Below are 57,671 nucleotides of genomic sequence, written 5' to 3' on the forward strand. Positions count from 1 at the left end.
CATGCCGTAATCGGCCATGGAAATCCGGGTGGCGTTGAAGGTGTTGGTTTCCAGAATGTCGGCGCCGGCGTCCAGATAGGCCTTCTCAATGCCGCCAATCACGTCGGGGCGGGTCAGCACCAACAGGTCGTTGTTGCCTTTGACATCGCTCGGCCAGTCGGCGAAGCGTTTGCCACGGTAATCCTGCTCCTCGAGCTTGTAGCTCTGGATCATCGTACCCATGCCGCCATCGAGAATCAGGATGCGCTCTTTGAGGGCGTGCTTGAGAGCTTGAAGGCGAACGCTGCGATCGGACATTTGGACTACTCGGTAAGGCCATGACGAAGGGCCGGAATGATAACAAACCTGTGCGCTTTTGGAGCATGTACGGGTTTTGCATGAATATCGCTCATGTTGGTGCGCAGGCCAGACCGGTAGAATCGCGGCGTTTTCTCATGATCAGGACCAGGGATATGTCGTATCGCGTCGTCACCAGCCTATTGATGCTGTTTTTAAGCGGGGGCGCCGCTGCGCAAGGACCAGACATTTCCTACGTCCGGGACATCCAACCGATCTTCACTGAAAAGTGCGTGGCCTGCCATGCCTGCTACGACTCCGCCTGTCAGCTCAATCTGGGCAGTGGTGAAGGGGTGGCCCGAGGTGCAACCAAGGCGCCCGTTTATGATGGCGAACGCAGACAGGCCGCAGCGCCGACCCGACTTTTTTATGACGCCTTTGGCAAACGCGCCTGGCAGCAAAAAGGCTTTTATTCGGTGCTCGACGCCCAAGGCAGTCAGGCGGCGCTGATGGCGCGCATGCTCGAACTGGGCCACAAAACCCCGTTGCAACCCAACGCCAAATTGCCGGAAGACATCGTCCTGGGCCTGAACCGGGAGAACATGTGCGCCATGCCGGCGGAGTTCGACGGCTATGCCAGCTCCCACCCCAAAGAAGGCATGCCGCTGGCGGTCACCGGCCTGACCGATCAGCAATACCAGACATTGCAACGCTGGCTGGCCTCCGGCGCGCCGATCGATGAGCAGGGCTTGGTGCCCAGCGCCAAGGAAGCGTTGCAGGTGGTGCAGTGGGAAAACCTGCTCAACGCGCCGGGTGCCCGGGAAAGCCTGGTGGGACGCTGGTTGTTCGAGCACTGGTTTTTGGCGCACCTCTATTTCAAGGACGGCGAGCCGGGGCATTTCTTTCAGTGGGTACGTTCGCGCACACCGACGGGCCAGCCCATTGATTTGATCAACACTCGCCGTCCGAATGACGATCCGGGCACTCAGGTCTATTACCGTTTATGGCCGGTGCAAGGCGTGATCGTGCACAAGACCCACATCACCTATCCGCTCAGCGCGGCGAAGATGGCGCGGATCAAAAGCCTGTTCTACAGCGGCAACTGGCAGGTCAACGCGCTGCCGGGTTATGGGCCGGAACGACGGGCCAATCCGTTTACGACCTTTGAGGCCATCCCGGCTCAGGCGCGTTACCAGTTCATGCTCGATAACGCCGAGTACTTCGTGCGCACCTTTATTCGTGGCCCGGTCTGCCGTGGCCAGATCGCCACCGACGTGATCCGCGACAACTTCTGGGCGCTGTTCCAGGCCCCGGAGCATGACCTCTATATCACCGACCCGAATTATCGCGGCCAGGCCACGCCGTTGCTGGCGATGCCAGGGCAGAACGATGACGTCGGCAGTGTCCTGAGCCTGTGGCGCGACTACCGTGACAAACGCAACGAATACGAGGCCCTGCGCCGGGACAGCTACGCCGACCTGCCAGCCCCGAGCTGGTCGACCCTGTGGGCCGGCAATGACAACGCGCTGCTGAGCATCTTCCGGCATTTCGACAGCGCCTCGGTGAACAAAGGCCTGATCGGTGACGTTCCGCAAACCATCTGGCTGTTCGATTACCCGTTGCTGGAACGCACGTATTACCAGTTGGCAGTCAACTTCGATGTATTTGGCAACGTATCCCATCAGGCCCAGACCCGGCTGTACTTCGACCTGATTCGCAATGGTGCCGAGCAGAACTTTTTGCGTCTGATGCCGGCCGACTCACGGGACGGCTACCTCGACGATTGGTATCAGAACGGCGGAAAGCTCAAGATGTGGCTGGATTACGAGTACATCGACAACGACAAACCCACGGCACTGACGCTGGACGAAAAGGACCCGAAACGCGATTTCGCCCTGCAATTGCTGGCCCGGTACGGCGAACTCAATGCCAACCCCGACCCGATCAACCGCTGCGACGGTGCCTACTGCTCGCGGCCGAACATCGATCTGGCATTGCAGAACGCCGAACAGGCCTTGAGCCGCCTGACTTCACGTCCGTCTGCGGGGCTGAAGGTCATCGATCAATTGCCAGAAGCCACGATGCTGCGCATCGAGACTCAAAGCGGCAAGCGCGGGGTCTATAGCCTGCTGCGCAACCGGGCCCACAGCAACGTGGCGTTCCTGCTGGGGGAGTCGCGGCGCTATCAGCCGGGGCTCGATACGTTGACAATTTATCCGGGTGTACTCAGCAGCTACCCGAACTTCATGTTCAACATTCCAGCCGGCCAAGTGCCCGCTTTCGTTGATGCGATGGAAATCGCGAAGGACGCGGCCAGTTTCGAGAAAATCGTCGAACGCTGGGGCATTCGCCGCAGCCATCCGCAGTTCTGGCAATATTTCCATGATCTGAGTCGCTATATCCACGACACCGACCCTGTGGAAGAGGGCGTGCTGGACATGAACCGCTACGAGAATCTTTGATGCACGGAATTTAGAGGTGTCTGCGATCCAGTGTGGGAGCGGGCTTGCTCGCGAAAGCGGTGTGTCAGGCAACATCAATGTTGACGTTGCCGCCGCCTTCGCGAGCAAGCCCGCTCCCACATTGGATCAGCTGTGCTTTCCCGACAAAAATACTAGGACTTTGTCCGGCGCGATGATTGGCGTAAACTGCGTCCAAGCCTGCGAGGAGTTTCCATGACCGCTATTACCATTACCGACGCCGCCCACGATTACCTGGCTGATCTGCTTTCCAAGCAGAACACCCCGGGTATCGGTATCCGCGTCTTTATCACCCAGCCTGGCACCCAGTACGCCGAAACCTGCATTGCCTACTGCAAGCCGGGCGAAGAAAAACCTGAAGACACCGCGCTGGGGCTTAAAAGCTTCACCGCGTACATCGATCACTTCAGCGAAGCCTTCCTGGACGATGCGGTAGTCGACTACGCCACCGACCGCATGGGCGGCCAACTGACCATCAAGGCGCCAAACGCCAAAGTACCGATGGTCAACGCCGACAGCCCGGTCAACGAGCGTATCAACTACTACCTGCAAACCGAAATCAACCCGGGGCTGGCCAGCCACGGCGGTCAGGTCAGCCTGATCGATGTGGTTGAAGACGGCATTGCCGTGCTGAAATTCGGCGGCGGTTGCCAAGGCTGCGGCCAGGCAGACGTCACCCTGCGCGAAGGCATCGAGCGCACCTTGCTCGAGCGTATTCCCGAGCTCAAGGGCGTTCGTGACGTGACCGACCACACGCAGAAAGAAAACGCCTACTACTAAGGTGTTCGCTGCGACATAAAAAAACGGTGCCCGTGAGCACCGTTTTTTTTGATCGTTCCCACGCTCTGCGTGGGAATGCCTCAACGGACGCTCTGCGTCTGCTCTTGGGACGCGGAGCGTCCCGGGCTGCATTCCCACGCAGAGCGTGGGAACGATCATCTCAGGGTCTGTAGAGGTGCGCATGCCCCGCGCGATACAGCGACGATTCACTGAAGTGATCGCTGCCCAACACCCGGCCCACCAGAATCAGCGCCGTGCGGCGAAATCCCTTGGCTTGAACCTTCTCGGCAATATCCGCCAGCGTCCCCACGACCCAGTCCTGATCCGGCCAGGTCGCCCGATGAATCACCGCGATCGGGCAATCGGCGCCGTAGTGCGGCAGCAATTCAGCAAGGATCTTCTCCAGATGATTGACCCCGAGGTGGATCGCCATGGTCGCCCCATGCTGCGCCAGACTGCCCAGCTCTTCACCGGCCGGCATCGCGGTCTTGTCGGCGTAGCGGGTCAGAATCACGCTTTGTGACACGTCCGGCAAGGTCAGTTCAGCACCCAAAAGCGCCGCGCAGGCGGCGGTGGCGGTGACGCCGGGAATGATTTCAAAAGGGATGTCGAGTTCACGCAAATAGCGAATCTGCTCGCCAATCGCGCCGTACAGGCTCGGATCACCGGAATGCACCCGGGCCACGTCCTGGCCGTTGGCATGGGCGGTCTTGATCAGCTCGATGATCTGTTCCAGATGCAATTCGGCGCTGTTGACCACCTGTTCGGCCCGGTGGCCCTCCAGCACGGCGGCGGGCACCAGGGAGCCTGCATAGATGATGACCGGGCAGCTACGAATCAGCCGTTGGCCTTTGACGGTGATCAGTTCCGGGTCGCCGGGGCCTGCGCCAATGAAGTAGACGGTCATCGTCGTTTCCTGTCAGAAAAAGGGTATGGGCACGCTTCAGATGAAGATTGCTCATGATCGAAGGCGGGGATTATCGGGGATTTTACGCGGCGCTGGCCAATGCAAGGGTGGCCTGGGCGTATTTTTGTCGTGGAATCAGCAACTTTGCCGGTGCCTGAGCCAATTGTTCGGCCAGTGCCAGCGCGGCACTTTCCGCTACGCCGTAACAGCCGGTGCGTTCGAACGCGATGTCCGAGTGGTGGCTGAGTTGCGGTTCATAACCGGCCAATTGTTCGCTGCTGAAATACATCAACGGCAATGCCAGTTGTTCGGCCAGTTCGATCAGGGCGGGTTCTTCGCGCTTCAGGTCGATACTGGCCAGGGCCTTGATCTCACGGAGCTCGATTTGATGGGCCTGTAACGCTTGATCAAGCAGCGCCCGCAGCGTGCTGACGGGGCAGCCGCGCTGGCAGCCCAGGCCGACCACCAGGGTCGGCGCTGCGCTGACGTCTGTCATGCGGAGTATTGGCCATCGCTTTTGCGGCGGAACAACCAGGCGCTGATCAGGCCCAGGGCCAGCCAGAACGCCATGTTGGTCAGCTGCGAAGCGATTTTGAACTGCGCTTCCAGGGCTTGCGGAGCGAGCATGGAGTGCACTTCCGGTTGTGGCGCGCCGATGACGTGCGGAGCGGCCAGAATCGCCACGCCGAGGATCTTCATCAGCCAGTGGCGGCTGAACACGATCAGCGCGATGCCGACAGCGGTGGACGCGGCAGTGCCAATCCACCAGATCTGCCGTTGCGCCAGATCCGCCGCGGCAGTGCCCGGCAGCTCAGGTGGCAGGCCGAGGGTTGGCGCCAGCACGAACGTCGCGTAACCCGCCAGGCCCCAAAGCAGGCCCTGAGAGGTACGGCGTGGAGCGCGCAAGGTGTAGAGGCCCGCGAGCATCAGGGCGAAACCGACCGCCACCACCAGATTGCCGCCGGTGGTCGACAGCACGCGCTGCCAGCCGTCTTCAGGCTCCCAGGCTTCGGCATCGTGGGTGTGAGCGGTGACAGCTCCCGCGGCGTGCTCGTGGATTTCAACCGCGGCCGGCTCGGATTTTTCGTAGGTCTCGGCCTGCAGAATCAGCGGAGCCACCCAGAAGCTTTGCAGCAGGGTCAGCAGCAGGGCGGCCAGCAGCCCGGTGAAACCTGCGGTTTGCGCAATACGCTTGATCATGTCAGCAGGTCTCAATGGCACGGGAATGCGGCGCTGTGACGGGTATCGTGCGCGGCGTTGTGCACCGCTTCGATGTGCGAGAAACCGGCGAAATACACAAGGCTGGCGCCAAGAATCGACGCACAAAAAGCGGCGGTCAGGCGTTGGCTCAGGGTAGTGGTGGTGCTGATCGTGCTCTTTTTATCGGTGTTGCTGCCGGTGCTGCTGATGATCGACATGGCGCTTCCCTCTGGTCTGTCAGCGGGTGAATAGAGCGCATGAAAACCTCCGTACGCCGGGGCACGCAGAGATTTCGAACAGCGCCCGCCCACCGCGGGTTTGTTATTCAGTGAACGTAAGAGTCACTTTGTGTTGCGGGCCGGTCTCCGGGCTCGCGAGGGGCAGGGCTTGTGCCCAAACCTGCAAGCATCACCTTCCCATGCCGTATGACGGGCACAGTGGATCTGACGCTTCACTCGCTTACCGTTGCGGGGGCAGCACCGGACTGACATGGCTTTAGAGTAAAGCACATGATTCACCGGTTTCCCGTTTCACCCTGTGAAGGGCACCCGTAACAAGGCGTGTAGGAGAGCATGGGCGGGGGTTGGGCGTCAATTGGCATGGGTTCTCACTTCTGTGGCGAGGGGGCTTGCCCCCGTTGGGTTGCGAAGCGACCCCTTGCATTCTTTCAGCCACACCGAGTTGTCAGGATCTACGACGGCTTCGCCGCCGAACGGGGGCAAGCCCCCTCGCCACAGGTGATCGCATTCTCCTATAGGACATTGACCCGCCCCCACACGATGCGTAGCCTTGCGCTTTCGAGGTTCTTCGGCGTCTGCCGAAGCTAAGAAGGGAACGCGGTCGATGCCGCGGCTGCCCCCGCAACTGTGAACGGTGATGTTCGCTGCCACGCCACTGCAAGCCCTGATCCATCAGGTTCGCGGGAAGGCGCAGCAAACGCCAGTCGAACGATTGGCACACCGTCAGCCAGGAGACCTGCCTCGATACAGATTCTCACTACAACCGGGCGGGGTGATCCGGTGGCGGAACTCTTGCGCGCGTGCATCCGCCGCTGCGATTGTCGTCCCGTATGCCCGCCACCTTGCCAAAGGGCATCCGATGAAAACACTGGCCAAACTCCCCGTCACCATCGTTACCGGCTTCCTCGGCTCGGGCAAAACCACTTTGCTGCGCCACATGCTCGACAACGCCCAGGGCCGTCGCATCGCAGTGATCGTCAACGAGTTCGGCGAGCTGGGCATCGACGGCGAAATCCTCAAGCAGTGCTCGATCGGTTGCACCGAAGAAGAAGCCAACGGCCGCGTTTACGAACTGGCCAACGGCTGCCTGTGCTGCACGGTTCAGGAAGAATTCTTCCCGGTGATGCGCGAACTGGTCGCGCGGCGCGGCGACCTTGACCATATCCTGATCGAAACTTCGGGCCTGGCCCTGCCAAAACCGTTGGTTCAAGCCTTCCAATGGCCAGAAATCCGTAGCGCCTGCACGGTTGACGCGGTGATCACCGTGGTCGACAGCCCGGCCGTCGCTGCTGGCACCTTCGCGGCGTTCCCGGATCAGGTCGATGCCCAGCGCAAACTCGACCCGAACCTGGACCACGAATCGCCGCTGCACGAGCTGTTCGCCGACCAACTGGCCAGCGCCGACCTGGTGATCCTCAACAAGGCCGACCTGATCAGCGCTGAAGACCTGGCCCGCGTGCGCCTGGAAGTCGCCGAAGAACTGCCGCCAGCGGTGAAAGTCATCGAAGCCAGCAGCGGTCGTCTGCCACTGGACGTGCTGATCGGCCTCGGTGCCGGTTCTGAAGAACACATCGACAGCCGCCACAGCCATCACGATCATCACCATGAAGGCGAAGACGACCACGACCACGACGCATTCGATTCCATCTCGATCGAGCTGCCACAAGCCGACGAAAGCCTGCTGATGGATGCACTGACTCAATTGGTGGTCCAGCACGGCATCCTTCGGGTCAAAGGTTTTGCAGCTGTGCCGAACAAGCCGATGCGCCTGCTGATCCAGGGCGTGGGCACGCGTTTCGACAAGCACTTCGACCGTCAGTGGGGCGCTGAAGAAGCACGCACCACGCGTCTGGTGTTGATCGGTCAGGATCTGGACGCCGCTGCGCTCGAAGCGCAATTGCGCGCTGCGCTCAGCGTTTAAACCATGCACCTGCTCAGGACCCAGCCCGGCGGTTTCGTGTCGGATGACAACATCGCCGACCTTGGACAAACTCCCGCCGAGCTGGTGATCCTGTGCAGCGGCGATTCCAGCCTGGCGTTGCTCGCCGAAGCGGCGCAGCAGTTGCCCGACGATTACCCGAGCGTACGCCTGGCCAACCCGATGCAGGTGCAGAATCACGCCTCGGTCGATCTCTACGTCGACGAAGTGCTGCGCCACGCCAAGGTGATTCTGATCTCGCTGCACGGCGGCATCGCCTATTGGCGTTATGGCATCGAGCGTCTGGTGGAATTGTCCGAGCGCGGCGTGCAGCTGATTCTGGTGCCGGGGGATGATCGCCCGGACCCGGAACTCAGTGACCTGAGCACCGTAACCGCGCAAGACCGCGACCGGCTCTGGCACTTCCTGCGTCAGGGCGGCATGGCCAACGCACTCGACCTGTTTCGCTGCCTCGCCAATCGCTGGCTGGATCGCGACTACTCATGGTCCGAGCCGCAAACCCTGCCACGCACGGCGATTTACCATCCGCACAAAAGCCCCGCTGAGTTGAGCGATTGGCAAGCCGACTGGCAAGCTGATCAGCCGGTGGCGGCTGTGCTGTTTTACCGCTCGCATTTGCAGGCGGCGAACACTGGTTTCATCGATATTTTCTGCCAGCGTTTGCAGGCGGCGGGGTTGAACCCATTGCCGATTGCGCTGGCCAGTTTGAAAGAGCCCGGCTGCCTGACGGTGGTCGAGGACTTGCTGGATGAAGTCGAGGCGGGGGTGATTCTCAACACCACCGGTTTCGCCCAATCCAGCCCCGAAGCGCCGCATCTTCGACCGTTTCGCCGCAATGTTCCGGTGATCCAGGCGATCTGCGCCCAGGACAATGAACCCGGTTGGCGCGCCAGCGAACAAGGCCTCGGCCCCCGCGACCTGGCGATGCACATCGCACTGCCGGAGCTGGACGGGCGGATCATCAGTCGGCCGATCAGCTTCAAGGATCTGGCCTGGCGCAGTGAGCGCAGTCAGTCCGACGTGGTCTGCTACCGGCCGCAACCTGAGCGCATGGATTTTGTCGCCAAACTGGCGCGGCGCTGGATCGATCTGGCGCGAGTGCCCAACGGCGAAAAACGCATCGCCCTGATCCTCGCCAACTACCCGACTCGCGATGGGCGCATCGGCAACGGCGTCGGCCTCGATACTCCGGCTGCGGCATTGAACATCCTCCGTGCCCTGCACGCCGAAGGTTATCCGCTGCCGGCCGACTTGCCGGACAGCGGCACCGCGCTGATCCAGCAATTGCTCGGCGGCGTCAGCAATGACCTCGACACCCTCGACCAGCGTCCCTGTCATCAAAGCCTCGCGCTGGACGACTACTACCTGATGTTCAACGCCTTGCCCGAGGCCAATCGCCAAGCCGTGCTGGAGCGTTGGGGCTCGCCCGAAAGCGATCCAATGTTCCGTGGCGGACGAATGATGATTGCCGGTCTGCGCTTCGGCCTGACCTTTGTTGGCATTCAACCGGCCAGGGGTTATCAGGTAGACCCGAGTGCTGTGTATCACGACCCCGACCTGGTGCCGCCTCACGGCTATCTGGCGTTCTACTTCTGGTTGCGCAACACCTACGGCGCTCATGGCGTGATCCATGTCGGCAAGCACGGCAACCTCGAATGGCTGCCGGGCAAAGGCGTCGGGCTGTCGGAAAACTGCTGGCCGGATGCGTTGCTCGGGCCGCTGCCGAACATCTATCCGTTCATCGTCAACGACCCGGGCGAGGGCGCCCAGGCCAAACGCCGTACGCAGGCTGTGATCATCGATCACCTGATGCCACCGCTGACCCGCGCCGAAACCTACGGTCCGCTGCGCAATCTCGAATTGTTGGCCGACGAATATTACGAAGCGCAATTGCTCGATCCGCGCCGCGCCCGGGAACTGCAGCGCGAAATCCTGCAACTGGTGCGCGACACGCACATCGACCGTGAACTGCAACTGGACGAGAAACTCGACAGCGATGCCGATGCGGCGATCTGGTTGCCGCGTCTGGACACGTACCTGTGCGACTTGAAGGAGTCACAGATCCGCGACGGCCTGCACGTGTTTGGCGAGTCGCCAGCGGGGCGGTTGCGCATCGACACCTTATTGGCCTTGCTGCGTATTCCTCGCGGCGATGGACGAGGGGCGCAATCGAGCTTGCTGCGGGCGCTGGCCAAGGCGTTTGTGTTGGGTTTCGATCCGCTGGATTGCGTTTTGGCCGAGACCTGGAGCGGACCTCGACCGGAGGCATTGCTGTCGGTCAGCGATGAACTTTGGCGTACGGCGGGGGATACCCGTGAACGTCTGGAGCTGTTCGCCGCGCAGCTGATTGAACAGACTTTGAGTCCCGAGGTCGAGCTACTGAACCATCCTCAAGCCATGCCCGGCCGCGGCGGGAGCGAGCCACTGTGGCGAGGGAGCTTGCTCCCGTTGGGTCGCGAAGCGGCCCCAAAAAATGGGACTGCTGCGCAGTCCAACGGGAGCAAGCTCCCTCGCCACAAAGGCCCGCTCCCACAGGAGGCAGGTTGGTCTGAAGTGAACGCCATCATCGACAGCCTGCGCGAAGTCGTTGCCCCACGTCTGGACGCCTGCGGCCCAGCGGAAATGCGCGGCCTGCTGGACGCCCTCAGCGGTCGATTCGTCCCGGCCGGGCCTAGCGGTGCGCCGAGTCGCGGCCGTCTGGACGTGCTGCCCACCGGGCGCAATTTCTATTCGGTGGATGTGCGCAACCTGCCGACCACTACCGCGTGGCGCATCGGTTTTCAGTCCGCGAACCTGATTCTTGAGCGGCACTTGCAGGACCACGGCGATCACTTGCGGCAGCTCGGTCTGTCGGTCTGGGGCACCGCGACCATGCGCACCGGCGGCGATGACATCGCCCAGGCCATGGCGCTGATGGGCGTGCGTCCGGTCTGGGCGACTGGCAGCCAGCGGGTCGACGACTTCGAAATTCTTCCGTTGAGTTTGCTGGACCGCCCACGGGTGGACGTGACCTTGCGCGTCTCCGGATTTTTCCGCGATGCCTTTGCCAACCTGATCCGGCTGTTTGACGCCGCCGTGCAAGCGGTCGCCGCGCTGGATGAACCGGATGATCTCAACCCGTTGGCGGCCAAGGTCCGCGCTGAGCGGCAAGCGTTGCTGGAATCCGGTCTGGATGATGACGCTGCGCGGCGGCAAGCCGGCTGGCGCATCTTCGGGGCCAAACCGGGTGCTTACGGAGCAGGCGTGCAGGGCGCCATCGACGGTCGTCTGTGGCAAAGCCGCGACGACCTGGCCGAGGTTTACCTGAACTGGGGCGGCTACGCTTACGGCGGCTCTGACGAAGGCACCGCCGCCCGCGAGCAGTTCGCCCAGCGTCTGAGCCAGGTGCAGGCGGTGCTGCAAAACCAGGACAACCGCGAACACGACTTGCTCGATTCCAACGACTATTACCAGTTCCAGGGTGGCATGCTGGCGGCCGTCGAAAGCCTCAGCGGTGAAGCGGCGGCCAGTTATCACGGCGATCACAGTCAGCCGGACTTGCCGAAGATTCGCACGTTGAAGGAAGAGCTGAACCGGGTGATCCGTTCCCGAGCGGCCAATCCGAAATGGATCGACGGGGTCAAGCGTCATGGCTATAAAGGCGCGTTCGAACTGGCGGCGACGGTCGATAACCTGTTTGCGTTCGACGCCACCACGCAGTTGATCGACGACCACCAATATGCGTTGCTGGCGGATGCCTATTTGCTCGATCCAGCGACCCGGGAGTTTGTCCGCGCACACAATCCCCATGCCTTGCGCGACATGACCGAACGCATGCTGGAAGCGCAGCAGCGGGGGATGTGGAAAGAACCGGGTGAGTACCGCGAGGCGCTGGAGAATTTGTTGTTGGATATAGAAGAAGACGGGTAAATCTGTGGCACCGCTAACCTGCGGATCGTTCCCACGCTCCGCGTGGGAATGCAGCCCGGGACGCTCCGCGTCCCTTCCAGAGCCGAACGCGGAGCGTCCGTTGAGGCATTCCCACGCAGAGCGTGGGAACGATCACACCACCGACCACAATGAGTAATGCCACATGACCGACACCCCCCATTTCCCGCTCTCCGCCGTGGTCGGCGCCGATGACTTGAAGCTCGCGCTATACCTGACCGCCATCGATCCAAAAATCGGTGGCGTACTGATCGAAGGCCCGCGCGGCATGGCCAAATCCACCCTGGCCCGAGGCTTGGCGGACCTGTTGGCCAGCGGTCAATTCGTCACCTTGCCCCTGGGTGCCACCGAAGAACGGCTGGTGGGCACCCTCGATCTCGACGCGGCCCTGAGCGAGGGTCGCGCACAGTTTTCCCCCGGCGTACTGGCCAAGGCCGACGGCGGCGTGTTGTATGTCGATGAAGTCAATCTGCTGCCCGATCACCTCGTGGACTTGCTGCTCGACGTGGCCGCCAGCGGCACCAACCTGATCGAGCGCGACGGGATTTCCCATCGGCATTCGGCGAAGTTTGTGCTGATCGGCACCATGAACCCCGAAGAGGGCGAGCTGCGTCCGCAATTGCTCGACCGCTTTGGTTTGAATGTCGCCCTCAGTGGCCACACCGCACCCGCCGAGCGCGGTCAGATCATCCGTCGTCGACTGGATTTCGACAGCGACCCGCAAGGGTTCTGCGCCGAGTGGGAAAGCCAGCAACACGCGCTGCGCGAGCGTTGCCAAAAGGCGCGCTCGGCACTGGCGAGCATTCCCCTCGACGATGCCGCGCTGGCGCAGATCACCGAGCGTTGTTTCGCTGCCGGCGTCGATGGCCTGCGAGCCGATCTGGTCTGGTTGCGCGCGGCCCGGGCTCATGCCGCCTGGCGCGGAGCGAATGCCATTGGCGAAGAAGATATCGACGCGGTCGCCGAGTTTGCCTTGCGCCATCGTCGTCGCGAACACTCGCCACCGGCGCCGCACCAATCACCCGCAGCACAGCCCTCCAATCAGAACCCCAACCCGAGCGAAGGTCAGGGCCAGTGGGGCGAAATGCCCGCCCAGGCGCTGCCGGTCGGCGCACGACGTGAAGTGCCGAGCTGGCCAAAAAAGCCCTAGGCATTCGCCCTCGATCAGACGCGGGGGCGAATGCCAGACCCCGCGCAGGACGGCTGGATCACGGTAAACAGGGCAAGCGTCACGCAGCCCTGAGCGGATCGATCAATTGGCCCGGCACCTTGCTCAATGGCCGACCGCGTCAACGCGACGATGTACTGTTTCACCTGCGCACCCGCAGTCCTCATGAATTATGGCTGGTGATCGTCGACGCCTCGGCCTCGACCCGACGTCATCAAGCGTTGAGCGATGCCAAGGGCTTGTTGGCGCAACTGTTCGACGATGCCTATCGGCAGCGCGCGCGGCTGGCGTTGCTGACCGCCAGTGGTCATGTGCCGAAGTGGCAAGTGCAAGGGTTGAAAGCCTCCGCTGGCTTGCGCGACTGGCTCGACGGGCTCGGGGCCGGCGGCGGTACGCCGATGCTGGCGGCGCTGGGCGAGGCAGGGCGCTGGTTGGCGGTTCGGCAAAAACGTTTTCCGGCAGAGCAGCAACGGCTGTTGTTGGTGACGGATGGACGACTGAAGGAATGGTCGGCGTTGCCGGCGCTGGATTGCCCCGGGCTGCTGATCGACATCGAGCGCGGGCCGATTCATCTTGGCCGGGCCAAGGTGTTGGCAGCACAGCTGCAGGTTGATTATCGACATATCGATGAGCTGATTTCAGGTTGAGTTTTGTGCTGACAGTGCTGGCCCCTTCGCGAGCAAGCCCGCTCCCACATTTAATCTGTGGCGTTCACAAATCCCATGTGGGAGCGGGCTTGCTCGCGAAGGCATCACCTCGGAATCGGATAATTGCAGTTAATCCGTATCGCTGCCCTATGCTTTGTAAGCAAGACAATCACAGGAGTGACCCATGCGCGTTCTAGCCCGCAACGATCAGGACGATTTCCGCGTTAAAGCCTACGCTGGCACCAACGGTGTGTTGCTGGCGATCGACCTGGCCGAACACCGTCGCAAAGGTCTGCTGGGTTTCGCCATCGAAAAACAGCAAGGCAACAAACCCTGGCTGTTTCTGTTCAACAGCCTGACCTTCCCCGGCAAGGCTCATACGTTCCCCCAGTTTCACGCCACCCCCAGCGATACCGCGCCGTTGCAGAAATTTCGCTGGGCCGATTACGCGGTCAATCCGGGCGTGACGATCCATTATCGGGTTCACCTGGCCTACGGCACCGCCGATGCGCCGCAGCTGGGTGAGTTTCTGGAAGTGACGCTCACCACCGACAATGGTCTTCCAGCGGGCCAGAACGTTATTTTCAACCGGGCGGTGGCCGCGAGTCAGGCCTTCCAGCGCAAATTCGCCGACCTCGATGCGCAGCTCAGCGCCAACAAGAAACTGCCCATCGAAGAATGGCCCGACGCTCCACGGCAATGGCTGGAAAATGGTCTGCTCGCACGTTTGCTGGGGTTCATCGAACGGGCCGAGGATGGCCGGTGGGCGCTGGACATCGCGATCTATGAATACCAGTTGCAGGTGATCGTCGATGCGGTGAACGCTGCGTTTGAGCGCGGCGTAAAGGTTCGGGTTTTGTACCACGCCCAGCCGGACGAAGACACCACGGCGCTGAACGAAGCCAGCCTGGAAAAAATTCCGGCAGCGAACAAGCGCGGGCGGGTCACTCACAACATTTTTCACAACAAGTTCATGGTCCTCAGCCGGCTCGACGCAGCGGGGCAGCATCAGCCCGAAGCGGTACTGTGTGGCAGCACCAATTTCACCGCCAACGGCGTTTATCGTCAGGCCAACGTGGTGCATGTACTGGACGACGCCCGGATCGGCGCCAGTTATCTGCAAACCTTCGAACAGGTCTGGGCCGCGCCGGCAGATGTCGGCGCCACCCGGGAATGGCTCACGGAAAACAATCCGATGCAGCCGGAGCAGGCGCTGTTCGCCGGCTTCTCACCGCGCTCGGGCCAGGGCGACTTGCGTGAGTTCGTCGAAATCATCAACGCCGCCAAAAAAGACCTGCTGTTTGTCACGGCGTTTGCCTTGCCGGACGAAGTGCTCAACGCGTTGCTCGGCCTGCCCCACGACGACATCTTGCGTTACGGCCTGCAAAACACCGTCAGCAGCATCACCGGTTTCCACGCCGACCGCACCGCTCAATTTGCCGCCACCGCGCTGCTCAATACCGGCCTGGAAGGCTGGCTCAAGGAAAACATGAAAGGCCAGAAGGGCAGACTGCTGGTGCATACCAAAGCCATCGTCGTCGACTTCACCAGCGACGCACCGACGATCATCAGCGGCAGCCACAACCTGAGTGAGGCGGCCAGTAACGGCAATGATGAGAACTTCCTGATCATCCGTGGCAACACCGACCTGGCCGATCGTTACGGGCTGGAACTGCTGCGTTTTTACGAGCATTACCGGTTCCGCTACTTCGCAAAAAAACTACAACTCAAACAGGTCCGGCCGTTGGCGCCGGATGACAGCTGGACCGATGACTATTACCGCGAGGGCGATCTGCGCATGTTGTCGCGGTTGCGCTTTGCCGGACGATAAACAGCCCGGCGGGCTAATGCTGGTCACGGAACCTGTGGGAGCGGGCTTGCTCGCGAAAGCGGTGTGTCAGACGACATTAATGGTGGCTGTGCCGCCGTCTTCGCAAGCAAGCCCGCTCCCACAGGGATTGCATCTAACTGACTATTTACCCATCGCCTGGCGGTACTGACGGGTACGCCGAGCGATGTACAACTGATCGAGGATCAATGCCCATACCGCCGAGACTTGCGGTCTAGGCTTGCGCCCGCGGCTCAATCGATGGAGCTGAAACTTCACCACGGCCATGTTTGCCAGCGCCGCCAGAGGTTTGCGTTTCCAGCGAATCGGTGGCAACTGCGGGTGGCTGTTCTGGCCTTCACGCCAGCGTTTGACCAGGTTCGGTTCGATGGCCATGGCCGTGCCGATGCCGGCCATGGCGATACCGCTGTCGAGCACTTGTTCGACGATCGCCAGTCGCCGTATGCCGCCAGTCACCATGACCGGCATGCTCGCCACACTGGCCAGTTCGCCGGCCATTTCCAGAAAGTACGCTTCTCGCGCCAGGGTTCGACCGTCGCGCGCCTCGCCCTGCATGGCCGGGGCTTCGTAGCTACCGCCAGAGAGCTCCAGCAGATCGATTTGCTGGGCATTGAGCCACTGGATCACTTGCCGGGCATCGTCGGCGTCGAAACCGCCGCGCTGGAAGTCCGCGGAATTGAGCTTCACCGCCACGCAAAACTGCGGCGATACTGACTTGCGAACAGCGCTGAGCACTTCCAGCAGCAGGCGCGCGCGATTTTCCAGAGAGCCGCCCCAGCGGTCGGTGCGGCGATTGGTCAATGGCGAGAGAAACTGGCTGATCAGATACCCGTGCGCAGCATGGATCTGCACCCCGGTAAAACCGGCCTTTTCCGCCAGGGCGGCGCTGGTGGCGAAGCGTTGAATGACCTCTGCAATGTCGTTCTCGCTCATGGGTTTGGGTTTGGCAAACATCTTCGAAAACCCGCCCAGATCCAGCGCGACCGCCGAAGGTGCCCAGGCTTGCTGGCCGAGGTTGGCCATGGTCTGGCGGCCGGGATGATTGAGTTGCACCCAGAACTGCGCGCCACCGGCCCGGCCGATGGTTGCCCACTGACGAAAGCGTTCCAGGTGTCGCTCGTCTTCCAGCACCACGCCACCGGGACCGGTCATGGCGCGGCGGTCGATCATCACGTTGCCGCTCAGCAACAACCCGGCTTCGCCGTCGGCCCAGGCTTGATACAGCCGAAACAACTCGCCTGAAGGCGCCTGCCCGGTATCGGCGAGGTTCTCTTCCATCGCGGCTTTGGCGATACGATTGCCGATGGTCTGGCCGTTGGGCAAATTCAACGCTTGGAAGGGCGACATGCTTGACTCCTCATCAGTGAAGCGTAGAGGCTAAGCTTAAAGTTAACTTTAATGTCAAGCGTGCAAACGAGGCCGTGATGAAGATTGGTGAATTGGCGCAACAGAGCGGGTTGAACGCCTCGCGCATTCGTTTTTACGAGGCTCAGGGCCTGATCCGTCAGGTCGAGCGGCAGGCCAACGGCTATCGGCTTTACCCGCCGCAAGTATTGCAAACCCTGAAAATCATCCAGTGCGCCCAGCAGGCCGGTTTCACTCTCGAAGAGCTGAAGTTGCTGCTACCGGATGCCACGACGGGTGAGGTCAATCACGACGAACTGGTGGCGAGCCTTGGGCGCAAGGTCGAACAGATCGAAGCGATGCAACTGCACCTGGCCCAGAGCAAGGCGCAGTTGCTGGAGGTGATCGAGAGCATCCAGGCGCGGCCCGAGGGCATGGGGTGCGGTGCGAATGCCGAGCGGGTGCTGGCGTCGCTAAAGCAATAGTTCTGATGACTGCCCAGGATCAAGAGCAAAAGCTTCGCGAGCAAGCCCGCTCCCACAGTTGACCGGGTTGTCTGGATAGACACGGTCTAAATGTGGGAGCGGGCTTGCTCGCGAAGGCGATCGCCCAGACGATTCAAAAATGACTCATGAAACGTACATTCAACATCCCCTGTGCCCGAGGCGCGGTGCATAAAGTGCTGAGGGTTTTCTGCAACCACGGCAAGTCATGGTGAGGTTTGCGGGCAACCTGTTTGGGCCTGAGCTTGCCGATGTGTTTTTTGAAATTTTCTTCCAGGGTTTCCCGAGTCCCGATGCCCTTGAGCTTCTTCAGCAGCTTCCCTTCCTTGTAGAACAACACAGTGGGTGTGCCAGTGACATCCGGATGCCTGGGGGACTCGCTCGTACTCAACATGTAGACCTGCGCATGATCCTTATACTGCTCGGCAATCGTGCGGAAAACCGGCTCGGCCATTTCGCAGGCGTAACAGTTTTTATCGCCGAAATACAGGATCACCGGGCGCCAGGTTTTTAGGGCTTTGCGATAGGCCGGAGCCAGCGTTGATGGGTTAATCATCGAACTCATTGAAATCTCCTTTTCAAAGACAATCGAAGGCCTGTTGACGTTAAAGGAGGCGAGCAGGTGGGTCTACTGTCAGAAATTACAGGTAGGGCTCTGCTTCATTTTGAATCGCTATGGCTTCAGATGTGGTGCAAGTACTCGAGCGTTGTGTCCCACGGTAGCGTTCTCTTATTTGTGCGTTTCGTAACGCCTTCTCGCGCTCACGCGCATCCATCTGATTCAAAACACTTTCCAGACTCCCCAATATTCCGCCCACATCCTGTGGCACACTTTCTGCTGTCTATTCCGTTGTTACATACCATGTTCCGGTATAGCGGAATAAACACAACTCTGGAGTGCTTGCCATGCATCGCCGACCTTCTTTGTTTAAAGCGTGTGTTTTTCTGTTCGCGGCTTCGGCCGCTGTCATGGGTGCCGCTCAAGCGGCTGACAGCAAACTCGACAGCGTGCTGGCCCGTGGGAAATTGATCGTGGGCACGGGCAGTACCAATGCGCCGTGGCACTTCCAGGGCGCGGATGGCAAGTTGCAGGGTTTTGATATTGATATCGCGCGGATGGTGGCCAAAGGGTTGTTCAACGACCCGACCAAGGTCGAGTTCGTGGTGCAGTCGTCCGATGCGCGGATTCCGAATCTGCTGACCGACAAGGTCGACATGAGTTGCCAGTTCATCACCGTGACCGCCAGTCGTGCGCAGCAGGTGGCATTCACCCTGCCGTACTACCGCGAAGGCGTCGGCCTGTTGTTGCCGGCCAACAGCAAGTACAAGGAAATCGACGACCTGAAAGCTGCCGGCGATGGCGTTATCGTGGCGGTGCTGCAGAACGTGTACGCCGAGGAACTGGTGCATCAGGCACTGCCCAAGGCCAAGGTCGATCAATACGACAGCGTGGATTTGATGTATCAGGCCGTGAACTCCGGCCGTGCCGACGCGGCGGCCACCGATCAGTCGTCGGTGAAATACCTGATGGTGCAGAACCCTGGTCGCTATCGCAGCCCGGCTTATGCCTGGAGCCCGCAAACCTACTCCTGTGCAGTCAAGCGCGGCGATCAGGACTGGTTGAACTTCGTTAACACCGTCCTGCATGAAAGCATGACCGGTGTTGAGTTCCCGACGTATGCGGCGTCGTTCAAGCAGTGGTTCGGTGTAGACCTGCCGACCCCAGCCATCGGTTTCCCCGCTGAATTCAAATGAAAACTGCTGCGCTCGGAAATACTGCGTTGAAAACAGACTCGAAATGCTCATTGACTAAAGTCAACTCCGCTTTCTCGTCTGTTTTCGCCTTGTCTTTCCTTCGCTCGCGACGTTTCCAATTTTTGAATGAGGAGCGGGGCGGTTTTAAATCGCCCCGTTCAAGGTACTGCTGACCATGAACTATCAGTTGAATTTTGCCGCCGTCTGGCGCGACTTCGACACCTTGCTGGCGGGGCTCGGTCTGGGCCTTGAGCTGGCGCTGGTGTCGATCGCCATCGGCTGCGTGATCGGCCTGCTGATGGCGTTTGCATTGCTGTCAAAGCACCGCGCATTGCGGGTGCTGGCGTCGGTGTATGTGACGGTGATCCGTAATACGCCGATCCTGGTGTTGATCCTGTTGATCTACTTCGCGTTGCCGAGCTTAGGGGTTCGGCTGGACAAGATCCCGTCGTTCATCATCACCCTGTCGCTGTATGCCGGGGCGTACCTGACCGAAGTGTTCCGCGGCGGGTTGTTGAGCATTCCCAAGGGGCTACGTGAAGCCGGCCTGGCCATCGGGCTCGGTGAGTGGCAGGTCAAGGCGTACATCACCGTGCCGGTGATGCTGCGCAATGTGCTGCCGGCCCTGTCGAACAACTTCATTTCGCTGTTCAAGGACACCTCGCTGGCGGCGGCGATTGCCGTACCGGAGCTGACCTATTACGCGCGCAAGATCAATGTCGAGAGCTACCGGGTGATCGAAACCTGGCTGGTGACCACAGCGCTCTATGTTGCGGCCTGTTACTTCATTGCCATGCTGCTGCGTTACCTCGAACAGCGTCTGGCGATTCGCCGATAGGAGGCCCCCATGTACGAATCTCCCAGTTGGTTGCATGAGTTATGGGTGGCGCGGGAAGTCCTTTGGCAAGGCTTTCTGACCAGTGTGCAGTGCTCGGCGCTGGCGATTTTACTGGGCACGCTGGTCGGCATCGTTGCCGGCCTGGTGCTCACCTACGGCACGTTCTGGATGCGCGCGCCGTTCCGGTTTTACGTCGACATCATTCGCGGCACGCCGGTGTTTGTATTGGTGTTGGCCTGCTTTTACATGGCGCCGGCATTGGGCTGGCAAATCAGCGCATTCGGCGCCGGTACCTTGGGGCTGACGCTGTTTTGCGGCTCCCACGTTGCGGAGATTGTGCGCGGTGCATTGCAAGCGCTGCCCAGTGGCCAGATGGAAGCGAGCAAGGCCATCGGCCTGACGTTTTACCAGGCGCTGGGCTACGTGTTGTTGCCCCAGGCGTTGCGGCAGATCTTGCCGACCTGGGTCAACTCGTCCACCGAGATCGTCAAGGCCTCGACGCTGTTGTCGGTGATCGGTGTTGCCGAGTTGCTGCTCAGCACCCAGCAGATCATCGCCCGGACGTTCATGACCCTGGAGTTTTACCTGTTCGCCGGTTTGCTGTTTTTCGTCATCAACTACGCCATCGAATTACTCGGCCGGCACATTGAAAAGCGGGTGGCTTTGCCATGATACAAGCTCAAGTTTCGACACAGGATCAAGCGCTGCTGGACATCCGCGGCCTGCACAAACAATACGGCCAGCTCGAAGTGCTCAAGGGCGTTGACTTGACCCTGCAGCGCGGCAACGTGGTCACGCTGATTGGCTCCAGTGGCTCGGGCAAGACCACGCTGCTGCGCTGCGTGAACATGCTCGAAGAGTTCCAGGGCGGGCAGATTCTGCTCGATGGCGAGTCCATCGGCTATGACGAGGTCAACGGCAAGCGCGTGCGTCACGCGGAAAAGGTCATCGCCCGCCATCGCGCCATGACCGGCATGGCGTTCCAGCAATTCAATCTGTTCCCGCACCTCACCGCGCTGCAGAACGTCACCCTCGGCTTGCTCAAGGTCAAAAAGTTGCACAAGGATGAAGCCGTGGCGCTGGCGGAAAAATGGCTGGAGCGGGTTGGCCTGCTGGAACGTCGCGATCATTACCCCGGTCAGTTGTCTGGCGGCCAGCAACAGCGCGTGGCGATTGCCCGGGCGATTGCGATGAACCCGAGCCTGATGCTGTTCGATGAAGTCACCTCGGCCCTCGACCCGGAGCTGGTGGGCGAAGTGCTGAACGTGATCAAGGGCTTGGCCGAGGACGGCATGACCATGCTGCTGGTGACCCACGAAATGCGCTTTGCCTTCGAGGTGTCGGACAAGATCGTGTTCATGAATCAAGGGCGGATCGAAGAGCAGGGGCCGCCCAAGGAACTGTTCGAACGCCCACAGTCGCCGCGTCTGGCGGAATTTCTCAAGAACACCCGTTTTTAACGTTTTCAATCAGGAGAAACACTCATGAGCATTACTCGTTACGGCACCGGTAGTACGGCCGGTGGCGGCCAGCCCCGTCCTTTCGCCCGCGCCGTCGAAGCCGATGGCTGGCTGCACGTGTCCGGCCAGGTGCCGGCGCTGGATGGCGAAATCATTGTGGGCGGTATTGTCGAGCAGACTCACCAGACCATGAAAAACCTGATCGCGATTCTGGAGGAGGCCGGTTACGGGCTCGAAGACGTGGTCCGTACCGGCGTGTGGCTGGAAGACCCGCGGGATTTCTGGAGTTTCAACAAGGTGTTCTCCGAGTACTTCAAAAGCGAACACGCACCGGCGAGGGCCTGCGTACAGGCGAACATGATGGTCGATTGCAAGGTCGAGATTGATTGCATCGCGTACAAGAAAAAGGCCTGAGCCTAATGATCGTTCCCACGCTCCGCGTGGGAATGCAGCCCGGGACGCTCCGCGTCCCAATGCGGACGCAGAGCGTCCATTGAGGCATTCCCACGCAGAGCGTGGGAACGATCATTAGCGGTAAACTCCCGGCGACTTTGAATGGGAACCACTGAAATGACCGAAGACACCATCAAGCGCCGGGCTCGCGGTCTGGACCGGGCGTTCGACATTCTCGATTTCCTCAAGGAAATCGGCCAGCCCCTGCGCCCGAACGAAATCGCCAGCGGCATCGGCAGCCCGAAATCCACGGTCTACGAACTGGTCGCCTCCTTATTGGAACGGCGCATTCTTGAACCTGTGGGCAAGGACGGTCACGTTTACCTCGGTCGTCAGCTGTACTTCCTCGGGCAGGCGCATTTGCGCCATTTCGACCTGACCCGCGAGGCTGATCTTGCCTTGCAAGAGATCGTCAGCCAGACACGTGAAACCGCGCAGATGTGCCTGCTCAACGGGCGCAAATATACCGTGGCGTTGATGAAAGAAGGCGAGCGGCATTTCCGCATTTCCTCGGACATCGGCGAGAACGCGCCAATCCCCTGGACCGCTTCCGGGCGCTTGCTGCTGGCGCACCTGAGCGATCAGCAGATTGTCGACTTGATCGACCCGGACGACTTCATCCTGCCCGACGGCGAACGTTTGCCGCTGGAGCGGTTTCTCGAGGAAATTCGCCAGGCCGGTATCGATGGGTTCTTTTCCTTCGATAGCGTCGCTGACACCTTTACCCATTGCTTCGCCGCCCCGGTCAAAGACCCGAACGGCGTGGCCATCGCCACCCTGTGCATTGTCGCCCCACGGGCCGATGCAAAGAACAATTACAACGACTATCGTCGGGTGCTGATCGACAGTGCCAACAGTCTCGCCCGGCGTATCAACGAATAACAGCGGCTGCCTGCGGCCGCGAGTGTGAGGAGATCGACCATGTATTCCGCCAAAAATACTGCCGCCGTGGAAAAGGGCTTTGCCCACACTGGCGCCAACCTGGTACGCGACGTCAGCCTGCCGGCGCTGGTGCTGCACCGCGAAGCGCTGGAACACAACATTCGCTGGATGCAGGATTTTGTCAGTAACAGCGGCGCGGAACTGGCGCCCCACGGCAAAACCAGCATGACCCCGGCGCTGTTTCGCCGCCAACTGGACGCCGGTGCCTGGGGCATTACTCTGGCCAGCGCCACGCAAACCCGCGCGGCTTACGCCCATGGCGTGCATCGGGTGCTGATGGCCAACCAATTGATCGGCACGCCGAACATGGCGCTGATCGCTGATCTGTTGGCAGACCCGACCTTCGACTTCTATTGCATGGTCGATCATCCGGATAACGTCGCTGACCTCGGCGCGTATTTCGCCTCGCGCGGGGTGCGCTTGAACGTGATGATCGAGTACGGCGTGGTCGGCGGGCGTTGCGGTTGCCGCACCGAAGCCGAAGTGCTGGCGCTGGCCAAGGCGATTGCGGCGCAACCGGCATTGGCGCTGACCGGAATCGAGGGCTACGAAGGGGTGATTCACGGCGATCACGCGGTGAGCGGCATCCGTGCGTTCGCTGATTCTTTGGTGCGCCTGGCGGTGCAATTGCAGGACAGCGGCGCGTTCGCCATTGCCAAGCCGATCATCACGGCGTCGGGTTCGGCCTGGTACGACCTGATCGCCGAGTCTTTCGAAGCGCAGAACGCCGGCGGGCGCTTCCTCAGCGTGCTGCGGCCTGGCAGCTACGTCGCTCACGACCATGGCATCTACAAAGAAGCGCAATGCTGCGTGCTCGACCGTCGCAGCGACCTGCACGAAGGTTTGCGTCCGGCGCTGGAAGTCTGGGCGCATGTGCAGTCGTTGCCTGAACCGGGTTTTGCGGTGATCGCCCTGGGCAAACGCGACGTCGCCTATGACGCCGGTTTGCCGGTGCCGTTGCTGCGTTACAAGGCCGGTGTGGTGCCAGCGGTCGGCGAGGATGTGAGTGCCTGCAAGGTGACGGCGGTGATGGACCAGCACGCGTTCATGACGGTGGCGCCGGGGGTTGAGTTGCGGGTGGGCGATATCATTTCGTTCGGTACTTCGCACCCGTGCCTGACGTTCGACAAATGGCGCATCGGGTGTCTGGTGGATGAGCAACTGAATGTCATCGAAACCATGGAAACCTGTTTTTAAGGATCCATACCGAGGTCGGCCATCGCGAGCAGGCTCGCTCCCACAATGGAATGCGTTTTCCCTGTGGGAGCGAGCCTGCTCGCGATGGGGCCCTATCAGACAACACAGAAACGCCTGAGGCCCACAATATGAACAGCATCAGCCCCCTCGGCCCCAACACCCCGCGCATCGCCCTGATCGGCGAATGCATGATCGAATTGCAGCAGCGCACCGATGGCACGCTGCAACAAAGCTTCGGCGGCGATACCCTGAACACGGCGGTCTACCTGGCCCGTGAGCTGGGCGATGGCGGCACGGTGGATTACGTCACCGCCCTGGGCGATGACAGTTTCAGCGATGCGATGTGCCAGAGCTGGGCCAGTGAAAATATCGGGCTGGACATGGTCCAGCGTTTGCCCGGTCGCCTGCCTGGCCTGTATTGCATCCAGACCGATGCGGCCGGCGAGCGGCGTTTCCTCTACTGGCGCAATGAAGCGGCAGTGCGCGATTGCTTCACCACCCCGGCGGCCGCGCCGATCCTGGCGGCGCTGCCGGATTACGACGTGTTGTATTTCAGCGGCATCACCCTGGCGGTGCTCGGTGTGCAAGGGCGGGAAAAACTTCTGGAAACCCTGATCGAAGCCCGGCAACGGGATGCGCGGATCGTGTTCGACAACAATTATCGACCACGCTTGTGGGCTTCGATTGAAGAGGCACGGGCGGCTTATCGCAGTGTTCTGCCCTATATCGACCTGGCGTTGCTGACGTTTGACGATGAGCAGGCGCTGTTCCACCTTTCCGATTGCGCGGCGGTGTTTGCCGCGTACGAGCAGATGGGCACGCCGGAAGTGGTGCTCAAGCGCGGGGCCGAGGCGTGTCTGATTCACTGCGATGGAGAGTCGTTCGAAGTGCCGGCGCAGGTGGTCGAGCGGGTGGTGGACACCACGGCGGCGGGGGATTCGTTCAGTGCGGCGTATTTGGCGTGTCGGCTCAAGGGTGGCAGCCCGGTCGAGGCTGCCGAGGCCGGGCATCTGTTGGCGAGTCGGGTGATTCAGGTGCCGGGGGCACTCATACCCAAAGATTGAAATGCAATGCCTGTGGTTGTTGCGATTTTGTGGCGAGGGGGCTTGTCGGAATGCCGCATCACCCCGTTCGGCTGCGAAGCAGTCGTAAATCCTGCGCATTCGGTGTGTCAGGTAGATCAAGGTCACAGGTTTGGGGCGGCTTCGCCACCCAACGGGGGCAAGCCCCCTCGCCACAGGGCCCTAAAGCCAAGCCCATCAATCCCGGTAAAACACCTGCACCAGGTGATAGCCGAACTTGCTCTTGATCGGCCCATGCACCACCCGCAGTGGTTTTTTGAAGATCACGGCATCGATCACGCCGACCATCTGCCCGGGCCGTACTTCGCCCAGGTCGCCGCCGCGTTTGCCGGACGGGCAGGTGGAGTATTTCTTGGCCAGCACATCGAAGGCTTCGCCCTTGGCGATGCGTTGTTTGAGCTGCTCGGCTTCTTCCGAGGTTTTCACCAGAATATGGCGGGCTTGGGCTTTCATTGGCAGTACCTTGCAACGGTGGTGGCTATGTTGGTGCCAGCGTGGGGCGCGCGATTATGCCTTAACTCAGTCCGCTTGGCCGATCATCGTGCGAATCTTGTTGGCCAACAGGTCAACGGAAAAAGGTTTGGCCACCATGTCCATCCCTTCCTCCAGGAACCCCTGGCGTTCGGCGGCTTTCTCCGCATAACCGGTCATGAACAGCACCTTCAGATCCGGGCGATGCTGACGCGCGATTTCTGCCAGTTGCCGACCATTCATGCCCGGCAGCCCGACATCGGTCACCAGCAGATCGACCCGCAGGTCGGATTCAAGCAAGGGCAGGGCGGCCTTCGCGTCTTCGGCTTCATGGGCGTGATAACCCAGTTCATTGAGCAGATCGAGCACCAGCATGCGCACCGCCGGATCGTCTTCCACCAACACCACCGTTTCACCGGCCACCGCTGCCGGAGTTTCGCCGGTGAGCGGCTCCAGAGTGTGCTCCGGCACCGCGACGTGCAGGCGTGGCAAATACAGACGAACGCTAGTGCCCTGGCCCGGCAAGCTGTGAAGGCTGACATGCCCGCCCGACTGCTGGGCGAAACCATAGATCATCGACAGTCCAAGGCCGGTGCCCTGACCGATGGGTTTAGTGGTGAAAAACGGGTCGAAGGCCTTGGCCAATACTGACGGCGTCATGCCGGCGCCATTGTCGGTAACGGCAATCATCAGGTAATCCCCGGCCCTGACCGGTTCCAGAGGGGTGACGTCACTTCCGTCAAGATGAACGTTGGCGGTTTCGATCAGCAGCTCGCCACCTTCGGGCATCGCATCCCGGGCATTGATCACGAGGTTGAGCAAGGCGTTTTCCAGTTGGCTGACGTCAGTGCTGACGGGCCAGACTTCATCGGCCAGTTTTATTTTGAGCTCGATAGGGTCGCCCTTGGTGCGGCGGAACAAATCTTCCAGAGAATGCACCAGCTGATTGGCATTCAGCGGCTTGCGATCCAGTGACTGACGCCGGGAGAACGCCAGCAGGCGATGGGTCAGGGCCGCGGCGCGGTGGGCCGAGGACACCGCGGCTTCGGTGAAGCGACCGATCTCGGCGGCACGCCCGTCGGCGATGTAGCGCTGCATCAAATCGAGGCTGCCGATGATCCCGGTGAGCATGTTGTTGAAGTCATGGGCGATGCCGCCGGTGAGCTGTCCCACCGCTTCCATTTTCTGCGCATGCCGCAAGGCGTCTTCGGCGCGCTCGCGCTCGAACATCTCGTTCTGCAGCCGCTGGTTGGCTTCGGCCAGTTGTTGAGTGCGGGCGCTGACGCGTTCTTCAAGGGTTTCGTTGAGATTGCGCAGGGCTTCTTCGGTCTGTTTGCGCTCGGTTTCGTCGATCACGAAAATGTAAAAACCATTGACCGCGCCGTCCGCGCCATGACGCGGCAGGTAGTTCATCAGGGCCTGGCGGGTGCTGCCATCGCGGTGCGCGGCGCTGATGCTGAAACTGCAGGCCTTGCCTTTCAGCGCTTCGGCAATGTATTCGGCGCGCAGGGCATAGGCTTCGTCGCCCAGCACTTCACGGACGGTGCGGCCGTAAAGCTCCTGGGGCGTCAGGCCGTACCATTCCAGGTAGGCGGCATTGTTGAGGCGAAAACGCTCCTCGCTGTCGACGTAACTGATCAGGATCGGCATGGCGTTGATGATCAGTTGCAGCTCGGTCTGGCTCTGGCGCAAGGCCTGTTCGATGTGTTTGCGTTCGGTCAGGTCGAGTGCGGCGCCAAGGAAACGGATCGGCCGGCCATGATGATCCTTGTAGCAGCGGCCTCGGGCAAACACCCAGCGCAATTGGCCGTCGGGCTGCAGCAAGCGATATTCCTCGGCGTACTCGCTGCCATGGGTGATGCAGTGCTTGATGCTGCGGGCAATCATCGCCCGGTCTTCCGGGTGTACGCCGTGGAGGTATTCGCTGATGGGCAACTGGCTGGCCATGGCCGGATCGACGCCATGCAATTGCGCGAAGTGGGCATCGGCGATGAAACGGTCTTCGCCGATGTCCCAGTCCCACGTGCCGACGGCATCGGTGGCGGCCAGCGCCAGTTGCAGGCGCTGTTCGGTTTCGTGCTGGGCCTTGAGGCTGGCGGCGGAGCGTTGTTCGAGTTCCAGGGCGATGCGACGGCGTTCGTTGGTTTCGATGGCCGTGACCAGAATCCCGGCGACCTCGGCGCTTTCATTGCGAATGGGGCTGTAGGTCAAATCCAGCCAGAAGTCGGAATCTCGCCCGTCGCGCTGCAAGGTGAAGCGCTGTTCGCTGTAGGTCCGCACCTGGCCCTGTAGGACGGCGCTGTAAATCGGGTCAGTGAAGTCTTTAAGTTCTGGCCAGATCAGGTGCGTCGGTTGTCCGAAAGCGTGAGGGTGCTTGCTGCCGGCGAGGAAGGCGAAGCCGTCGTTGTAGATCTGGGTGAGCTGTGGGCCCCACAGCAACAGCATCGGCATTGGCGAGTGAATCACAATGTCCACGGCGGTGCGCAGGCTCTGCGGCCAGTGATCAGCGGCGCCCAACGGGTTGTTTGTCCAGTCCAGTCGGGCAATCAAGGCCTGGGCGTCGCTGGCGGTCGGTGGTGCGTTCATCACAATGTCCTGCGTGTCAGTCGGTGTGGCGGCGTCTACTATCCTTGCATGGCGGTAGACGCTGGATGATCCGTTCGGGGTCATTTTTTCAATTGGATGCTTCGCGGGTGTTTTTTGCCATGGAAATCGATGCACTGTTGCAAATTCTGGCCAGCCGCAATGGCTCCGATCTTTACTTGTCCACGGGCGCGCCACCCAGCGCGAAATTTGACGGTGTGCTCAAAGCCCTGGCCGAGCAACCGTTCAAGCCCGGAGAAATCGCAGCCATTGCCGCGTCCATCATGGACGCCGAACAGCGCCTGGAGTTCGATCGCGAACTGGAAATGAACCTGGCGCTTTCCCTGGCCGGGGTCGGACGCTTTCGGCTCAATATCTTCAAGCAGCGCAATGATGTGTCGATCGTGGCGCGCAATATCAAACTCGACATTCCACGCTTCGAAGACCTCAAGCTGCCACCGGTGTTGCTCGAAACCGTGATGCTCAAACAGGGGCTGATATTGTTCGTCGGCTCGACCGGTTCGGGCAAGTCGACTTCGTTGGCGGCGCTGATCGATTACCGCAACCGTCACAGCAGCGGCCATATCATCACCATCGAAGACCCGGTCGAGTTTATCCATCGGCACAAGAAGTCGATCATCAACCAGCGTGAGGTCGGCGTAGACACCCGCAGTTTTCATGCGGCGTTGAAAAATACCCTGCGCCAGGCGCCGGACGTGGTGCTGATCGGCGAGATCCGCGATCGCGAGACTATGGAACACGCGCTGGCGTTTGCCGATACCGGTCATCTGGTCATTTCCACTTTGCATGCGCACAACGCCAATCAGGCACTGGACCGCGTGATTAACTTCTTTCCCGAAGAACGCCGGGCGCAACTGCTCCATGACCTGGGCAATAACCTCAAGGCCTTTGTTTCCCAGCGTTTGGTGCGTACCCGGGATGGGCAGCGCCGGGCGGCGGTGGAAGTGATGCTGGGAACGCCAACCATCGGCGACCTGATCCGGCGCAATGAGCTTGGCGAGCTTAAGGGGATTATGGAAAAGTCGTCAGAAGCGGGAATGCAGACCTTTGATGGTGCGCTGTTCGGGCTGTTTGCCGAGGGCGCGATTGATGAGGCGGAGGCGTTGAAACATGCGGACTCGGTGAACAACTTGCGCCTGCGCCTGAAAATGCACGCCGAGGCTACGCCTGGGCCCCATGCACCGCCGGGGGAATGGGGGTTAGTGGACTGAAGGGGCCGGCGCTGATCAAAAATGTACAAGCGGGCTTGTGTTGCGAGGGGGCTTGCCCCCGTTCGGCTGCGAAGCAGTCGCAAACCGGACGATGCGGTTTCACTGAAGCACCACATCTGCTGGTTTTGGGAGCGCTTCGCACTCCAACGGGGGCAAGCCCCCTCGCCACATAAGCCCGCACAGTGGATCTACGTTTCAGTCGCTCAATTCAGGGCGGTCGCGAAACTGCTCCAATGCCTCGGGATTGGCCAGTGCATCGGTGTTTTTTACCTTCTGGCCATGCACCACATTCCTTACCGCCAGCTCGACCACCTTGCCACTGATGGTTCGCGGTATATCCGTCACCGCGACAATCTTCGCCGGCACATGCCGCGGCGTGGTGTTGGCGCGGATGACCTGGCGAATCTGTTGTTGCAGCGCTTCGTCCAGCTCGACACCAGCACGCAACTTCACGAACAGCACCACCCGCACGTCATCCTGCCATTGTTGGCCGATGGCGACGCTGTCCAGCACCTGCGGGACTTTCTCCACCTGACGATAGATTTCCGCCGTGCCGATGCGCACGCCGCCGGGGTTGAGCACGGCATCGGAACGCCCGTGGATCAACATGCCTCCGTGGGGCAGTTGTTCGGCGTAATCGCCCTGGGCCCAGACGCCCGGGAACAGGCTGAAATAGGACTTTCGCAGCTTCTCCCCATCAGGGTCATGCCACAAACCGATGGGCATGGCCGGAAAATGCCGGGTGCACACCAGCTCGCCTTTTTCCCCGATCACAGGCGTACCGGCGTCGTTCCATACTTCGACCGCCATGCCCAGGCCCTTGCACTGCATTTCGCCACGACGCACCGGCAGGACCGGGTTGCCGATCACGAAGCACGAAACGATGTCGGTGCCGCCGGACATCGAGGACAGGCACAGGTCAGACTTGAACGCACGGTAGACGTAATCGAAGCTTTGCGGCGACAGCGCGGAACCGGTGGACAGCACGGTTTTCAGGCTGCTCAGGTCATGACTGTCGCAGGGCTTCAGGCCATTGCTTTCCAGCGCGGTGAGGAACTTGGGGCTGGTGCCGAAGACGTTGATGCGTTCGTCGTCTATCAGGTCGATCAAACGCTCCGGGCCTGGATGAAATGGCGAGCCGTCGTACAGCACCACGGCGCTGTCGACGGCCAGGGCCGAGACCAGCCAGTTCCACATCATCCAGCCACACGTGGTGTAGTAGAACAAACGGTCGCCGGGGCCAAGATCGGTATGCAGCCCATGTTCCTTGACGTGTTGCAGCAGTACGCCGCCGGTGCTGTGAACAATGCATTTCGGCACGCCGGTGGTGCCGCTGGAATAGAGGATGTACAGCGGATGAGCGAAGGGCACGGGAATGAATTGCGGCTCGCCGCCCGGGTCGTAGAAATCGTCCCAGAGCGTCACGTTGGCCTGGCTGCGGAAGTCTTCAATGTGTGCCTGGGGTCGTGCGTAAGGCACAACGATCAACTGCTGCAAGGACGGCAGTTGCCCGAGGATTTCGTTGACCTTGGCGGTCTGGTCGATCTCTTTGCCGGCGTAACGGTAACCGGCGCAGGTGATCAGCACTTTCGGCTCGATCTGGCCGAAGCGGTCGATCACCCCATGAGTACCGAAATCTGGCGAGGAACAAGACCAGATCGCCCCCAGACTGGTGGTGGCGAGCATGGCCACTAGTGTTTGCCAGGTGTTTGGCATGCACGCGGCCACGCGGTCGCCGAGGCCGACACCGGCGGCTTTCAGGCCGTTTTGAAAACCAGCGACATGGCTCGCCAGTTCGGCCCAGGTCAGTTGTTCCCGTTGGCCGCTCTCACCGATTGCTACTACCGCCACGGCATCGTCACGACGGCGTAGCAGGTGCTCGGCGAAGTTCAGCGTGGCGCCGGGGAACCACTGGGCGCTGGGCATTTGTGCGCCCTCAATCAGCACCGCGTCTGGCTGATCGTGAAAACGGATGTCGAAGAAATCGACGATGGCCTGCCAGAAAGCTTCGCGTTGATCGATGCTCCACTGGTGCAGGGCAGGGTAGTCGGCGATCTCAAGGGCATGTCGCTGATTGACGAAGCGCCGGAAAGCCTCCATACGGGTCTTGCCGATGCGCTCGGTGCCGGGTTGCCAGAGGATGTCGGACATGGCTTGGCCTCTCTCGTTCCCACGCTCTGCGTGGGAATGCCTCAATGGACGCTCCGCGTCCGCTTTGGGACGCAGAGCGTCCCGGGCTGCATTCCCGCGCAGAGCGTGGGAACGATCAGTGTCAGGGGGCTAGCGGCGGGTTACTGCGCCAACCACCCACCATCAATATTCCACGCCGCGCCACGCACCTGGCTACCGGCTTCGCTGCATAAAAACAGCACCAACTCACCCAGCTGCGGCGGCGTCACGAATTCCAGCGACGGCTGCTTCTCGGCCAGCAAATCATGTTGCGCCTGCTGCGGGTCGATCCCGGTCGCGGCGCGATCATCGATCTGCTTTTGCACCAGCGGCGTCAGCACCCAACCCGGGCAGATGGCATTGCAGGTGACGTTCGTCGTGGCGGTTTCCAGACCGACCACCTTGGTCAGGCCGATCACACCATGCTTGGCCGCAACGTACGCCGCCTTGCCCACCGAACCGACCTGGCCATGCACTGACGCGATGTTGATGATCCGTCCCCAGCCCTTGGTACGCATCCCCGGCAAGCTCAAACGGGTACTGTGAAACACCGACGACAGATTGATCGCAATGATCGAGTCCCAGCGCTCCACCGGAAAATCTTCCACCGCCGCCACGTGCTGGATGCCCGCGTTGTTGACCAGGATATCCACGCCGCCGAACTCACGCTCGGCGTACTCGATCATGTCGGCAATCTGCGCCGGGTCGCTGACGTCGGCGGGGTGATGGCCGACCTTGCCGCCGCTTTTATTATTGAGCTGTTCCACCTCGGCAATCACCCTGGACGCATCGCCGAAACCGTTGAGGATCAGGTTGGCGCCAGCCTTGGCCAGGCTCAGGGCGATTCCCAGACCGATGCCGCTGGTGGAACCGGTGACCAGTGCGGTCTTGCCCGAAAGAGTCGTCATGAATACCTCACACAATGCCAGTGGCGTAGAAAGTACCGATCACCACAAAAACAGCGAGTGTCTTGATCAGCGTAATACAGAAAATGTCTTTGTAGGCCTCGCGGTGGGTCAAACCGGTGACCGCCAGCAACGTAATCACCGCGCCGTTGTGCGGCAGGGTGTCCATGCCGCCACTGGCCATCGCGGCGACCCGGTGCAGCACTTCCAGCGGAATATTGGCGGCGTGGGCAGCACTGATGAATGTCTCGGACATTGCCGCCAGGGCAATGCTCATGCCACCCGACGCCGAACCGGTGATACCGGCCAACAGGGTCACGGTAATCGCTTCGTTGACCAGCGGGTTGGGAATGCTTTTGAGCCAGCCGGACAGCACCAGAAAACCCGGTAGCGAGGCGATCACTGCACCGAAACCGTATTCCGACGCGGTGTTCATCGCCGCCAGTAGCGCGCCGCTGACCGCACTTTTACTGCCTTCGGCCAACTTTCTGCGGATCGTCTGAAAGCTGAACACCAGCACCATGACGATGCCTACCAGCAAGGCCGCCTGCACCGCCCAAATCGCCGTCAACTTGGCGATGTCGGTGGTCACCGGTGCTGCCATGCCTGGCAACGAGAGGCTGTGAGTCTTGCCGTACCACAGCGGAATCCAGCGGGTGAACAACAGGTTCATCAAGCCCACCATCAACAGCGGCGAGAGCGCGATCCACGGGTTGGGCAGCTTGATGTCCGGCGCGGTTTCCGGCTCGTTGCGCAGCGCTGAACCATACCCTTCACCGCTGCGCTGGGCCTTGTTGCGCTGGCTCTGCAGGAACAGCATGCCGGCGCAGAACACGAAAATCGTGCCGATCACACCCAGCCACGGCGCGGCCCAGGCGGTGGTGTTGAAGAAGGTGCTGGGGATGATGTTCTGGATCTGCGGCGTGCCGGGTAGGGCGTCCATGGTGAACGAGAATGCGCCGAGGGCGATGGTCGCCGGAATCAGGCGCTTGGGGATATTGCTCTGGCGGAACATCTCGGCGGCAAACGGGTAGACCGCAAATACCACCACAAACAGCGACACGCCGCCGTAAGTGAGCAGGGCGCAGACCAGCACGATCACCAGCATCGCTTGGCGAGTGCCGAGCAAGCGAATTGCCGCTGCGACGATGGAGCGGGAGAAGCCCGACAACTCGATCAGCTTGCCGAACACGGCACCGAGCAGGAACACCGGGAAATACAGTTTGACGAAGCCGACCATTTTTTCCATGAACACCCCGGTGAAGACGGGGGCAACGGCGGAAGGGTCGGTGAGCAGGACGGCGCCGAGGGCGGCGATCGGGGCAAAGAGGATAACGCTGTAGCCACGGTAAGCAGCCACCATCAGCAGCGTGAGGGCTGCCAAGGCAATGATCACACTCATGGTGTGTCTCCTTCGATTGTTATTTTTGTAGGGTGAAGCTTTGTGGGAAGGGCTATAGCGAGTTTCGTGCCAGATATATAAGTTGCTGAAATATAAAGGATTTATATTTTTTCTGAATGTTGTGGAGGATGTTTGTCTCTGTTTGGAGACGGTTGAGCGCCTTAAAAGATCGCAGCCTTCGGCAGCTCCTACAGGGAAACGCAGAAATAACCGTAGGAGCGGCCGAAGGCTGCGATCTTTTGATCTTGAAAATAGATCTACAAATAGAGATGCGTGTCTCTTTATGGAGACTCAGCAATCCCCAACGCCACCATTTTCTTGTACAACGTCGACCGCCCCAGCCCCAAACGCGCCGCCGCTTCAATAACCTTCCCACCGCATTGCGCGAGGGCGGCCTCAATCAACTGCCGATCAAACCGTTCGCGAGCTTCACTGAAAGTCTCATGGGCAACCGGCTCGATGGCCAAGGGCGCCACACGTTGCACCGGGATAAAACTGCCAATCGCCGCGCGGATATCCCCCACGTTCAGCATCAAATCATCACTGAGCAACGCCGCGCGCTCCAGAACATTGCGCAGTTCGCGGATGTTCCCCGGCCAGGCGTGTTGACCCAACAAATCCAAAGCTTCGGGGTTCAGTTCGTGCTGACTGCGCAGCTCTTCGAGAATCGCTTCGCTGAGGGCCGGCAGGTCGTCGAGGCGATCACGCAGGGGCGGAACCTGAATCGGCAGCACATTGAGGCGGTAATACAAATCGGCACGAAACTCGCCGCGTTTGATCGCCGCTTCCAGATCGGTGGAAGTCGCCGCGATCACTCGCACATCGCTCTGGATCACTTCGTTGGAGCCTACGGGCTCGAATTCCTTTTCCTGCAACACCCGCAGCAACTTGCTTTGCAGCGGCAGCGGCATGTCGCCGATCTCATCGAGAAACAGCGTGCCGCCCTGAGCGATTTGCAACTTGCCGGTGCGACCCTTGCGATCGGCGCCGGTGAATGCGCCGGGGGCGGTGCCAAAGAACTCGGCTTCCAGCAGCGACTCGGGGATCGCCGCGCTGTTGATGCTGACGAACGCTTTGTGCGCCCGAGGCGAGGCGCCGTGGATCGCTTGGGCCAGCAGCTCCTTGCCGGTACCGGTTTCGCCCAGCAGCAACACCGGAGACTCGGCACTGGCGCTGCGCCGGGCGCGGCGTTTGACTTCCAGGCTGGCGGCGCTGGTGCCGATGAAATGGGCGAAGTTGTACTTGGTCTGCCGTGCCCGCAGCAGCGAGCGGGTGGAGGCGAGTTCTTCCTGCATGCTCAGGTAGCGCTTGAGCATCGGCGACAGGCTGCGCAATTCATCGAACAGGGCAAAGCCGATAGCGCCAATCACTGCGCCGGCATCGTCGTGAATCGGCAGGCGCATCACCACCAGCGGTTCCTTGGGGGTGTCCTGCATGTCCAGCAGGATGGGGCGTCCGGTGCGCACCACCTCACGCAACAGGCTGCCGGGGATCACACTTTCACAGGCCCGGCCGATCGCACCTGCGGCCGATTCGAGACCGAAACGCCGGGCATAACGCTCGTTCATCCAGACGATGTTCGCGTCGCGATCGACAATCACCGTGCCTTCGCTCGATTGCTCGATGATTTCGAACAGCGAGCGGATCGCCAGGGTACGAACGCGCTGGTAGTCCTTGAGGCTTTCGGTGGTGTTCATCGGTGTCATATCCAGAATGTGTGGTGTTGTTATGGGCGTCTTCGCGAGCAAGCCCGCTCCCACATTTGAATTGAGGTGTTAATGCGATCCAATGTGGGAGCGGGCTTGCTCGCGAAGGCCGCGACACGGTCCAACGACATGACGCCGATTATGCCTACCCCGGATGCGCTGCCGCCAACAGCTCTTTGGTGTACGGATGCTGCGGCGAGTCGAATACATCGTGGCTGGCACCGCTTTCCACCACTTTACCGTCCTTGATCACGATCATGTCGTGGGCCAGGGCGCGTATCACCGCCAGGTCGTGACTGATGAACAGGTAGGTCAGGCCGTATTTTTCCTGAAGCTGACGGAGCAGGGCGACCACTTGTTTTTGCACCGTGCGATCCAGCGCCGAGGTCGGTTCGTCGAGCAGGATCAGCGCTGGTTTCAGTACCAGTGCGCGGGCAATGGCGATGCGTTGGCGTTGGCCGCCGGAGAACTCGTGCGGGTAGCGATGACGGCTCTGCGGGTCGAGGCCGACTTCTTCCAGCACCCGGATCACCTGGGCTTCACATTCATCCGGGGTGGACTGGCTGTGAACCTCAAGGCCTTCACTGATGATCTGCGCCACGGACATTCGCGGGCTGAGACTGCCGAAGGGGTCCTGGAACACCACCTGCATCTTCTTGCGCCACGGTCGCAGCTGCTTTTGCGTCAAGCCATCCAGGGCCTCGCCCTGAAAGCGAATGCTGCCTTGCGAATCGAGCAAGCGCAGGATCGCCTGACCAAGTGTGGACTTGCCCGAACCGGACTCGCCGACGATGCCCAGCGTCTTGCCACGCTGAATATTCAGGCTGATGCCGTCCACCGCGCGCAGATAAGTTTTACGCTGGAACAGGCCGCCACCGATGGCGAAATGCACCTGCAAATTATCCACTTCCAGCACTTTTTCACGCTCGTCCCGGGGCAGGGCTTCACCTTCCGGTTCGGCGTGCAGTAATACGCAGCTATAAGGATGTTTCGGCTCGGTGAACAGTGTCTCGCAAGGCGCCTGTTCGACGATTTCCCCGGCCTTCATCACGCATACCCGCTGGGCGATGCTGCGCACCAGATTGAGGTCGTGGCTGATCAACAGCAGCGACATGCCGAGCCGCTGTTGCAGGGATTTGAGCAGCAGCAGGATCTTGCGTTGCACCGTCACATCCAGCGCGGTGGTCGGCTCGTCGGCGATCAGCAATTCCGGTTCGCAGGCCAGGGCCATGGCGATCATCACCCGTTGTCGCTGGCCGCCAGAGAGTTGATGGGGATAAGCCTTGAGCCGTTCTTCGGGCTTCTGGATGCCTACCAGTTGCAGCAACTCGAGAATCCTTGCTTGCGCCGCTTTGCCGCCCAACCCTCGGTGCAGCAGCAGGGTTTCGCCGATCTGCTTTTCAACGCTGTGCAGCGGATTGAGGGAGGTCATCGGCTCCTGGAAGATCATCGCGATCCGGTTGCCGCGCAGCTCGCGCAAGGTCTTGACGTCGGTGCCGATCAATTCCTGGCCGCGATAGCGAATGCTGCCGGTGGTTTCAGTGCCGGTCTCGGGCAGCAGTTGCAGGATCGAGTGGGCGGTCACCGACTTGCCGGAACCCGATTCGCCGACTAGCGCCAGGCATTCGCCGGGGCGGATGTCCAGGCACAGGTTGCGCACCACTGTCTGGCCGCTGAAGGCCACGTTGAGGTCACGGATTTCGATCAGGTTGTCAGTCATATCACCAGTCCGTGTCATGGTTGTCGATCAAGAGCGTGGATCAAAGGCATCACGTAATGCCTCGCCGATGAACACCAGTAGAGAAAGAATCAGCGCCAGGGTGAAAAATGCCGTCAGCCCCAGCCACGGTGCTTGCAGGTTCTGCTTGCCCTGACCGATCAATTCGCCCAGGGACGCACTGCCAGCCGGCATGCCGAAGCCGAGAAAATCCAGCGCCGTGAGGGTGGAAATCGCCCCGGTCAAAATGAACGGCAAATAGCTCAGGGTGGCGTTCATCGCGTTGGGCAGAATGTGCCGCACGATCACCTTGCGGTCGGTCAGGCCCAGCGCACGGGCGGCCTTGACGTATTCGAGGTTGCGCCCGCGCAGGAACTCGGCGCGCACCACGTCCACCAGGGCCAGCCAGGAAAACAGCGCCATGATCCCCAGCAGCCACCAGAAATTCGGCTCGACGAAGCCCGACAGAATGATCAGCAGGTACAGCACCGGCAGCCCCGACCAGACTTCCAGCAAGCGCTGGCCGAGCAGGTCAACCCAACCGCCGTAGTAGCCTTGCAGCGCACCGGCGGCGATGCCGATCAACGCACTGATGAAGGTCAGCGCCAGCGCGAACAGAATCGACACCCGTGCCCCGAAAATCACCCGGGCCAGCACGTCCCGGGCCTGATCGTCAGTGCCCAGCCAGTTGACCTTCGACGGCGGGCTCGGCGCCGGTTGGTTGAGGTCGTAATTGGGCGTGTCGTCGCTGAACGGGATCGGAGGAAACAACATCCAGCCGCCGTCCTTATGAATCAGCTTCTGCACGTAATCGCTGCGGTAATCGGCCTGGAACGGCAGTTGCCCACCAAACTCCTGTTCTGTGTGGCGCTTGAACGCCGGGAAGTACAACGAGCCCTGATAACTGACCATCAGTGGTTTGTCGTTGGCGATCAATTCGCCGCCCAGAGTCAGCAGGAACAGGCCGATAAACAACCACAGCGACCACCAGCCCCGGCGGTTTTTCTTGAAGCGGTCGAAACGGCGACGGCCCAGCGGCGAGAGCTTGAACATCAGGCGTTCCTCGCGGCGAAGTCGATACGCGGGTCGACCAGGGTGTAGCAAAGGTCGCCGATGAGTTTTATCAGCAGGCCGAACAAGGTGAAGATGAACAGCGAACCGAATACCACCGGATAGTCCCGTGAAACCGCGGCTTCGTAACTCATGCGACCCAGGCCATCGAGGGAGAAAATCACTTCGATCAGCAGTGAGCCGGCAAAAAATACGCTGATGAAGGCCTGCGGAATTCCTGACACCACCAGCAGCATGGCGTTGCGAAACACATGACCGTAAAGCACCCGGCGTTCGCTCAAGCCCTTGGCTCGGGCGGTGACCACGTATTGGCGAGTGATTTCATTGAGGAAGGAGTTCTTGGTGAGGATGGTCAGGGTGGCGAAACCGCCAACCACCAGCGCTGTCACTGGTAGCACCAGGTGCCAGAAGTAATCGGTGATTTTGCCCAGGGTCGACAGCGACTCGAAATTGTCCGAGACCAGGCCGCGCACCGGGAACCAGTTCAATGAGGTGCCGCCGGCGAACACCACGATCAGGAACATCGCGAACAGGAAGGCCGGCATGGCGTAACCGATGATGATCGCGGTGCTGCTCCAGATATCGAAATGGCTGCCATGATGCACGGCCTTGCGAATGCCCAGGGGAATCGACACCAGATAAGTGATCAACGTGGCCCAGAGCCCGAGAGAAATGGTCACCGGCATTTTTTCCAGGATCAGGTCGGTGACCGTGGCACCACGGAAAAAGCTCTTGCCGAAGTCGAGGCGGGCGTAGCTCTTGAGCATCAGCCACAGGCGTTCCGGGGCCGGCTTATCGAAGCCGTATTGCTTTTCAATCTCCTTGATCAGCTGCGGGTCGAGCCCACGGCTGGCCCGTGAACTGCCATGCATGGTTTCGCTGGAACCGCCACCGACACTCGCACCGCCAATGCCCTGCAACTGCGCGATGGCCTGTTCCACCGGGCCACCGGGTGCGGCCTGGACGATGACGAAATTGACCAGAAGAATGATCACCAGTGTCGGAATGATCAGCAGCAAACGCCGCAGTATGTAAGCCCACATCAGCGCGGCCCTCCGGGTTGGCCGCGTTTGATCAGTTCGGCGGTCATCTGTTCGTTAGTCAGGGGCGTGGTGCTCACTTCCCACCAACTCTCGATGGCTGCGTCATTGCTCGCCTGTACAGAGGGAATGCCGAAGCGGTTCCACCACACGGTCGAGCTGCCTGGCGGGTAATAATTGGGAATCCAATAGAAGTTCCATTGCAGGACGCGGTCCAGAGCATGGGCGTAGCGCAGCATGTCAGCCTGGGTGGTGGCGCGAACCAGACCGTTGACCAGCGTATCGACCGCCGGGTTCTTCAGCACCATATAGTTGTTGGAACCGGGATCGTTGGCCGCCGCCGAGCCGAAATAGTTGTACAGCTCGTTGCCCGGCGAGGTGGTGACCGGGTAGCCGGTGACGATCATGTCGTAGTCCCGGGACATCAGGCGGTTGACGTACTGGGACGCGTCGATGCGCCGAATATTCAGGTCGATGCCGATTTGTTTCAGGGTGCGTTTATAAGGCAACAGCAGTCGGTCCATGCCGTTCTGGCTGACCAGGAAAGTGAAGCTCAGTGGTTGACCTTGGGCGTTGACCAATTGATCGCCATCGGGTTTCCACCCGGCTTGTTCGAGCAAACCCAGTGCTTGCAACTGTTTGTCGCGAATCACGCCGCTGCCGTCGGTTTTCGGCGCTTCGAAGACCTGGGTGAAGACTTCGTCGGGGATCTGCCCGCGCAGGGGTTCCAGAATCGCCCGTTCGCCTGCGTCAGGCAGTTCTCGGGCAGCGAGGTCGGTGTTGGAAAAGTAGCTCTGCTGGCGGATGTACATCTCGCGCATCATCTGCCGGTTGCTCCACTCGAAATCCCAGAGCATGGCCAGGGCCTGACGCACGCGACGGTCCTGGAACATCGGGTTTTGCAGGTTGAACACAAAACCCTGGGCCGATTGCGGTGCCTCTTTGGCCAAGTGAGCCTTTTGCAGGCGACCGTCGCTCAGGGCCGGGCTTTCGTAGAGGATGGAGTAGGCGGTGGCGGAGAATTCGCGGTTGTAGTCGTAGGCGCCACCTCGCAGAACCTGACGGGCAACGTCGGTATCGCCGAAGTACTCGATGCTGAAATGATCGAAGTTGTAGAGGCCACGGCTGACCGGTAAATCCTTGCCCCACCAGTCGGCGTTACGCTCGAAGGTGATGCTGCGCCCGGAGTCGACCTTGCTCACGCGATACGGCCCGCTGCCCAGCGGCGGCTCGTAACCACCGCCGTTGGCAAAGTCGCGGGTTTTCCACCAGTGCTCGGGAAATACCGGCAAGGTCGCGAGGTCCAGGGGCAGGGTACGGTTTTCGTTGCTCTTGAAGTCGAACCGAACGGTGAGTGGTGACTCCACTTCGACGCCTTTGACGTCGGCGAATTGCGTGCGATAGCGCAGGCTGCCCTGAGTCATCAGCAGGTTGAAGGTGTAGCGCACGTCTTCGGCGGTGATCGGCTTGCCGTCGGCGAAACGGGCCTTCGGATTCAGGTAGAAATGCAGGGACAGTCCGTCGTCGGAACGCTCCATCCGTTGGGCGACCAGGCCGTAAACGGTATAGGGCTCGTCCAGCGAACGCTGGGCCAGGGGCGAGTAGATCAAGCCGTCGATTTGCGTGACACCCGTGCCCTTGTCGATGTACGGCAGCATATGGTCGAAATGACCGATTTCCATCGCCGAGCGACGCATCGTGCCGCCCTTGGGCGCTTGCGGGTTGGTGTAGGCGAAATGGCTGAAACCAGCGGGATACTTCGCCGGTTCACCGTACACGGTCAACGCATGTTGCGGTGCAGCGTTCACACCAGCGGCACTTAATAGCAGCGCCACGGCAGTGAACAACAAAGTGGGGAAAGCCAGTCGCATTGTCAGCCTTAGAGCCGGGTGGTGGATAACCACAATTTGTACGCTAGCGGCGCGTCCCTCGCCAGCCGTATCACGTAACGAAAACACAACGGCCCGCCTAAAGGCGGGCCGTTATGTAGCAAACTCAAATCGCTGATCAGTCCTGACGACTGGTCACTTCCAGCAGGTGGTAACCGAACTGGGTCTTGACCGGGCCTTGCACCACGTTGATCGGCGCGCTGAAGACCACGGTGTCGAATTCCTTGACCATCTGGCCCGGGCCGAACGAACCCAGGTCACCGCCCTGGCGGCTGGAAGGGCAGGAGGAGTTGGCTTTGGCGACTTCGGCGAAGTCGGCACCGGCCTCGATCTGGGCCTTGAGTTCGTTGCACTTTTCTTCGCTGGAAACCAGGATGTGACGGGCAGTGGCTTTGGCCATGGGAAAATACTCCATTCAATGTTCAATAAAATGCGGAGCCTACCGGATTCAGTGGGCTATTTCTTCCCCAAAGTTCCGTCTCTTTCATGCAGCGTTTTAAAGGCCGGCATTTCGCAAGCGTTCGGCATGTTGCACATACAGGGCAATCGGGTCGATACCCTGGCGGACTAGACCGGTTGTCTGGCCGAGGCTATCCAGATGATCCAGCGAATAATCCGAACGGATCACTTTGCCCAGATGGGAACTGAATCGACCGACCATGCCGTCATTGTGCTCGGCTTCGGTGGTGAAATAGTGGGAGAAGGCCCGCAGAAACCCGTGCAGCGGATTGAGTGCATGGAGTCCCTCATCGAGGATGGCTCCCTGCAAAGTGCCGCTCCAGGAATAGTAGCGCACGCCATTGACCTGATCGCGACCCTTGCCGCCCCAGGTTTTTGGCAACCCTTGCGGGTACTTGTCGTTAAAGGCGCCGACGCCTTCGGTGGTCAGTGCATTGAGCGCGGCAATGGCATTTTGCGGCAGATGCCGGTTGCCACTGAGCAATGACAGGAAATCGGCGAACAGCGTGGCCACCGCTCCGGCAACGTGTTCCGGCAGGCGTCCGGGGATCAGCGCCTTACGCAGGAAGTCGGCCAGTTCCGAGCCATGATTCGGCCCGCTGACCGATGTCACCGAGGCGACCACCTCGGGTGCCAGCGCTCCTGCATACCGTGCCGCAAGCGCCCCCTGACTGTGACCGATCAGATTGACTTTGCTTGCACCGGTTCCCAGCAGTACCCGATCGATCTGCGCCAACAGTTGCTCGCCGCGGGTTTCATTGCTGTGGGTAGCCGACAGATGCGGGATGAAGACCCTGGCGCCGGCGCTTCTGAGGGCCAGTTTGACGTCATGGAACAATTCCAGGTTGCCGATGCGATCGAAGCCGAAGAGCCCGTGGACCAGCAGGATCGGATAGTGAGTGGTTGCATTCCGTAGCATGTAGATTCCTTTTTCGCAGTAGGTCAGGTGTGTGTTCAAGGGGGCACTCTAAAGCACACCAGCTGCTCGGCGATGTATGAAAAAGCCGCTGTAACCCGATGAAAGCGGAATAGAAATAGTACGAAAGTTCGGATGAACATGAGGTCTTGGTCGGAATATCTGGACATCTTTTTAACGATGGTTGAACGCTTTCTCGCAATGACCTACTTGTGAAACGTCATTTTTCCGTGCAAGCCGACGCCTTTGCCCTGCATCACGAATCAGCACCGTGGGGTTCAATAGGCTTCGTTCGATGCCGACTTTCAAGGCGGCATTTATTCCAAGGATTGGAGCGTATGAATGACTATTTATGAAGCGGCAAACCTGAATGTTGTAGAGCAATACATGGCGGCACCACGGCTGGACCAGGCGAAAAACGCCATATTGGATCCATCCGAAAGAAAGGCCATTGTCACTGTTGCGCCTTATCAGGCCATGGCCTGCGGAGACAAGCTGGTCTTGTCCTGGTCAGGTATCGATGCAGAGGGTGTGGCGTATCGGCATGAAGTGTCGCGGTTCGTCAGCGAAGCCCAGGTGGACAGGGTGATTGTCTTTGCTGTGTCGGACGTACACATCGCCGCACTGGACGGCGGGTCGCTCGAGGTTTACTACACGCTGTACAGTGCGCTCCATTGTGAGCCTTTGGAGTCCGGGCGTTTACAGTTGAGCGTCGGTGATGTCAGGCCGGATCTGCTGCCTGTGATTGTGAACGATGCGGTGGGTGGCACACTTGATCCCGACAGGGTCGCCGAGGGCGCCCGCGTTACGATCAGGCCGTATCCCCGGATGGCGGCTGGAGATCGGGTCTTGCTGTCCTGGGCCGGCGGTACGCCACAATCAAGCTTCAATGACACATTGAAAATCGAATCCTTTGCAGTGGGTGGCGAACTGTCGTTCTGGGTAAGTCCCGAGTCTATTGCTCCCAACCTTGGTGCAACCATTACGATCAGCTATTGCGTCGAGAAAGAAGGCCAAGCGCCTCGCTTCTCGGAGCCTGCACAGTTGTTGATCGGCCCTCTGGAGCGAGGACCGCTATTGCCTCCCTCTGTGCTGGAGGCCGATGAGGGTTGGCTGGATCTGCAAGATGCGATCGATGGTGTCACCGTCGTGATCGACAATGCCCAGGCAGAAGAGGGTGAGCTGGTTTATCTGAAATGTGACGGGGAGCATTTCAATCATCGCGATGATCGTGAGATCTCAAGGGAAATGGCCGGTCAACCGCTGGTATTTATCGTTCCCTACAGGTTTTGGCGCGAACATCGGGATTTGACGGTCCGGGTAGCCTATTCGGTCGAACGTCTCGACGATGTGAGCCAACAGTCCGAAGTCACGTTGGTGCAAGTGCAGTCGTAACCGGTTTAAGGCAACCGCCTTCCAGTTTTCGCTTGGAGAACTGGAAGGCGGGCACCGGTCACTTCGGCTGTTGGGTGCAGCGCTGAGCACGAAGTTGCCCGGCTGCCTGCTGCAACAACCGCTCTGTCCCGATCCAGCCGAGGCAGCCATCCGTTACCGATACCCCGTAACGCAGCGACGGACTCAGCGCTTGGCAACCTTCGAACAGATGGCTTTCGATCATCATGCCAATCAACGATCGATCACCCTGCAGGCGCTGTTCAAGCACGTCGTTGAACACCGCTGGCTGACGCAATGGGTCTTTACCGCTGTTGGCGTGGCTGCAATCCACCATGATCCGCGCCGGAATCTTGAGCCGGGTCAAATCGCTGTGCACTTGAGCGATGCTGTCACGGTCGTAGTTCGGCCCACGATGGCCGCCACGCAATACCAGATGGGTATCGGCGTTGCCTGGTGTCTGGATAATCGCAGGATGCCCCTGGCTATCGACACCGAAATGGCGATGCGGATGGGCGGCCGAGCGCATGGCATCGCTGGCGACAGCCACACCGCCATCGGTGCCATTCTTGAACCCAACCGGCATGCTCAGGCCGCTGGCCATCTCCCGGTGGATCTGTGATTCGGTAGTACGGGCGCCAATCGCGACCCAGCTCAGCAGGTCGTCGAAGTAGCCGGCGGCCATCGGTTGCAGCAGCTCGGTGGCAACGGGTAAGCCCAGCTGGAGCATTTCGCGCATCAATTCGCGGGACAGCGTCAAACCGCCCGCCATGTCGTCGCTACCATCCAGATGCGGGTCGTAGGCCAGGCCTTTCCAGCCGACCGTGGTGCGGGGCTTTTCGACATAGGCGCGCATTACCAGCAACATCTCATCGCTGACTTCAGCGGCCAGCCGGGCCAGGTTGGCAGCGTATTCGAGGGCTGAACGGGGATCGTGTATCGAGCAGGGGCCGACGATGACCAGCAGACGGGAGTCTTCACCGTTGAGGATCGCGCGAACCGCCTGACGGTGGTCGGCGACTTGCCGGGTCAGGGCATTGCTGAGGGGTAATTGTTGTTTGAGCTGCAATGAGCTGGGCAGACGCAAGGTCAGCGCTTCATTGGCAGGGTTCAAGGTGGACAGCGGCAGAGCAGAGACGGACGAGTTCATATTCGGGCTTCCTGGGCTGGCGGCGGGTTCGTTCCCGCGCGCTCGGCCCTATTGGGGTGTTCGACAATTAGCCGGATTGGCTGCGTGTGTGTGCTTGCCACCTGTGGGTGACCGATCGGAGGCGGCAGGCTGTCCCGAGCGGAGGCTGGTAAATCGCCAGGCGGTAAAACTGTCGTAACGGTAATAAGTGGCGTAGTTCATGTCGTGAATCCTCAAATTGTCTGGTGTGACGCTAAAAATGTTCAGGGCTGAAAAAACAAAACCCCCGGTCGGGAGGCCGACCGGGGGTTGAGAATTCTCTGGTGGCGACCCGTTTAAAGTGGGCGCCGTGTGGGTATCAGGCGCGCCAGTGGCTAAACCAATACCCAAAATAAAAGCTGACCGAAGCACAAACGTCATTCGCCCGGGCAGCCGCAACCGAGCGCGCGGCGCTGGCGGTACGAAGCTGTGAGAGGGCGTTGAGCATGGTCTGTCTCCGATGAATGCGCAGAGCTTACTAGAGGCCGGTACGCGGATTCAATCAGAAAATGCTATCGACGATCATGGGGCTTTTCTATCGCTTGAGTACGTCGGGGGTTGTGACACACTTTGCGCTGCGCCCAACAACCACAACGTCACAAGGACGAACCATGACGACACTGACCATCGCCGCCGCTCAATCAATCGCCATTGCCGGTGATCTTGCTGCCAATATTGCCGGGCATCAGCGCTTCATGCAGGTTGCCGCGCAACAGGGCGTGCAATTGCTGGTGTTTCCTGAGTTGTCGCTGACCGGCTATGAGCGTGGTCTGGCAGCGGAGCTGGCCATAGCGCCAGACGCCGGGGTGCTGCAACCGCTGCGCGATTTTGCGCGGGAAGTCGGTGTGACGAGTGTCGTCGGGATGCCGATTCGTCTGTCGGGCGATTCGCCGGTATTGATCGGAGCTCTGGTATTGGGCGCTGATGGTTCGCTTGGGGTTTACAGCAAACAGCATCTGCACCCGGGCGAGGAGGTGGCGTTTGCTCCGGGAACGGGCGGTTCGACATTAAAGATCGGTACCGACACCGTCGCGCTGGCGGTCTGCGCCGATTTTTCTCACGCCAGTCACGCGGCAGCCGCGGCACGGCAGGGTGCTGATCTTTATGCCGCGGGCGTGTTAATCACAGAAAACGGCTACGCTCCGGATACCGCACTATTGCAAGGCTATGCTTGCACTCACTCGATGGCGGTTCTGATGGCCAATCATGGTGGCGCAACGGGTGGCTGGGAGTCGGCAGGGCGCAGTGCAATCTGGGCGGCGGACGGGACGTTGATTGTGGCGGCGCCGGGTACGGGGAACCTTATGGTCGTTGCTCGCCGCAATGCTGACGGCTGGAAAGGGCAAATCGTGGCTGTGGCGGAGGCTTGAATGGGTTTCGAATTGCGTCCGGCAACCCCGCGGGACCTGGACTTTGCCCGTGACCTGACTTGTCGAAATATGCTTCGCTACTACATTCAACATGAGCTGTTGTGGCTGGACGAGGCCTTCGATGTCGCCTGGGAGGGACGCGAAAACTGGTTGATCGTGCGTGATGACACGCTGATGGGTTATGTCAGCCTGAGCCGTGACGCCAGAGCCTTGTATATCCGCGAATTGCATGTGTCAGCAGCGTACCAGGGGCAGGGCGCCGGTTCCTGGGCGATCGATCAGGTATTCGCCATGGCATGCAAGGAACGACGCCCGGCATTGCGTCTGACTGTTTTTGAAAATAACCCGGCAAAAATACTTTACGAGAGAAAGGGCTTGAAGGTGGTCGGCAAGGACCAGTGTTTCCTGAGAATGCAGCGTGATATCAATGGACTGCACCGCTGAAACACAATGGCGGCAAGCCTCGCAAGAAGATTTGACACTTTTTATATGCTGCTTGCCGCTAGGTCTGCCAGTTGCTTTTTGCTAAGGTGTCCGACAACCCAATAAGACCAATTCGCGAGGTGTCTGCTTGATTAGGGTGCTAGTAGTCGATGACCATGATCTCGTTCGTACAGGCATTACACGAATGCTGGCTGACATCGATGGCCTGCAAGTAGTCGGTCAGGCCGAGTCAGGGGAGGAATCCCTGCTCAAAGCGCGTGAGTTGAAACCCGATGTGGTGCTGATGGACGTCAAGATGCCCGGGATCGGCGGTCTTGAAGCCACGCGCAAATTATTGCGCAGTCATCCCGACATCAAGGTCGTCGCGGTCACCGTGTGCGAAGAAGATCCGTTTCCTACCCGGTTGTTACAGGCCGGTGCCGCAGGTTATCTGACCAAGGGCGCCGGATTGCCGGAAATGGTCCAGGCTATTCGCCTGGTGTTTGCCGGGCAGCGCTATATCAGCCCGCAGATTGCCCAGCAACTGGCGATCAAGTCGTTCCAGCCAACCAATGATTCGCCCTTCGACGCCTTGTCGGAGCGGGAAATCCAGATTGCGTTGATGATTGTCGGCTGTCAGAAGGTGCAGATCATTTCCGACAAACTGTGCCTGTCGCCCAAAACAGTGAATACCTACCGTTACCGTATTTTCGAGAAGCTTTCGATCAGCAGCGATGTCGAATTGACGCTGCTGGCGGTTCGTCACGGCATGGTTGATGCCAGCCTCTGAAAATGACTGAAATCTTCGATCCAAGTGCTTTTCTGTCGACGGTCAGTGGTCGGCCGGGCGTCTATCGCATGTTCGACAGTGATGCGCGCCTGCTCTATGTCGGCAAAGCGAAAAATCTCAAGAAGCGTTTGGCGAGCTACTTCCGCAAAGCCGGTCTTGCTCCCAAGACCGCCGCGCTGGTAGGCCGTATCGCCCAGGTCGAAACCACCATCACGGCCAACGAAACCGAGGCCTTGCTGCTTGAGCAGACGCTCATCAAGGAATGGCGTCCGCCGTACAACATCCTGCTGCGCGACGACAAATCCTACCCTTATGTCTTTCTCTCGGATGGCCAGTTCCCACGCTTGAGCATTCATCGCGGGGCGAAAAAGGCCAAGGGCAAATATTTCGGCCCTTATCCTAGCGCCGGGGCGATTCGCGAAAGCCTGAGCCTGCTGCAAAAGGCGTTTTTCGTTCGTCAGTGTGAAGACAGCTTTTACAAGAACCGCGCTCGACCTTGTCTGCAGTACCAGATCAAACGTTGCAAGGCGCCGTGTGTGGGGCTGGTGGAGCCCGAGGTGTATGCCGAAGATGTACGCCATTCGGTGATGTTTCTTGAAGGGCGCAGCAACGCTCTGGCGGACGAGTTGTCTGCGGCTATGGAGGAGGCGGCGGTCAACCTCGAATTCGAGCGCGCCGCCGAGCTGCGTGACCAGATCTCGTTGCTGCGTCGGGTCCAGGACCAGCAAAGCATGGAAGGCGGGACAGGCGATGTCGATGTGATTGCGGCGTTCGTCAACCCAGGTGGCGCCTGCGTACACTTGATCAGCGTGCGCGGTGGTCGGGTGTTGGGGAGCAAGAACTTCTTTCCGCAGGTGGGTATCGAGGAAGACGTTTCTGAAGTCATGGCAGCGTTTCTTGGCCAATACTTCATCAGCAGTCCTGAACGGGACTTGCCGAGCGAGCTGATCGTCAACGTGGTTCACGAAGACTTTCCGACCCTGATCGCAGCCATCGAAGAGTTGCGCGGTCGTGAATTGACCATCAGCCATCGAGTACGCGGCACCCGGGCGCGCTGGCAGCAATTGGCGGTCACCAATGCCGAGCAAGCGCTAGGCGCACGTTTGGCTAACCGGCAACACGTTGCGGCCCGTTTCGATGCCTTGGCCGAAGTGCTGAAACTGGACGAGCCACCGCAACGTCTTGAGTGCTACGACATCAGCCATTCCAGCGGCGAGGCCACTGTGGCGTCCTGCGTGGTGTTCGGCCCGGAAGGCCCGATCAAGTCCGACTACCGCCGCTACAACATCGAAGGCGTTACCCCGGGCGATGACTATGCCGCGATGCACCAGGCCTTGACCCGGCGCTTCAGTAAATTGAAGGAAGGCGAGGGCAAGTTGCCGGACATCTTGCTGGTCGACGGTGGTAAGGGTCAGCTATCCATGGCCCGTGACGTGCTTAACGAACTGGCTGTGCCCGACCTGATTTTGCTGGGTGTGGCCAAGGGCGCGACGCGCAAGGCCGGTTTTGAAACCCTGTACCTCAACGACGCGGCCCATGAATTCACCTTGCGCGGCGACTCCCCCGCGCTGCATTTGATCCAGCAGATACGCGACGAAGCGCACCGTTTCGCCATTACCGGGCACCGCGCACGTCGTGGCAAAACTCGCCGCACGTCTACACTTGAGGGCGTTGCCGGTGTCGGACCGACACGTCGGCGCGATTTGTTAAAACATTTTGGTGGATTGCAGGAGCTGTCTCGTGCCAGCATCGAAGAGATCGCCAAAGCACCCGGAATCAGCAAAAAGCTCGCAGAGTTGATTTATGCAAATCTGCACAGCGAGTAGAATGCCCAACTCACCTCGTAGCCAGTTGTGCCGATGAATATCCCTAATCTGATTACCGTTCTACGCGTCCTGCTCATCCCGATCTTCATTTTGCTGTTTTACTTGCCTTACCACTGGAGCTATCTGGCGTCTGCCTCGGTCTTCGCCTTTGCCGCCGCGACCGACTGGCTCGACGGGTATCTTGCCCGTCGTCTGGAACAAAGCACTCCTTTCGGGGCCTTCCTCGATCCTGTTGCAGACAAGCTGATGGTCGCCGTTGCACTGGTTCTGCTGGTGCAAGAGCATGGCAACCTGTGGCTCACGCTGCCGGCCGCCGTTATCATCGGTCGCGAAATTGTTGTCTCGGCACTGCGCGAGTGGATGGCCGAACTCGGTGCCCGCGCCCATGTAGCGGTGTCGAACCTGGGCAAATGGAAAACCGCCGCGCAGATGCTGGCGCTGGTGATCCTGCTGGCCAATCCTTCGGACTTCAGCTTCTGGGTTCTGATGGGGTATGCCTTGTTGCTGGTGTCCGCTGGCCTGACGTTGTGGTCCATGGTCCAATACTTGCGGGCTGCCTGGCCGCATCTGAAGACGGATGTGGAAAAGAAATAAACTTTTTTTGAATCAAGGGGTTGACGGGGGATGTGGATTCTATAGAATGCGCCTCACCAAGACGCGGGAATAGCTCAGTTGGTAGAGCACGACCTTGCCAAGGTCGGGGTCGCGAGTTCGAGTCTCGTTTCCCGCTCCAAGCATTAAAAAATGGATCTCTGAAAAGAGGTCCATTTTTTTTCGTCCAAAGAAAAGTTTTTCATAGGTTCTTTCCGCGACATCCTCTGAAAACATTCAAATCCAGGCCCAATGGATACATTTTTCAGTACATCAATCTGGTGCTTGGCAGATCGTTTTTTTGCAGTAAGCCCCACTGAAAAGCGTGCAAATCTCCTCAAACCGTACGAGGCTGAGATTGGAGGATGACGCTCGTCGATACCCTCGGTGCAAGCTTATCGTGATCGTCGCTTTCCAGCCTCCTGGCTGAGGCATCGAGCCCGTTCCAACCCCTTCGTATAACGCTTGCTTCTACTTATTCATAACCTGGGCTGTTTGCTCCCAAACCCGGCTGCGCCTAGGTTAGCGCCTAGCCGAGCTTCAAGCTTTGCGTAAAAGAACAACAACAAGAGAAGCGAAAAATGCCTGTGATAACCATCGGTATGGTGGGAATCGGCCAGCTTGGCCTTCCTATCGCAACCAACCTGCTTGCGGCCGGATTTCGCGTTGTCGGTTACCGACGTCGAGATCGTGAAGCCTTCATCCGTCAGGGTGGCATCGCGCTCGAAAGCCCTGTCGCCGTAGCGGCGCAATCAAACTTCATCCTCACTTGCCTGCCCAGCGAAGTGGCCCACATGGGAATCATGGAGGGGCCTGATGGCCTGCTTCAGTCCATAGGTCCGCAGCATACGCTCATCGAGATTGGCACCTATCACAAAGCCTTCAAGCAACGAATGGCTCAGCGTATCGAACAACGTGGTGCGCGGGTGTTGGAAGCGGAGGTCAGTGGTACTCCATCCATGGTTTCCCTGCGCAAGGCTTCCTTGTTTCTGGGTGGTGATCCTGACTTGGTGGAGCACTGCAAGCCGGTGCTCGATGCGATCGCCGACATCCAGTTCCACATCGGTGGGTTTGGGTGCGCAGTCGCGATGAAATTGATCGCCAACTATCTCGTGACTATCCACACCTTGGCCGCAGCCGAGGCGTTGAACCTTGGCGTGAAAGCAGGGTTCAGCGCGCAGCAGGTGGTTGAAGTAATACGCCAAAGCGCCGGTGGCTCAACGATGTTCAGCGCAAGAGCACCGATGATGGCTGATCGTCATTTTCTGCCGGCACCAGGACCTTTCGCCACGCTGGAAAAGTACATCGATATGGCCAGTGAGCTGTCCGAGGAGCTCGGTAGCGCCGCGCCTTTATTCAATGCCGCCAAGCCTTACTTTCAACGGGCTATCGAAGAAGGCATCGGTGAAGAAGACATCTCGGCAGTGATCAAGTTGATCGAGGCCGACTCTCAGGCTGATTCCCAGAAACATTCCAAAAAAGAGAAAACAACATGCTGATCGAACAACGCACTTATCAACTCAAGCCTGGCACCCTGCACGAATTCCTGCGTGCTTACGAGGAGGAGGGGCTGCCACTTCAGGGCGAGGCGCTGGGCAACCTGATCGGTTATTTCAAGCCGGAAACGGGGGACATCAATCGGGTCATTCAGTTGTGGGGATACTCCAGCTATGAGGACCGTGCCCAACGCCGCGCGGCGCTGTCCAGCGACCCAAGGTGGCGCGCGTTCCTCGGCAAGAACGGCCATCTGGTGGTTGCCCAGCAGGTGGAACTGCTGAGCGCCGCAGCCTTTTCCCCTATCCGTTAAAAGGAGCATCCAAGATGATTCGTTCTCTACAACATGTAGGCGTGACCGTTCCAGATCTGGAAGTGGGTCGTTCCTTCTACGAAGCTGTCGGGCTCGAAGCCCGCATGGCAGGTGAGCATTTGGTGTTGCGTTGCAAAGGGCGCGCCCAGGATCAAGTGCGGCTGATGCCAGGTACTACAAAGCAACTCAGCTACATCTCGTTTGGTACCGATGCTGAGGGGTTGCAGACTATTCGCGAAAATCTGAGCTACCACGGTGTGGTCATCCATCCGGCACCGTTTGATATCGGGCAAGAAGGGCTGTGGTTTCGTGATCCATCCGGCGATTGGGTTCACGTCACCGACGCCGACTCCATGCCGTTAGCTCCTTTGCCGACGCCAGAGTCGAACACCCCGGGCCGTTACCGCCGCATCGGTCAGCGCGGGTGCACACCGTCCTCGAAGTTGCGTCGAGTGACACCGTTGCGCTTGGGTCACTTGATCAAATTTACCCCCGATGTGGATCGTTCGATTGATTTCTATACCCGGGTGCTAGGGATGAAAGTCTCTGATCGCGCGGGGGACAAGATAGCCTTTCTGCGGTGTGGCTGTGGCGGTGATCACCATGTACTGGGCCTGGCCAAGAGCAGTCATAGCGGCCTGCACCATCTCAGTTTTGAGGTGATGGGTATTGATGAGATCGAATTGGGCGCTCAACACCTGATGAGCCTGGGCTATGAAAGCGCATTTGGCCTGGGCCGGCATGTGGCCGGCTCCAACTACTTTCATTACATCCGCGACCCTTGGGACAGCATGGTCGAATACTTCTGGGACATCGATGTCATTCCTGAAGATGACAGCGAATGGCTGGCTATCGACGGGGCACCACCAGACCTGATCGCCGTGTGGGCAACCAATCCACCTCCTGAGTCGTTCATTCAGAACTTCGAGGCGGCGCGTGATGAGTGACAGCTCTGCGACCAAGGAACTGCTGGCAGGGATGTTGAACAAGCCGCTGTTCGTGGTCATGCGTACGCCACGGGATCTGACCCGCGTACCAGAGCTGCTGGACGCCCACTTGAAGTGGGCGATTCTGGCGCAGCAACGCGGCGAGTTGTTTGCTTCCGGACCCTTTGTCTCGGATCAGACCTTTCCCGGTGAGCTGGGTGGCATGAGCATTCTGCGTGCGGCGGATCAAGCCGAAGCGCTGCGCATCGTCCAGTCAGATCCCTTTATTGCCCACGGTGTTTATGACGTAGAGGTACGCAAGTGGTTGCTCATGGAAGGCGGCCTCACGCTTCACGTCAGTTTTTCCAACCAACGCTTTTCGCTCCTGTGATGGTGGCCCCATGAAGTATCAGCTTTTCACCTATCGGACGGATGTCCAGTCAAACGCTACCGGCCTGCTGGTTGGCGATTACGCCTATGATCTTGGTCAGCTTGTGGCCAAGGCCGGCTTTGAGTTGCCGACAGCTTCCATCGATACATTGCTCGAGAGCTGGGAGACGTCCAATCCGCAGCTGCAAAAGCTTGCAGTGGCAGTGTTTGAAGCGCCAGCGTTCTATGAGTCGCAGCGGCTTGATCTTGCCACTTTGCACTTTGCTCCGTTTCTGGAACGTCCAGGCACGATCTATTGCGCGGGAGCAAACTATCGTGACCATGTCGAAGCCATGGCCCGCGCGTTCAACATGAAACTGTCGCTGGATCCGCGCAGCGAGGGCATTGCCCCATGGCATTTCATCAAGCCCGGCCGCGGCAGTCTGTTAGCACACAAGCAAGCGGTGGACATTCCCGAAGGTGTCCGCATGCTCGATTGGGAAGCCGAGTTGGCGGTGGTGATCGGCAAGAGAGCGTCGCGCGTCTCCATTGAAGAGGCACTCGACTATGTGGCGGGTTACACCTGCGCCAATGACCTGTCCGCGCGTGATCGACTGCGTCGCGAGCAAGTCGATCCGAGCTCGCCGTTTCGCTTTGACTGGATTGGCCACAAATGCTTCACGGGTTCTTGCCCATTGGGCCCGTACCTGACGCCGGCACAATTTGTGAAAGACCCCGAGAACTTGAATATCAAGCTGTCGAGGAACGGTGCGTGGGTACAGGATTCCAATACCCGCAACCATATGTACGGCGTTGCAGAGCAGATTTCCTATCTGAGCCAGACCATCGACCTGTTTCCCGGCGATGTCCTGTTGACGGGAACCCCGGCGGGCGTGGGCATGGAAAGCCATACGTTCCTGGACCGCGGTGATGTTTTGAAAGTCTGCATCGAAGGGCTCGGCGAGCTGGAAACCACTATTCGCTAATACCGTGCTGACGGCCGGGCAATCAGTGCTCGGTCGTTGAATAACTCAACTGTTTGCAGCGTCATGACAAATGACGGTGTGCATCGCTGCACCTGAAATTTGCCTGCCGTTGTTAAGTAGCGCTAACGCTGAAAGTTTCAAAAAAACTCTCTTCCGTCATACAAAAATAATAATGGTACATGAGATGAGCACACTAAGATCACATACCCGGTACGCGTCAAATGCCTGCATCAGTGCTCTGTGCATGGGTCTTCTTTGCGTTCCGCTTGCCCAGGCAACAGAGGGCGGCGGCAGTTCATACCCACTAGGTGTGAATACGGTCGGCGCGGGAAAGATGCCACCCCCAGGCTTTACCGAGTTCTTCTACTTGTCCGACTACAGTGCGAACAAAACGCTGGACGGCGAGGGCGATAAAAAACAAGGTATTCACAACTTTGACCTTAACGTCCAGGCACTGTCGATACGCGTGGATTACGTCTATCAGGACTTCTCGATACTGGGTGCCAAGCTGGCCAGTCGCCTTGCCTTGCCCTTGATCAAGGGTGACATCAGTTTTGATGTCGATACTCCTCGTGGTCGCGTTCATCGCAGCGACCATCAAGAAGGTGTCGGCGATCTGACGGTGGTTCCATTTGTATTGGGTTGGAGCTCTCCACGGTACCACCAGTTACTCGGTCTGGATGTGTTTGTGCCCATTGGGTCCTATGACAAGGACCGCCTGTTCAACCCGGGTCGAAACACATGGGCTTATGGGCCCTGGTATTCATTTACCGCCTATCCGCTTGAGAATCTGGAAGTCAGCGCCAAGCTCATCTACATGATCAATGGCGAGAACTCCGAAACCAACTATCGCTCCGGCCGTGAGTTCAACGCCGACTACAACATCGGCTACAACATCACCCGCGAATGGCAGGTAGGCGTGAACGGCTACCTGTACAAGCAGGTCAGCGATGATGAGAAAAATGGCCAGACCTACCTGGATGGTAACCGTGGTCAGGTCGCCGCGATCGGCCCCGCGATCAAATACCAGACCCCGGCAATCGGGTTTGTCATGAAATGGCAGCACGAGACGAAGGTCGAGAACCGAGCCGAAGGTGATCGTATCTGGCTGCAGGCCGTTTACCGATTCTGAACGTCACCTCCTCCAAGGGAAGCCATAAACAATATGGCGCCCCTTGAATGAACATCACTGTCCAATAATTAGAACCAGGTGAAATCATGACTGGAATATCCAAGTGGCACGTACTGATCGGTGGATTCATCGCCTACCTCTTTGATGCAATGGAGATCATCCTGCTCACGCTCGCTTTGCCCGTTATCCGCCAGGACCTGGGTTTCAGCCTCCATGAGGTGGGTGCGCTGGCTAGCGCTACATTGCTGGGTATTGGGGTGAGCGGCGTTGCCACAGGTTGGTACTCCGACAACTTCGGCCGGCGCAAGGCATTGATCGCATCGCTGGCGATCTTCGGTGCACTGACCTGTGTCTTTGCATTCGCTCATGATCTCTACGTAATGGCGGGCCTGAGGTTTGTCTCTGGTCTTGGGCTTGGCGGGGTATGGACGATCCTCTCGGCTTATATCGTTGAAACGTGGCCGCCCAAGCAACGCGCCAGAGCCATATCCTTCGTGATCAGTGCCTTCCCGATTGGCGCCATCGCGGCTGCCCTGGCGGCGAAGTTCATGCTGCCGGAATGGCGTTTGATGTTTTTCGTGTCCGGCGCCGCGGTGATATTGCCGATCATTTATGTGTATTTTCTGATTCCGGAATCGCCGGCCTGGAAGGCTCAGCGCGATACTCAGGGCACTGCTGCGCAGCGGATATCGGTCAGGGAGATTTTTTCGCCTGAGCTACTTCGTTACACCCTGCTGGGGTCTCTTGCTGCCAGCTTTGCATTGCTTGGCTCCTGGGGCGTCAGCACGTGGCTGCCCACCTACCTGATACAGGACCGTGGTTTGACTGTGGCGTCGATGACCAGCTTTATGGCGGTACTCCATCTCGGGAATTTCTTTGGCCTGAACGTATTCGGTTTCATCGCCGACCGCATTGGCAAGCGGCTTACGATTGTCATATCGCTGTTGCTGACATCCATGATGGCGCTGGTCTATGTCTATACCACCCAGACCCAATCGCTGATCTGGATCGGGGCGGGGTACGCATTTTTCATGGTGTTCGCAGGGTTGTTCGGTTCTTACTTCAGCGAGATGTACCCGATCCGGGTGCGAACGCTGGGGGCGGGCTTCTGTTTCAACATGGGCCGAGGGTTGGCGGCTTTTGCCCCCGTGCTGCTCAGTGGCATTGCCAGCTTTTATAGCCTGGCAGCGGGATTGATCGTCTGCGCCGGCTTCTACGTCATCTCCGCAGTGTTCGTGATCTCCATGCCAAGGAATAAAACAGTGGGCGAGATGAGTACTCAGGCCACCGCTTCAGACATAGCCAAGGAGGCCATCGGTTGACCTGACTCGTGGGTGACAATGCCTCGTATCTACGGATACGGGGCATTTTTTTTTGCTCCCGAAAAGGCTGATATCTCTATAAGAAATTCAGATAGTGCTAATAACTAATATTTGCTTCTTTTATTTATTGAGCAACGGGAAGATGAATCCCAGACAACAATAAATAAGAGGACATCCCTCATGATCAACCTGCATGACATTCGATACATACGGTTGGGTACCGCGAATCTGGACGAAGCACGTCGCTACGCCACTCAGGTTCTCGGACTGCAGGTCGCCCGAGAAGCCAACGGCGCGGTGTACTTCCGATCGGACAGTCGCGACCACACGCTCTGCTATTACGAGGGCGATCCGCAGGAAACCACGACAGCGTTCGAGGTCAGGACAGCGCAAGACCTGGAAGACGCCGCGGTGTTGCTGGAGCGTCATGAATTCGACGTGCAGCATGGCTCGCGTGCAGACGCTGAAGTGCGCTATGTCGATGACTTCATTCGCTTCAAGGATCCCAGCGGCAACAACATCGAACTGGTCTTGCGTCCCCATGCCAGTGGGCGACGCTACTTCCCGAGTCGAGATGCCGGCATCACCGGTTTCAGCCACATTGGCTTGCGCACCCTGAATGCCCGGCGTGATGAACTGTTCTGGACTCAGCTGGCAAACGCCAGGGTCAGTGACCGAATTGGTGAGGCGCCGCTACTGCGCATCGACGAGGTCCATCACAAGATCGCGTTGTTCCCTTCGTCCCATCCCGGTGTGCAACACATCAACCACCAAGTGGAATCCGTCGATGACTTGATGCGCGCCTACTACTTCCTGGTTGAGCGGGGTATTCGCATCCTCTTCGGTCCGGGCCGCCATCCCACCTCGGGCGCGATGTTCCTCTATTTCGAAGGGCCGGACGGCATGACCTACGAATACTCGACAGGGGTCAGCCTGATCTCTCCAGAGAATGATGCAAGCCATCAGCCTCGGCAGTTTCCTGCGGAGGGTGCGGGATTCTGCGCCTGGGGTGCGAAGCCTGAC

The 57,671-nt window shown here is 59.6% G+C and carries 50 protein-coding genes, 1 tRNA gene, 1 pseudogene and 2 riboswitches (2 of these 54 running past the window's edge); of the genes and pseudogenes, 32 read left to right on the top strand and 20 right to left on the bottom strand.

Annotated features, from left to right (window positions below):
- Positions 1–297, bottom strand: the 5' portion of a protein-coding gene (metH, locus tag ACQKPC_RS03835; RefSeq protein ID WP_192343738.1) for a methionine synthase. 3,414 nt of this gene lie to the left of the window's left edge; 297 of the gene's 3,711 nt are visible here — the first part of the coding sequence; its start codon is at positions 295–297; its stop codon lies off the left edge, out of view.
- A 155-nt stretch (positions 298–452) separates the two neighbouring features.
- Here metH and ACQKPC_RS03840 point away from each other — a divergent pair, with 155 nt between their 5' ends.
- Both ACQKPC_RS03840 and nfuA read left to right on the top strand, forming a co-directional pair.
- Positions 453–2,738: a fatty acid cis/trans isomerase gene (locus ACQKPC_RS03840; RefSeq protein ID WP_427623167.1), complete on the top strand. Its 2,286-nt coding sequence runs from the start codon at positions 453–455 to the stop codon at positions 2,736–2,738.
- 213 nt (positions 2,739–2,951) lie between these two features.
- Positions 2,952–3,536, top strand: a complete 585-nt coding sequence (gene nfuA / locus ACQKPC_RS03845) for a Fe-S biogenesis protein NfuA (RefSeq protein ID WP_008011019.1) — start codon at positions 2,952–2,954, stop codon at positions 3,534–3,536.
- Between the two features lie 160 nt (positions 3,537–3,696).
- On the opposite strand, the gene cobM is transcribed toward nfuA, so the two are convergent.
- The 4 genes from cobM to ACQKPC_RS03865 form a co-directional block, all read right to left on the bottom strand.
- Entirely contained in the window at positions 3,697–4,443 is a 747-nt protein-coding gene (gene cobM, locus ACQKPC_RS03850; protein WP_427623168.1) for a precorrin-4 C(11)-methyltransferase, read from the bottom strand.
- 82 nt (positions 4,444–4,525) lie between these two features.
- The gene (locus ACQKPC_RS03855) at positions 4,526–4,939 is read right to left on the bottom strand and encodes a cobalamin biosynthesis protein (RefSeq protein ID WP_007898224.1); all 414 of its coding nucleotides are present in this window, start codon (positions 4,937–4,939) and stop codon (positions 4,526–4,528) included.
- Complete coding sequence (locus tag ACQKPC_RS03860) at positions 4,936–5,643, bottom strand: CbtA family protein (protein ID WP_427623169.1); 708 nt, start codon at positions 5,641–5,643, stop codon at positions 4,936–4,938. Before ACQKPC_RS03860 ends, ACQKPC_RS03855 begins: the two co-directional genes overlap by 4 nt.
- Before the next feature lie 11 nt (positions 5,644–5,654).
- Positions 5,655–5,861, bottom strand: a complete 207-nt coding sequence (locus ACQKPC_RS03865) for a CbtB domain-containing protein (protein ID WP_008066925.1) — start codon at positions 5,859–5,861, stop codon at positions 5,655–5,657.
- A 121-nt stretch (positions 5,862–5,982) separates the two neighbouring features.
- Positions 5,983–6,210: riboswitch (cobalamin riboswitch) on the bottom strand.
- Between the two features lie 216 nt (positions 6,211–6,426).
- Positions 6,427–6,640: riboswitch (cobalamin riboswitch) on the top strand.
- Between the two features lie 101 nt (positions 6,641–6,741).
- Here ACQKPC_RS03865 and cobW point away from each other — a divergent pair.
- The 5 genes from cobW to ACQKPC_RS03890 all read left to right on the top strand — a co-directional run bounded on the left by cobW (position 6,742) and on the right by ACQKPC_RS03890 (position 15,394).
- Positions 6,742–7,803 (top strand): cobalamin biosynthesis protein CobW, encoded by a 1,062-nt coding sequence (gene cobW / locus ACQKPC_RS03870; RefSeq protein ID WP_007898232.1) that lies wholly within the window; start codon positions 6,742–6,744, stop codon positions 7,801–7,803.
- Positions 7,804–7,806: 3 nt separating this feature from the next.
- Positions 7,807–11,730 (top strand): cobaltochelatase subunit CobN, encoded by a 3,924-nt coding sequence (gene cobN, locus ACQKPC_RS03875; protein ID WP_427623170.1) that lies wholly within the window; start codon positions 7,807–7,809, stop codon positions 11,728–11,730.
- Between the two features lie 163 nt (positions 11,731–11,893).
- Positions 11,894–12,898 carry an ATP-binding protein gene (locus ACQKPC_RS03880; protein ID WP_427623171.1) on the top strand — a complete coding sequence of 335 codons (1,005 nt, stop codon included), beginning with the start codon at positions 11,894–11,896 and terminating at the stop codon, positions 12,896–12,898.
- 119 nt (positions 12,899–13,017) lie between these two features.
- A complete protein-coding gene (locus tag ACQKPC_RS03885) occupies positions 13,018–13,563 on the top strand; it encodes a vWA domain-containing protein (RefSeq protein WP_427623172.1) in 546 nt (181 codons plus the stop codon).
- Between the two features lie 184 nt (positions 13,564–13,747).
- Positions 13,748–15,394, top strand: a complete 1,647-nt coding sequence (locus ACQKPC_RS03890; protein ID WP_427623173.1) for a phospholipase D-like domain-containing protein — start codon at positions 13,748–13,750, stop codon at positions 15,392–15,394.
- Between the two features lie 141 nt (positions 15,395–15,535).
- On the opposite strand, the gene ACQKPC_RS03895 is transcribed toward ACQKPC_RS03890, so the two are convergent.
- Positions 15,536–16,759, bottom strand: coding sequence for an NADH:flavin oxidoreductase/NADH oxidase family protein (locus tag ACQKPC_RS03895; RefSeq protein WP_427623174.1), 1,224 nt, complete (start codon positions 16,757–16,759; stop codon positions 15,536–15,538).
- 77 nt (positions 16,760–16,836) lie between these two features.
- Here ACQKPC_RS03895 and ACQKPC_RS03900 point away from each other — a divergent pair, with 77 nt between their 5' ends.
- A complete protein-coding gene (locus tag ACQKPC_RS03900; RefSeq protein ID WP_427623175.1) occupies positions 16,837–17,241 on the top strand; it encodes a MerR family transcriptional regulator in 405 nt (134 codons plus the stop codon).
- Between the two features lie 133 nt (positions 17,242–17,374).
- Here the strand turns inward: ACQKPC_RS03900 and ACQKPC_RS03905 are convergent, their stop codons facing one another.
- The gene (locus ACQKPC_RS03905) at positions 17,375–17,824 is read right to left on the bottom strand and encodes a thioredoxin family protein (protein WP_427623176.1); all 450 of its coding nucleotides are present in this window, start codon (positions 17,822–17,824) and stop codon (positions 17,375–17,377) included.
- Between the two features lie 341 nt (positions 17,825–18,165).
- Between ACQKPC_RS03905 and ACQKPC_RS03910 the strand changes: the two genes are divergently transcribed.
- The 8 genes from ACQKPC_RS03910 to ACQKPC_RS03945 all read left to right on the top strand — a co-directional run bounded on the left by ACQKPC_RS03910 (position 18,166) and on the right by ACQKPC_RS03945 (position 24,968).
- On the top strand, positions 18,166–19,014 hold the full coding sequence (locus tag ACQKPC_RS03910; protein WP_427623177.1) for a transporter substrate-binding domain-containing protein: 849 nt from the start codon (positions 18,166–18,168) through the stop codon (positions 19,012–19,014).
- Positions 19,015–19,189: 175 nt separating this feature from the next.
- The gene (locus ACQKPC_RS03915; protein ID WP_427623178.1) at positions 19,190–19,852 is read left to right on the top strand and encodes an amino acid ABC transporter permease; all 663 of its coding nucleotides are present in this window, start codon (positions 19,190–19,192) and stop codon (positions 19,850–19,852) included.
- 9 nt (positions 19,853–19,861) lie between these two features.
- Positions 19,862–20,524, top strand: a complete 663-nt coding sequence (locus ACQKPC_RS03920; protein WP_007898262.1) for an amino acid ABC transporter permease — start codon at positions 19,862–19,864, stop codon at positions 20,522–20,524.
- Positions 20,521–21,312 carry an amino acid ABC transporter ATP-binding protein gene (locus tag ACQKPC_RS03925; RefSeq protein WP_427623179.1) on the top strand — a complete coding sequence of 264 codons (792 nt, stop codon included), beginning with the start codon at positions 20,521–20,523 and terminating at the stop codon, positions 21,310–21,312. Before ACQKPC_RS03920 ends, ACQKPC_RS03925 begins: the two co-directional genes overlap by 4 nt.
- 24 nt (positions 21,313–21,336) lie before the next feature.
- Entirely contained in the window at positions 21,337–21,726 is a 390-nt protein-coding gene (locus ACQKPC_RS03930) for a RidA family protein (RefSeq protein ID WP_007898265.1), read from the top strand.
- Between the two features lie 156 nt (positions 21,727–21,882).
- Positions 21,883–22,647, top strand: coding sequence for an IclR family transcriptional regulator (locus tag ACQKPC_RS03935; protein ID WP_032830034.1), 765 nt, complete (start codon positions 21,883–21,885; stop codon positions 22,645–22,647).
- A 39-nt stretch (positions 22,648–22,686) separates the two neighbouring features.
- The gene (locus tag ACQKPC_RS03940) at positions 22,687–23,904 is read left to right on the top strand and encodes an amino acid deaminase (protein ID WP_427623180.1); all 1,218 of its coding nucleotides are present in this window, start codon (positions 22,687–22,689) and stop codon (positions 23,902–23,904) included.
- Between the two features lie 128 nt (positions 23,905–24,032).
- The gene (locus tag ACQKPC_RS03945) at positions 24,033–24,968 is read left to right on the top strand and encodes a sugar kinase (protein ID WP_427623181.1); all 936 of its coding nucleotides are present in this window, start codon (positions 24,033–24,035) and stop codon (positions 24,966–24,968) included.
- A 195-nt stretch (positions 24,969–25,163) separates the two neighbouring features.
- Here ACQKPC_RS03945 and ACQKPC_RS03950 read toward each other — a convergent pair whose 3' ends face one another.
- Positions 25,164–25,439: a peptidylprolyl isomerase gene (locus ACQKPC_RS03950; protein ID WP_007898282.1), complete on the bottom strand. Its 276-nt coding sequence runs from the start codon at positions 25,437–25,439 to the stop codon at positions 25,164–25,166.
- A 66-nt stretch (positions 25,440–25,505) separates the two neighbouring features.
- Positions 25,506–28,043, bottom strand: coding sequence for a PAS domain S-box protein (locus ACQKPC_RS03955; protein ID WP_427623182.1), 2,538 nt, complete (start codon positions 28,041–28,043; stop codon positions 25,506–25,508).
- 119 nt (positions 28,044–28,162) lie between these two features.
- Here ACQKPC_RS03955 and ACQKPC_RS03960 point away from each other — a divergent pair, with 119 nt between their 5' ends.
- Positions 28,163–29,272, top strand: coding sequence for a PilT/PilU family type 4a pilus ATPase (locus ACQKPC_RS03960; protein ID WP_192343754.1), 1,110 nt, complete (start codon positions 28,163–28,165; stop codon positions 29,270–29,272).
- Between the two features lie 195 nt (positions 29,273–29,467).
- Here ACQKPC_RS03960 and ACQKPC_RS03965 read toward each other — a convergent pair whose 3' ends face one another.
- The 10 genes from ACQKPC_RS03965 to ACQKPC_RS04010 form a co-directional block, all read right to left on the bottom strand.
- On the bottom strand, positions 29,468–31,423 hold the full coding sequence (locus tag ACQKPC_RS03965; RefSeq protein ID WP_427623184.1) for an acetoacetate--CoA ligase: 1,956 nt from the start codon (positions 31,421–31,423) through the stop codon (positions 29,468–29,470).
- Positions 31,424–31,563: 140 nt separating this feature from the next.
- A complete protein-coding gene (locus tag ACQKPC_RS03970) occupies positions 31,564–32,349 on the bottom strand; it encodes a 3-hydroxybutyrate dehydrogenase (protein WP_427623185.1) in 786 nt (261 codons plus the stop codon).
- Between the two features lie 7 nt (positions 32,350–32,356).
- Positions 32,357–33,748 (bottom strand): GntP family permease, encoded by a 1,392-nt coding sequence (locus ACQKPC_RS03975; RefSeq protein WP_427623186.1) that lies wholly within the window; start codon positions 33,746–33,748, stop codon positions 32,357–32,359.
- A gap of 281 nt (positions 33,749–34,029) precedes the next feature.
- Positions 34,030–35,445, bottom strand: a complete 1,416-nt coding sequence (locus ACQKPC_RS03980) for a sigma-54 interaction domain-containing protein (protein ID WP_427623187.1) — start codon at positions 35,443–35,445, stop codon at positions 34,030–34,032.
- A gap of 154 nt (positions 35,446–35,599) precedes the next feature.
- Positions 35,600–37,174 (bottom strand): ABC transporter ATP-binding protein, encoded by a 1,575-nt coding sequence (locus ACQKPC_RS03985; RefSeq protein ID WP_427623188.1) that lies wholly within the window; start codon positions 37,172–37,174, stop codon positions 35,600–35,602.
- A 27-nt stretch (positions 37,175–37,201) separates the two neighbouring features.
- A complete protein-coding gene (locus ACQKPC_RS03990; RefSeq protein WP_095055195.1) occupies positions 37,202–38,224 on the bottom strand; it encodes an ABC transporter permease in 1,023 nt (340 codons plus the stop codon).
- On the bottom strand, positions 38,224–39,285 hold the full coding sequence (locus tag ACQKPC_RS03995; protein WP_008066883.1) for a microcin C ABC transporter permease YejB: 1,062 nt from the start codon (positions 39,283–39,285) through the stop codon (positions 38,224–38,226). The genes ACQKPC_RS03990 and ACQKPC_RS03995 overlap by 1 nt, the downstream gene beginning before the upstream one ends.
- Positions 39,285–41,153, bottom strand: coding sequence for an extracellular solute-binding protein (locus ACQKPC_RS04000; protein WP_427623189.1), 1,869 nt, complete (start codon positions 41,151–41,153; stop codon positions 39,285–39,287). The genes ACQKPC_RS03995 and ACQKPC_RS04000 overlap by 1 nt, the downstream gene beginning before the upstream one ends.
- A 136-nt stretch (positions 41,154–41,289) precedes the next feature.
- Entirely contained in the window at positions 41,290–41,571 is a 282-nt protein-coding gene (locus ACQKPC_RS04005; RefSeq protein WP_007898306.1) for a peptidylprolyl isomerase, read from the bottom strand.
- A 96-nt stretch (positions 41,572–41,667) separates the two neighbouring features.
- The gene (locus ACQKPC_RS04010) at positions 41,668–42,549 is read right to left on the bottom strand and encodes an esterase/lipase family protein (RefSeq protein ID WP_427623190.1); all 882 of its coding nucleotides are present in this window, start codon (positions 42,547–42,549) and stop codon (positions 41,668–41,670) included.
- A gap of 339 nt (positions 42,550–42,888) precedes the next feature.
- On the opposite strand from ACQKPC_RS04010, the gene ACQKPC_RS04015 reads away from it, so the two are divergent.
- Complete coding sequence (locus tag ACQKPC_RS04015; protein ID WP_427623192.1) at positions 42,889–43,941, top strand: hypothetical protein; 1,053 nt, start codon at positions 42,889–42,891, stop codon at positions 43,939–43,941.
- Positions 43,942–43,999: 58 nt separating this feature from the next.
- On the opposite strand, the gene ACQKPC_RS04020 is transcribed toward ACQKPC_RS04015, so the two are convergent.
- Positions 44,000–45,088, bottom strand: a complete 1,089-nt coding sequence (locus tag ACQKPC_RS04020; RefSeq protein WP_427623193.1) for a 3-deoxy-7-phosphoheptulonate synthase — start codon at positions 45,086–45,088, stop codon at positions 44,000–44,002.
- A 629-nt stretch (positions 45,089–45,717) separates the two neighbouring features.
- On the opposite strand from ACQKPC_RS04020, the gene ACQKPC_RS04025 reads away from it, so the two are divergent.
- The 14 genes and pseudogenes from ACQKPC_RS04025 to ACQKPC_RS04090 all read left to right on the top strand — a co-directional run.
- Positions 45,718–46,476 carry a carbon-nitrogen hydrolase family protein gene (locus tag ACQKPC_RS04025; protein WP_427623195.1) on the top strand — a complete coding sequence of 253 codons (759 nt, stop codon included), beginning with the start codon at positions 45,718–45,720 and terminating at the stop codon, positions 46,474–46,476.
- Positions 46,477–46,920, top strand: coding sequence for a GNAT family N-acetyltransferase (locus ACQKPC_RS04030; RefSeq protein WP_427623196.1), 444 nt, complete (start codon positions 46,477–46,479; stop codon positions 46,918–46,920).
- 127 nt (positions 46,921–47,047) lie between these two features.
- On the top strand, positions 47,048–47,689 hold the full coding sequence (gene gacA / locus ACQKPC_RS04035; RefSeq protein ID WP_008015884.1) for a response regulator transcription factor GacA: 642 nt from the start codon (positions 47,048–47,050) through the stop codon (positions 47,687–47,689).
- 2 nt (positions 47,690–47,691) lie between these two features.
- Positions 47,692–49,515 carry an excinuclease ABC subunit UvrC gene (uvrC, locus tag ACQKPC_RS04040; protein ID WP_038982984.1) on the top strand — a complete coding sequence of 608 codons (1,824 nt, stop codon included), beginning with the start codon at positions 47,692–47,694 and terminating at the stop codon, positions 49,513–49,515.
- Between the two features lie 33 nt (positions 49,516–49,548).
- On the top strand, positions 49,549–50,109 hold the full coding sequence (pgsA, locus tag ACQKPC_RS04045) for a CDP-diacylglycerol--glycerol-3-phosphate 3-phosphatidyltransferase (protein WP_008066866.1): 561 nt from the start codon (positions 49,549–49,551) through the stop codon (positions 50,107–50,109).
- A 63-nt stretch (positions 50,110–50,172) separates the two neighbouring features.
- Positions 50,173–50,248: transfer RNA gene (locus tag ACQKPC_RS04050), tRNA-Gly, on the top strand.
- A 430-nt stretch (positions 50,249–50,678) separates the two neighbouring features.
- A pseudogene (locus ACQKPC_RS04055) lies at positions 50,679–51,605 on the top strand (NAD(P)-dependent oxidoreductase); the annotation flags it as partial.
- Positions 51,599–51,913 carry an NIPSNAP family protein gene (locus ACQKPC_RS04060; protein ID WP_427623198.1) on the top strand — a complete coding sequence of 105 codons (315 nt, stop codon included), beginning with the start codon at positions 51,599–51,601 and terminating at the stop codon, positions 51,911–51,913. The pseudogene ACQKPC_RS04055 and the gene ACQKPC_RS04060, both read left to right, overlap by 7 nt.
- Positions 51,914–51,927: 14 nt before the next feature.
- Positions 51,928–52,860, top strand: a complete 933-nt coding sequence (locus tag ACQKPC_RS04065; protein WP_427623199.1) for a VOC family protein — start codon at positions 51,928–51,930, stop codon at positions 52,858–52,860.
- Positions 52,853–53,230, top strand: coding sequence for a YciI family protein (locus ACQKPC_RS04070; RefSeq protein ID WP_427623200.1), 378 nt, complete (start codon positions 52,853–52,855; stop codon positions 53,228–53,230). The genes ACQKPC_RS04065 and ACQKPC_RS04070 overlap by 8 nt, the downstream gene beginning before the upstream one ends.
- 10 nt (positions 53,231–53,240) lie before the next feature.
- Complete coding sequence (locus ACQKPC_RS04075) at positions 53,241–54,194, top strand: fumarylacetoacetate hydrolase family protein (RefSeq protein ID WP_427623201.1); 954 nt, start codon at positions 53,241–53,243, stop codon at positions 54,192–54,194.
- A gap of 184 nt (positions 54,195–54,378) precedes the next feature.
- On the top strand, positions 54,379–55,326 hold the full coding sequence (locus ACQKPC_RS04080) for a SphA family protein (protein ID WP_427623202.1): 948 nt from the start codon (positions 54,379–54,381) through the stop codon (positions 55,324–55,326).
- Between the two features lie 86 nt (positions 55,327–55,412).
- Positions 55,413–56,648, top strand: a complete 1,236-nt coding sequence (locus tag ACQKPC_RS04085) for an MFS transporter (RefSeq protein WP_427623204.1) — start codon at positions 55,413–55,415, stop codon at positions 56,646–56,648.
- A gap of 180 nt (positions 56,649–56,828) precedes the next feature.
- Positions 56,829–57,671: the 5' portion of a VOC family protein gene (locus tag ACQKPC_RS04090; protein ID WP_192408447.1), read on the top strand. The gene runs 21 nt beyond the window's last position; 843 of the gene's 864 nt are visible here — the first part of the coding sequence; its start codon is at positions 56,829–56,831; the stop codon falls past the right edge of the window.

This window comes from Pseudomonas sp. NPDC089918, assembly GCF_050280605.1.
Lineage (GTDB): Bacteria > Pseudomonadota > Gammaproteobacteria > Pseudomonadales > Pseudomonadaceae > Aquipseudomonas.

Coding starts and splice junctions, on each gene's coding strand:
- ACQKPC_RS03900 (WP_427623175.1), top strand. CDS start 16,837: ATGAAGATTGGTGAATTGGCGCAACAGAGCGGGTTGAACGCCTCGCGC.
- uvrC (WP_038982984.1), top strand. CDS start 47,692: ATGACTGAAATCTTCGATCCAAGTGCTTTTCTGTCGACGGTCAGTGGT.
- ACQKPC_RS03855 (WP_007898224.1), bottom strand. CDS start 4,939: ATGACAGACGTCAGCGCAGCGCCGACCCTGGTGGTCGGCCTGGGCTGC.
- ACQKPC_RS03960 (WP_192343754.1), top strand. CDS start 28,163: ATGGAAATCGATGCACTGTTGCAAATTCTGGCCAGCCGCAATGGCTCC.
- ACQKPC_RS04075 (WP_427623201.1), top strand. CDS start 53,241: ATGAAGTATCAGCTTTTCACCTATCGGACGGATGTCCAGTCAAACGCT.
- ACQKPC_RS04065 (WP_427623199.1), top strand. CDS start 51,928: ATGATTCGTTCTCTACAACATGTAGGCGTGACCGTTCCAGATCTGGAA.
- ACQKPC_RS03920 (WP_007898262.1), top strand. CDS start 19,862: ATGTACGAATCTCCCAGTTGGTTGCATGAGTTATGGGTGGCGCGGGAA.
- ACQKPC_RS04010 (WP_427623190.1), bottom strand. CDS start 42,549: ATGCTACGGAATGCAACCACTCACTATCCGATCCTGCTGGTCCACGGG.
- ACQKPC_RS04025 (WP_427623195.1), top strand. CDS start 45,718: ATGACGACACTGACCATCGCCGCCGCTCAATCAATCGCCATTGCCGGT.
- ACQKPC_RS03925 (WP_427623179.1), top strand. CDS start 20,521: ATGATACAAGCTCAAGTTTCGACACAGGATCAAGCGCTGCTGGACATC.
- ACQKPC_RS03935 (WP_032830034.1), top strand. CDS start 21,883: ATGACCGAAGACACCATCAAGCGCCGGGCTCGCGGTCTGGACCGGGCG.
- ACQKPC_RS03840 (WP_427623167.1), top strand. CDS start 453: ATGTCGTATCGCGTCGTCACCAGCCTATTGATGCTGTTTTTAAGCGGG.
- ACQKPC_RS03985 (WP_427623188.1), bottom strand. CDS start 37,174: ATGACTGACAACCTGATCGAAATCCGTGACCTCAACGTGGCCTTCAGC.
- ACQKPC_RS03945 (WP_427623181.1), top strand. CDS start 24,033: ATGAACAGCATCAGCCCCCTCGGCCCCAACACCCCGCGCATCGCCCTG.
- ACQKPC_RS03910 (WP_427623177.1), top strand. CDS start 18,166: ATGCATCGCCGACCTTCTTTGTTTAAAGCGTGTGTTTTTCTGTTCGCG.
- ACQKPC_RS03955 (WP_427623182.1), bottom strand. CDS start 28,043: ATGAACGCACCACCGACCGCCAGCGACGCCCAGGCCTTGATTGCCCGA.
- ACQKPC_RS04000 (WP_427623189.1), bottom strand. CDS start 41,153: ATGCGACTGGCTTTCCCCACTTTGTTGTTCACTGCCGTGGCGCTGCTA.
- ACQKPC_RS03980 (WP_427623187.1), bottom strand. CDS start 35,445: ATGAACACCACCGAAAGCCTCAAGGACTACCAGCGCGTTCGTACCCTG.
- ACQKPC_RS03905 (WP_427623176.1), bottom strand. CDS start 17,824: ATGAGTTCGATGATTAACCCATCAACGCTGGCTCCGGCCTATCGCAAA.
- ACQKPC_RS04020 (WP_427623193.1), bottom strand. CDS start 45,088: ATGAACTCGTCCGTCTCTGCTCTGCCGCTGTCCACCTTGAACCCTGCC.
- ACQKPC_RS03975 (WP_427623186.1), bottom strand. CDS start 33,748: ATGAGTGTGATCATTGCCTTGGCAGCCCTCACGCTGCTGATGGTGGCT.
- ACQKPC_RS03915 (WP_427623178.1), top strand. CDS start 19,190: ATGAACTATCAGTTGAATTTTGCCGCCGTCTGGCGCGACTTCGACACC.
- ACQKPC_RS04060 (WP_427623198.1), top strand. CDS start 51,599: ATGCTGATCGAACAACGCACTTATCAACTCAAGCCTGGCACCCTGCAC.
- cobW (WP_007898232.1), top strand. CDS start 6,742: ATGAAAACACTGGCCAAACTCCCCGTCACCATCGTTACCGGCTTCCTC.
- ACQKPC_RS03990 (WP_095055195.1), bottom strand. CDS start 38,224: ATGTTCAAGCTCTCGCCGCTGGGCCGTCGCCGTTTCGACCGCTTCAAG.
- nfuA (WP_008011019.1), top strand. CDS start 2,952: ATGACCGCTATTACCATTACCGACGCCGCCCACGATTACCTGGCTGAT.
- ACQKPC_RS03865 (WP_008066925.1), bottom strand. CDS start 5,861: ATGTCGATCATCAGCAGCACCGGCAGCAACACCGATAAAAAGAGCACG.
- ACQKPC_RS03895 (WP_427623174.1), bottom strand. CDS start 16,759: ATGTCGCCCTTCCAAGCGTTGAATTTGCCCAACGGCCAGACCATCGGC.
- ACQKPC_RS03940 (WP_427623180.1), top strand. CDS start 22,687: ATGTATTCCGCCAAAAATACTGCCGCCGTGGAAAAGGGCTTTGCCCAC.
- ACQKPC_RS04080 (WP_427623202.1), top strand. CDS start 54,379: ATGAGCACACTAAGATCACATACCCGGTACGCGTCAAATGCCTGCATC.
- ACQKPC_RS04005 (WP_007898306.1), bottom strand. CDS start 41,571: ATGGCCAAAGCCACTGCCCGTCACATCCTGGTTTCCAGCGAAGAAAAG.
- ACQKPC_RS04070 (WP_427623200.1), top strand. CDS start 52,853: ATGAGTGACAGCTCTGCGACCAAGGAACTGCTGGCAGGGATGTTGAAC.
- pgsA (WP_008066866.1), top strand. CDS start 49,549: ATGAATATCCCTAATCTGATTACCGTTCTACGCGTCCTGCTCATCCCG.
- ACQKPC_RS03860 (WP_427623169.1), bottom strand. CDS start 5,643: ATGATCAAGCGTATTGCGCAAACCGCAGGTTTCACCGGGCTGCTGGCC.
- cobN (WP_427623170.1), top strand. CDS start 7,807: ATGCACCTGCTCAGGACCCAGCCCGGCGGTTTCGTGTCGGATGACAAC.
- ACQKPC_RS03950 (WP_007898282.1), bottom strand. CDS start 25,439: ATGAAAGCCCAAGCCCGCCATATTCTGGTGAAAACCTCGGAAGAAGCC.
- ACQKPC_RS04085 (WP_427623204.1), top strand. CDS start 55,413: ATGACTGGAATATCCAAGTGGCACGTACTGATCGGTGGATTCATCGCC.
- cobM (WP_427623168.1), bottom strand. CDS start 4,443: ATGACCGTCTACTTCATTGGCGCAGGCCCCGGCGACCCGGAACTGATC.
- ACQKPC_RS03880 (WP_427623171.1), top strand. CDS start 11,894: ATGACCGACACCCCCCATTTCCCGCTCTCCGCCGTGGTCGGCGCCGAT.
- ACQKPC_RS03995 (WP_008066883.1), bottom strand. CDS start 39,285: ATGTGGGCTTACATACTGCGGCGTTTGCTGCTGATCATTCCGACACTG.
- ACQKPC_RS04030 (WP_427623196.1), top strand. CDS start 46,477: ATGGGTTTCGAATTGCGTCCGGCAACCCCGCGGGACCTGGACTTTGCC.
- ACQKPC_RS04015 (WP_427623192.1), top strand. CDS start 42,889: ATGACTATTTATGAAGCGGCAAACCTGAATGTTGTAGAGCAATACATG.
- ACQKPC_RS03965 (WP_427623184.1), bottom strand. CDS start 31,423: ATGTCCGACATCCTCTGGCAACCCGGCACCGAGCGCATCGGCAAGACC.
- ACQKPC_RS03970 (WP_427623185.1), bottom strand. CDS start 32,349: ATGACGACTCTTTCGGGCAAGACCGCACTGGTCACCGGTTCCACCAGC.
- ACQKPC_RS03930 (WP_007898265.1), top strand. CDS start 21,337: ATGAGCATTACTCGTTACGGCACCGGTAGTACGGCCGGTGGCGGCCAG.
- ACQKPC_RS03890 (WP_427623173.1), top strand. CDS start 13,748: ATGCGCGTTCTAGCCCGCAACGATCAGGACGATTTCCGCGTTAAAGCC.